Here is a 55,902-nt window from a genome sequence, read left to right as displayed (position 1 = left end):
TTGCAGCGATAGCAAAAGCGGATGCTTCCTATGAAGCCTATCGCCGAGCCTGGCTCGAAAGGGCCTTGGGACCACAGCATGGTCGTCAAACGGCCGAGGCGCTCATTGCAAGTAAATCCGCTAAGGAAATCGTCCGTCTCTCGGCGCGCAAGGCCGAGCTCGTCAATGAGCGCAATGCCATCTCGCATGTGTCGGCGAAACTTGAGTCGCGTTCACGCCTCAAGTCCAAGAAGGCACGGGACGACGCCGATGATGCCGCTATCGCCATCGCCGGCGAGATGAGGAAGACTGTCGAGGCTGTCGACAATCGCATCCGGCTTCTCCTCTCTGAAATTCAGAAGGCCGAGGGACTGGTCGTTAAGGCGAAGAAACTCGACGACGTCACAATTCGCGCGGAAAACTACGCGGCGTTGAACAAGGCGATGCGCGGGATGACCGAGCGTCTCATGGCAGAACCCGCCATCCTCGTTCCCGCGTTTAAGGCGAAGCAGGGGGCTGCGGTCGCCGGCGGCCAGTCGGCGTCGCAGGCCGGTCGAGCCGGCATGGGAAATCACTCCGTCGATCGTCTAAGCAGGGTCCGCAATACAGCGAAGGCACTCGCCGCCGAGCGTGCGGCAACCCAGCCCAATACTTCGCCAGATGCCATCAAGCCGCCTAAGCCTTTGGAAGCGCCAATGTCGGCCGCGATCGAACCGCGCCCGCTTGCAAAAGAGCCTCAGCCCGGAACGCCCGTGGCATCAAATCCGGCGAGGCCGAAGCCGCTCACCGATGATGAGCGGCGCAAGAAGGAGGCAGAGCGTATCGCGCAACTGCAGAAGAGACTGGCGATCGCCCGTCAACGCGGACGCGGAGGTCCGGAGCGCTAGCGATGACTACCTTAGCAGCGATCCAACATTTTCAGCATCTCTCATCGCCGGGCGATAGCCTGATGTTTTCGAGGCTGCCCGTCCCGATATCAGAGCCCGATCCCCTTCCCTATTCGGGGCTTTGAGCAGCCCAACGCGATCGACGCGGGTTCAAAGTTTCAGATCTCAGCGCGATCCTGCTCAGAAGTGTTTGGGAGTAAACAGTTTCTTCTATAATTTGAGAGCAGCCAGCAGCTACATGAGCTTTCTGCTGACATGTCCTTTGGTCGGCATGCCGTGTTGTCATTTTCCAGATTTTTGACGTGGCACATCACGAGCTTGGGTGAGCAGTTGCATCAATTCTGCGTTCTGCTTCCGAAGCAGTTCTAGCTCAGACTCTAGCTGACTTATCTTTGACTGGTCCGGCTGCCCTATCGGCAGATTTTCCAGTCCTATCCACCTCACCAAAAAGTCGACAATCGGATGATAGCCATGAAGCGTTACCTTCGCTTCGGTTCGATTAGTTCGGCTGTTGCCGCGCTTAAATTTTGGCGCGTGACCTTGTGCGGCGCACCAACCATCGAAAATCTCCTGCCAGTTATCGCGGTTTGTCAAACTTCCGAACACGTCCACCACCAGAAGATATTTGACGCGGTCGCTATCGATTAACACCCACTGAATTTCGAGCCTGAGTTTGGAAAAGCCGCGCGCTGGCGAAGGAAAGCGTTCCATCAGAACTCGCACCACCTAAGCGCTCATGAAAGTTCAACGGTCATAACCCCAATGTGCGTTATAGCGCAACGCGGCATACCGCGTCGCGCTAAACGGCTCTCCGCAGATAAATGCGGAAATGGATATTAGACAGGTGATCGCCGCGAATGCGCGAGCCGCTAGGCTGACCAAGGGGCTCACCCAAGCTCAAGTTGCGCAGCGTCTGGGCGTCGACAGGGCACATGTGAGCGCACTTGAAATGGGCCAGCGAAACCCGACTGCGACTAGCCTCTGGCAAATCTCTCAGGCGCTAGAAGTGGCGGTCCGCGACCTTGTTGATGACGGCCATCCATTCGGCAGTCCACGTACTGTGGACAAACGGTGACGGGCTATCGATGCCGCCAAAAATTGCAAAGCAGTTCCGCGACGCAGTCTTCTACGTCCTTTGGCGGACGGTCCAAAAAGATGACTCAATCGCCCTTCCCTCAGTTCCAGTGCTCGAGCCCAGCAAGATCTTCTGCCCAAAGAGGCTTCGCGCCAAATTTTGCTTGGTCCTGCGTGCAGGTTCCAAAATCATGGATCACGCGTAAGGGAGCTAGCTCAGAGATTACTCTGAGCTTCGGCGAAGCAAGCTCTCGGTCGAGGTTAACGGATAAAAAGGGGGCGAGGCGATGCGACCGACCGCCTGCACCAGTGCCGCCTCACCCTGACACTAAACACCACGCCACGCCTACGCTCATGGGCCGATGCTGATGGCGCTCCTGACCGTCAGTTGAATCCGGCCCGCGCGCCACTTGATCACGTCGATCGAGCCATGCCCCTTCTGGGACCAAGCCAGAGACGTAACCATCGGTGGTGTCTCGACTTGTAAGCCCCATGTGAGCGCGGGCCCTCTGCTCGCTACGTACGCGTCAGTGCCGACTTTTCTGGGGCGTCTCGTTTCGTCGGCAGCCAAAAGGGCTGGAGCCCTCAAATCGCGAACGATGTCCTCGAAGTTCCGTTGGAGGTTTTCGGCATCGACGTCCGCGGCAGGGTTACGGTCCAGAGCGGTAGCGTTCAACCTAGGTCGTAGGTTGACGAGGGACATAGCCCCGACCTCGCTTTCGTTCGAGCCAGCTATCCAGTGCTTCCCTGGCTGATGCGTGGTCGCAATGTAGATCGACGCGACTGCGCCCTCGCCTCCCAATCCTGCCCCACTGGCGAACGAGGCTCAGCTCGCCCCAGAGGGTCGGCTCTATTGAGAGCACATAGAACCGATGCATGTCCCGGGTTCGATCAATTCTATCTAAGACAATAAGGTTGAGCATGACCCGCGCCGCTGATTGACAGGCACCGTAGAATCGTCGGCTCTTCGGTTCACGGTCCAATGCATTTTAAGAATCGATCAACGGCAAACGATTCCTGATCGGAATGTGTGACAAATTGGGACCTCGAACCTTTTCAAAAATGCGTGGCTCTGAACCGATGCTGCGGTTCGATTGACAGCTGTACGGAACGTCAAATTCGTCCGCCTTATCAATATGTTCTGGCACGATAGTTCTAATGCTTTGACCGGGCCTCCTGGAAAATTTTGAGTTTACTTCTCGTTAACTCAAAATCGGTTGCCGCCTCGCGCGAATCGGGCATAATTCACGCTTGCAATTCCCGTTGCTCCGGAAAAGCGTCACTGCTCCGGAAAAGCGTTATTCCGATAGGCGGCCACTGGATGAACTTCGCGAACATCAGCGATGATACAGGCAAGCTTTTTCACGAGATCATTCTCCAGCAGGGAGAATTGATCTCGGAGAAGCTCAATCTGCTGCGTATCCAACATTACCCACCCAACGCGAAGAAGGGCTTGCGGTCGTTCACACTCAGTGAAGTCGCCTATTTCCTCGGAGTTACGCCGTCGAACGTCAAAAAGCTTCATCTGGAAGGCAAGGGGCCAACGCCTACCACGACTTCCTCGGGGCGACGCACCTACACGGCCGAGCAGATGCTTGAGCTTCGGCAGTATCTGGACCGTCACGGACGGTCGGGTGTGAAGAAGTATGTGCCGCACCGGCGGCCTGGCGAGCCACTTCAGGTGATCTCGGTCGTCAACTTCAAAGGTGGCAGCGGCAAGACGACAACGGCTGCACATCTCGCGCAGTACCTCGCCCTCACCGGCCATCGGGTTCTTGCAATCGATCTGGATCCGCAGGCATCCTTGTCGGCGCTCCATGGAATTCAGCCGGAGCTCGACAAGAATCCTTCGCTGTATGACTGTCTGAAATACACGGCCGATCGGGTGCCGATCACAGATGTCATCTGGCCCACCAATTTCCCTGGACTCGACATCGTGCCCGCGAACCTGGAACTCCAGGAGTACGAGTACGATACGCCGATGGCGGCGCAGCGCTCGATTGAGGGAAAGCAATTCTTCTTGCGGCTAAGCGCCGTGCTGAAGGATGTCGATGATCGATATGACGTTGTCGTTGTCGATTGCCCGCCCCAACTTGGCTACCTCACGCTCACGGCGCTCACCGCCTCGACCTCTGTCATCATCACGATCCACCCCCAGATGTTGGACGTGATGTCGATGAGCCAGTTCCTCTTGATGCTCGGTGGGATCCTTGGCTCCATCGTGGGGCATGGTGCCGACGTCAGGCTCAAATGGTTTCGCTATCTCGTGACCAGGTACGAGCCGACTGATGGGCCTCAGGCTCAGATGGTTGGGTTCATGCAGGCTATGTTCCCGAAGTTCATGCTGTCGAACCCAATGCTGAAGTCGACGGCCATCGCCGACGCCGGGATCACGAATCAGTCGCTGTATGAACTCGATCGGTCCCAGTTTACCCGTCAAACCTACGACCGTGCGATCGATTCGCTAAACGCCGTGAACGAGGAGATCCGTTCCCTGATGCATGACGCGTGGGGGCGGAAATGACTGCCGAATTGACAGCTGTACGGAAACCCAAATCGCTTCGGCAGTTCAACATGTTACGCGGAGCTACGGGCAAAAATGGCGCGTAAAGGTTTGCTAATGAGGGCGATTGAGGCACCGACCGAAGGCGTCGCAGCACCTCTGTCTCCAATCCAAGAAGCGCGGGCGCTATACGCGAACCGCGGGGCGTCTCGCGCCATGAAGCAGTCAATCGAGGAGATGGCGGATCAGGTGAAGCTCATCGCCGACGGAGAAGTCGTCGTTGAGCTGGACCCCGACCTCGTCGATAGCTCATTTGTCGCCGACCGCGTCGATGACGATGAGGAGGCGTTCGCGCTCCTAAAGGATGGAATTGCGAGGGAGGGGCAGTTACAGCCCATCCTCGTCCGACCGCACCCTGAGATTGCCGGCCGGCACATGATTGTTTTTGGCCACCGTCGCCACCGTGTCGCGCGGGAGCTAGGCAAGCGCGTCCGAGCTGTCATCCGTTCGTTGGACGATGCCGCGCACATCGTCGCTCAGGGCCAAGAGAACGCCCGGCGGGCCAACCTATCGTTCATCGAGAAGGCGCGGTTCGCGGACAGTCTGCGCAAGCTTGGGCAGGACCGGGCGATCATTATGGCTGCCGTCAGTGTCGACGACACGGTTGTTGCGAGGATGTTCACGCTCGTCGAGGTGATTCCGCAGGAAGTCCTTGAGGCGCTCGGCGCCGCCCGAGGGGTAGGTCGTCCGCGTTGGGAAGACTTAAAGCAGCTGATCGCTCACCCGGCGAAACGCGAAACCGCAATTGCAATCGTCCAGTCGGCAGACTTCGATCAGACGCCGGCTTCGGACCGGTTCAACTTCCTGGTGGACCGGCTCAAGAAGGCGCACAGGCGCCCACAGAAGGCGAGGGCGGCGGAAGGTCAATGGACACCCACTGACAATCGTGTCGCTGCGAACTTCAAGAACACGGGGCGGACATTCAGCCTCTCGCTCAAGTCCAAGGATGCAGGCGAGTTCGGCAATTTCATTTCGAGCAACCTGGAGAAGCTTTATCGCGACTTCAGGACGACGAAAGATCGTAACAACGGAGATTGACCGCAAAAGAAAACGCCCCCGAAACGGCTGTTCCGAGAGCGCTCTCTGTCTTAAGCAAACCGAGAATCGCACTTCCTCGAATCACCGTCAAGAGTCTCGAGAGAGATTTGCGCCATTCGGCGAGCGGATTTCTTTTGCCTGAATAGGGCAAAGGACATGGAACCACGACTCTCGACGACGCCCTTTGGGCGGCGACCGCTGACACTTGCCCTTGTGGCAAGCCAAGCGGGGGCAAAGACACGCCCGCCGGAAAAGGCGGTTCATAAATGGGAGACTTTTCGGGCTATCTGCACCGCAAAGGAGAAGCTCGGCATCTCGGAGCGCGCTTTGGCGGTTCTGGATGCTCTGCTAACTTTCCACCCGGAGACGGTCCTCACGGGGGAGGGGCTTATCGTGTTCCCGTCTAACCAGCAGCTCTGCCTTCGGGCTCACGGCATGGCGCCGGCGACGCTGCGACGGCATTTGGGCGCGCTCGTTGATGTCGGCTTTATCATCCGGCGCGACAGCCCGAATGGTAAGCGTTACGCGCGGAAGGACCGCGCCGGCGGCATCGAGCTCGCGTTTGGTTTTGATCTGGCGCCACTCGTCACCAGGGCCGAGGAATTTGAGCGACTGGCTGATGAAGTTCGCGCAGAAGAACGCGCTCTGAAGCTCGTTCGGGAGCGCGTCACTATTTGCCGGCGGGACATCTGCAAGATGATCGCGACCGGAATGGAGGAGGGCGTTTCGACCCGCCGCAACGGAGCCGGCCCGGCCGATTGGACGGAGCTTCACGAGCTCTACCGGGGCGTCGTGGGGCGGATTCCGCGCTCCGCCACCCGCGAGGTTCTTGAGCCGATTGCCACGGAGCTGAGCCTCTTGGCCGATGAGATCCTCAACTTGCTGGAAGATCACGTAAAATCACAAAAACTTAGCACCAATGAGTCTCAAACTGAGCGTCACATACAGAATTCAAATCCAGACTCCCTTATTGATCTTGAACCACGCTCTCCAGAGAGCTCGGGGGCGAGGACTGAGAGTTCTCCTGAACCGCTGCGGATGCCAGATCGGACGTTCCCGCTAGGAATGGTTCTCGACGCTTGCCCCGACATCATCGATTACAGTAAGGGCGGGGTGGCTAACTGGCGCGACTTTCAGGCGGCTGCCGCGCTCGTTAGGCCGATGCTCGGAATTAGCCCCAGTGCCTGGCTTCATGCTCAGAGCGTGATGGGCGAGCTCGACGCCGCAATCGTCATCGCTAGCATCCTGCAGAAGGGCGAAACCGTGTCCAGCGCGGGCGGCTATCTGCGAGCCCTCACACAGCGGGCCGAAAACGGCGAATTCTCGATCGGGCCGATGCTCATGGCGCTCATTGGCACCAGAAAGCGGGACAAGCAACGGGCATGACGACGTCGACACGGCGCCCGGGGGGCGATCTGGCTTACTCGTTCATGGACACGGCAAGCTGCTTGATGGTGCAGCCGTTCGCCCTTCGGGTTGATCGCCCGGATCGAAGACGGCCTGCCGTTTGGTTCGCTCGAGCGCGTGGCGCGACTGATCGCGCCCAGCGACGCCCAGTTCAAATACAGGCTCATCCCCAAGGCCCCCTACACCGCGGACCGCCTCTCGTCGGACGAGGGGGCACGGCTGGCGCGGGTTGCGCGCACCTGGAGCCTTGCACTCGACGTCTGGCAGGATGAAGACGAGGCGCGGGAGTTTCTCTTCAGGCCACATCCGATGTTGGAGGATCGACGCCCGATCGAGGTCGTTATTCATAGCGAGATAGGCTCTGAACATGCTCGACGTGCTCGGCATGCCTGAAATACGGCACGGCTGCGTGACTCCGCAGATTCTGGACCGTACCGTGCCGGGTTCTCAGATTGGAAATCCGACAGGAGCCTACCCGATTTTCGATGCGACTGGATCCACGATAGCGCCTAGGCGCTGGAATACGGCGGGCAGCCCGCTGATTTACCCCAGCGAGCATTTCTCGACGGCCCTCCTTGAGAAACTGGTGCACGGCAGTGGGCGCCTGCAGCCCAATCAGCACTTCATCCAGCTCACATTCCCGAAGGGGCTATCCTACGAGGTCTTCTCGCCGCCGGCGTTGCCTGGCTGGGATGAAATGCCCGCGACAGTGAGCAAGGCCTTTGGAGAGCGCTGGTACGGAGAGAGGCGCAGCGCCATTCTCATCGTTCCGATCGTCGTTGCCCGCCTACCGAAATATCCTCGTCAATCCGGCGCATCCTGACTCCCGAGCGATCGAAGCGAGTTTGCTTCAGCCCGTTTTCTGGGACCGCTGGTTGTTCGCCGCGTAAAGGCGGCGGCGCGAAAAAAAGATGCCCTCTCAAGAGGGGGCGTCAGTCACGTCCGAATACGACTTGCGCCGAGGATTCCTGGACAAACCATCGAGGCGCCGTGCATTGTGACGAGTGGATTCGGTTTGAGCCTGTCCGCTTGCGAGAGCCGCCATCGCTAGCTATATGACCACAGTAGTCATGGGAGCGGGGAATGAAAGAAATTCAGATTAAGGACGCTAAGGCCACGCTCTCGGCTGTCGTCGATCAAGCTGTCCGCGGCTACCCTGCGGTCATCACCCGACACGGCAGGAAGGAAGCGGTCGTGCTGTCGTTCGAGGAATATCAGAAGCTCGCGCAGATCCCGAGCTTCGGCCGGCTGCTCGCAGCGTTCCCAGGCGACGACGGCGATATTCCAGCGCGCAGCGGCAAGTTGAGCCGCTCCGTCGATATCTGATGTTTCTGGTCGATACGAACGTCATCTCAGCGTTGGCGCCATCGAAACGAGGGCGCGTCGGGGCGCTCATAGAATGGCTAGACGTGGCGAGCCCGCGGCTTTTTCTGTCGGTCATTTCGGCGGCTGAGGTGAAATCCGGGATCGCCAAGGCCGAACGGGAAGGCGCTACGAAGAAGGCGCGAGGGCTGACGCAATGGTGGGAGAGCATAGAGCATCTCTATGCGGAGAAGCTGCTGCCTTTCGATCTGCGGTGTGCCCATATTGCCGGGGAGATCCTTGATGCTTCGCGTGCCCATCAGCCGGGATTTGAGGATATCGCGATCGCCGCCACAGCCCGCCTTCATGAGCTGACCGTGCTAACCCGCAATCTCAGGCATTTTGAACCGCTCGGCGTGAGAGCGATCGACCCATTCGCTGCACTGCCGGAACTGTAGCGGGAGTAGGTCCACGCTACAATTCAGAGATTCGAGGGTGGAAGCAGTATGCGCCGCCGCCAGCCGGCGCGCCTCGGAGGAATGGGGCCACCCTAGGCAAGGCGAGTGCCTCGCCCTCCAACCGAAGGTGCTCAAATGTGGCTTATGCCGCTAAGCATCACGGAGACGATTAGAAAGACCCGGACAGGCTGGCCAGCCGCTGTCCGGGTCCAATTTCTAACCTAAGTCGCTAAAGGGCGGCGGGTGCGCCAACATCCGCCGTCCACTACGGCAAAATAGCGCTTCCCGGGACGATCTGCAAGGTTGCGCAACACCGGGCTTACTTCCGCGCGCGAGCCAGGAAAACCCGACCTCCTCAGAGGCTCGCCTATGGGCCTTCGGCGGGAATTCCAGGGCGATAGTCCCGCCGCAACTTGGTTACCTGACGATGAGCGCGCTGAACGCCGCTACGGCGATGCTCATAATTCTTTCTCATGACCACCGATTTCATGAAGGTGATCGAGGACGCCGGGGGAAAGATCGAGCTCGATTTTTTGCGATACGTGGTCACACGGCACGACCCCCATGACGTGCCTGAGGCGCAAATTGTTGCTTGGCTGAGATATCATTTTCGGCGAGCACGTTTTGCGTCCAATTGCGTGGAAATCGACTGCGATCGCTAATGCAGGCCTGACGAAGCAATCGCTACGAGATCGCGGCTCCGTGGGGAGAGCGGCGTATGATCGTGCCATTGATTCCGTCGATGGTGTGAACGACGAGATTGCTGAACTCAAGGGAGCCTGGGGCCGATGAGCAAGCGCTCTCAAGTCATCAGTTCGCTATTCATGGCGCCGCCAGCGTTGTCAGCTGACAACAAACCTACCGAAACGCCGCATCGGGTTTCCGCCGGTTCGGTGCGCTCATTGCAGAACACGTTCTCTGATGTCGAGAGAGAACGCCGAACTGCGTCAGCGTCTGGACGCTGGAGAAGTCATTGTGGATGTCGATCCAGCCGACATCACCCCGTCTGATATCGCCTCGGATGCAGAGTTGGTGTTGGACCGATCCGATCCAGCGCAGAATATGGCTCGGTTCTACGTGCTGGCGATTGAGCCAACGCTGTTTGGCGATGTCGCGCTCGTGCGCGAATGGGGGCGCCGGGGCTGTTCCGGTCGGCGGCGATTGGATCTCTACGGGGATCAAGAGACCGCAGCCGAGGCGCTGCAGGACTGACTCCTCAGGAAGACCCGACGTGGCTACGGCGTTGTAGCGGCTTCGGTGACGAATAAGAGCATAGCCGGAAGCCCCCCATTGCCGGGACAGCCAGCTTTTTAGAATGGCATGGTGGGCCGGGCCGGACTCGCAACGGAACCGGCGCTGTTATGAGCAGCGAGCTCTAACCATTGAGCTACCGGCCCGGGCGGCGTGTAGCATTCTGCGCGATCGGCAAACACGAATGGCTGGGCGTTCGCCTCACGAGTTRATCGTGCGGGGCGGGGAGGGGAAGGGACTGGCCGCGTGGCGCCCAGACCACAAGAGAGGAGAGTCTGCTGGCTAACGGACGATCGCGGTTGCACGAGGTCGGGATGAGACCGAAGCTGGGTGGAGAGGAGGAGAGGTTATGTATATGCCGGACAGCTCTGAAGCCTCTATGGCTCGGATCAATGGCATCCTCATTCGGAGTGCCATCGTCGTGGCGATTGCCGCGGTTATGGTGCTTCCGCTGTTCCGCTAGGTTTCGCAGGTTGTAAGCGCGCGAATTCGGCTGGAGGCGAAAAAATCGACCTCGTAGGAAGCCCGCTGAGTGCCCTTCACGTGTGGGTCGGCTAGGGTTATGAGGAAAAACGCTCAAAAGCTGCCAGCAGCCATTTATGGGGCTTATCGGCGTGCTTACTTACAGCAAGTGATCCCGAGGTCACCAAAGCAGACAGAGTGAGATATCAATATCGCTTCGTTTGAGGACACCGCTAGGGCAGCGGAGACAACGTGAAGCTCCCGTCTTTCCCAATTTCGAGAACGTGATTGATGATAACGTCCGACGGCTCGCCCTGCGATGCCAAGTGAGCAATCCCGTCAACCAACAGGCTGAACGACTGTTCGCGACTGACGCTTGGAAGGATGATCAGCCCAGGATGCAATTCCTGGCGCGCGACCAGCTTGCGGAAGTCGACAGCATTCTCGGTCACGATCGCTCGGTCTTCATCCAGGCATCGCGCCAGCACGACATGGTCCGGTTCGCCGAGCCGTCCCATGTCGCGCGGGTGGGTCGTATCGTGCTGTCCCTCCTCGTTGAGACGTCGAGCCAGCTGCGGTGACAAGCATTCATTGATGAACAGCTTCACGCGGCTTTCGCCCAAGGGCGGCCGCCAGGTCTTCCAATGATGGGGTGTGTCCGGGCATAGAGCACCGCAGTTTCAACCGCCTCTCGTGTTAGATGAGGGTTGTCCTCGAGGACATCGTCGACACTGTCGCCACCATCAATGCGCCCCAGCACGGAATACACCGTCATCCGAGTGCCTCGCAGCACCGGCGTGCCACCCATGATGTCGGGATCGACGTGAACGAAATCCTCCCGCGCTTTTCCATAGCGTTCAGCGCGCTCAGCGAGGTCAGATCCGACGAGTGCGGACACATCCACAGTGACTGCAGGTGCGATCTCCAACGGCTCGGCCGTCATGCGCGCAGTCGGACGCTTGCCGAGCGCCCGTGCCAGATCGCGCTTTGTTTCGAGCGAGAGCGTGACGGGCAATCGGGCGACAATGGCCGCATACGGTACAGCGTGAAGGGGCAGCATCCGACGTCGGCCAGGTGCCACCGCACGGATGCCCGCCAGCACCTTTTCCTCAATCGCCTTGTCCACGGCGCGAACCGGAACATTGGCTAACTCGGCCACTTCGAGGGCAGAAAACTCGTTGGGCATGATAATTACTCCCTTGCAGGGGAATATATATGCAGTTGGCCGCCCCAACAAGTTGGAACGCGCTTCGCCTGGGTGGCGGTTGAGGCACGTTGATGCCCGCTGCCGACCTATTCCGGACCTCGTCACAAACCCGCAGCCTTGGTGAGATTGACCCGGAAGCGATCGCGCCGTCGCTGATAGCGTCGGGTCATCTCGGCTGAGGCGTGACCGAGCTGCTTCTGGACATGGCGTTCGTCGACCTCGGCCGAGGAGGCGAGTCCGGCCCGCAATGAATGGCCTGCGAATTTCTGCTGCCGTTCTCCCTCGGGGAGATCGCCACGCACCCCGGCGGCGAGCGCGGTGCGCTTGACCAAGCGGGCGACCTCTCGATCGTTGAGGCGCTCGAGACCGACGGATTGGCCCTGGCCGGTCACGCGCCGAAATACGGGACCGTGGGCGATCCTGGCAAGCTTCAGCCAGGTCTGCAGCGCCACGATCGGGCAGGTGGCGTCGGCAGAGCCCCGGCCGATCTCGACCTCGCGCCAACCGGTCTTACCGCGCAAATTAACGATCATGCCCTTGTCGAGGATCTCGACCCAGCCGCGGCCGTCCTCTGTCTGGTCGCGACTGACATCCAATCCAACAATTTCGGAGCGTCGGAGACCGCCGGCGAAGCCGAGCAGGAGCATAGCCCGATCGCGCAGCCCTCGCAGCGAGCCACGATCGAGCGTTTCAAGCATGGCGATCAAATGCTCGGGCAGCACCGCCTCCTTCTGGCGAGGCGGGGCAGCGTGGGTGTTGCGGATGCCAGCGAGCACGGTCGCAATATGACGGTCCTTGCGATCGAGCGCTGTGCCGCGCTGCGCATAGGACCAGGTCAGGGCCGACAGCCGCCGCTCGATCGTCGTCACCGTATTCGGCTTGCGATTGGCCGTGGCCGCGCCCGAGGCGCAGGCCGTGATGTAGAGCCCGACGGTCTGCGGGTTTGGTGGTAGGGGCGCCAGGGCCTGGCGCCGGCACCAGCCGGTGAAATGCGTCCAGTCGGAGGAGTAGGCGCGTCGTGTGTTGTCCGAGCTCGCCGCCTTGACGTAGCCGCGGGCCCGTTCGGCCAGCTGCTCGAGATGCGCCGGTACGCCGGCGTCCGCGCCTGCGAGCGGGGAGGGGAGGGCGTCGCGCTCCTCGCCTGGCGTCCGCGGCGCGGAATGATCGACACCTGCTGACGGGTGCTCCGGTGGGGCGGAGTTGTGAGCTGACCGTTTTTCATGAGATCGGAGATCGTTTATTTTCAATAGGTTATCCGATTCAGAATTTGTGAGATCGAGTCGGATTTGCTGAGATTGAATCATCACGCGATTCAGATATGGTGAGACTAGATTGATTCACCATCCGCGTGAAGAGCATGGAACGCGACCAGCTCGACGAACAGGAATGGCAGAGCGCGCTTAGGCACGCGGATGTTCTACGGCGGTTGCCGCAGCGGCCCACTTCGGCTGATGTCGCCGACGCTATGGCTGAGCTGGCCGTCAGCCGAGCAACCTTATTTCGGTGGCTAAAGCGCTATAGGGCTGAAGAGCGCGTTACTGCGCTTGTTAGTCGAAAGCCCGGACGCCGGACTGGCATCGACGCTTTTGATCCCGCGCTGAAAGCGATTGTCGACGGCAACATCTCGACGTTCTACGCGACACCGGAGAGTCCGCCGATCACGCGTCTGTGGAAGCGGGTTTCGGCCGATTGCCGCGCGGTCGGCCTGGCGCCGCCCTCGATCAGGCGCTTGAAGAGCTACCTTGCGACGTTCGATCCGGAGGTCATGACTCGCCGTCGCGAGGGAAAAGCTCGGGCCGACGCCAAGTTCCTGGCTCTGCCCGGCGAGTTTTCAGCACAGTGTCCGCTGCAAATTGTCCAGATCGACCATACGAAGGTCGATGTGACCGTGGTCGATCCGATCGAACGAAAGCCGATTGGCCGACCTATCCTTACCGTCGCCATCGACGTTTGCACCCGTATGGTGCTGGGCTTTTATCTCTCGCTGGAGGCGCCATCGGTGACGTCGGTGGCGCTTTGTCTGACGCATGCAATCATCGACAAAACCCGCTGGCTGCAAAGCCGCGGGATCTGTTTGGATTGGCCGACAAATGGCCTCCCTAAATGCATTCACGTCGACAATGGCGCCGAATTTCACGCGCGCGCCTTCAGGCGGGGCTGCGACGATCACAACATAGCGGTCTCTTACCGCCCGCCGGGAACACCGCGTTTTGGCGGCCACGTGGAGCGGCTAATCGGGACGATGATGGGGGCGGTACATCTATTGCCCGGCACCCATTTTTCCAATGTCCTGGACAAGGGCGACTACGATCCCGAAGCGCGCGCCGTGATGACCATGCGCGATCTTGAAACCTGGCTGGCGCTGGAAATCATCGCCTACCATTCCGACCTGCACCGCGGTATCGGCAGGCCTCCCAGCGCGGCTTGGAACGAGGCCATATCTGGGCGCCCTCCGCTGCAGGTGCGAGACCCGCTCGCGTTTCTCATCGACTTCCTGCCCTTCGAGGCACGTGTGCTGCGGCGGACCGGCATCCATCTCCACAACATCTGCTATTGGTCGGACGGCTTTGCCCCTTGGATCGGCAGATGCAGCGAAAAGGTTCTCGTCAAGTTCGATCCGCGGGATTTGCATCGAGTCTTCGTTAAGCTGGGCGAGAATTACCTCGTAGCGCATACGCGCAACCCAGGGCGACCGGCGATCACGCTGTGGGAGCAGAAGGCGGCGCTACGCGTGCTACGGGCGCGCGGGCGCCAAGAGATCGACGAGGAGACGATCTTCCAAACGATTGCCGCGCAGCGCGCTCTGGTCGAGAAAGCAACCCAAGAGACCACGCAAATGCGCAGGCAGCGCGCGCGGCGAGCTCATTTGCAAGAGTTGCAAGCGCTCCCGGCGAGCGCACCGTCGGACGAACCGGTGATCACATTACCGCATTTTCCGGTGGAGGTATGGGAATGACAGCCGCCAACTCTGTCTATCAGCATCTCGATCCGTCCGTTCAGGCTTATGCCGATCTGCCCGATCGCGAGCGTATCGAGCACATTCGAGGGGATCGGTGGATTGACTATCCGCGTGCCCGTCAAGCGCTCAATAAGCTCGAAGAATTGCTACTGTTTCCCAAGCGAGCCCGCATGCCCAATCTGCTGATCTTCGGTGCCTCGGGTATGGGCAAGACGATGATCATAGAAAAGTTTGTACGTGCGAATCCGCCCAGTTTCGACGAGCGAAGCGGGATTGATCACCGGCCCGTCATCGTGGTGCAAATGGTCCCCTCCCCAGACGAGGGACGCTTCTATCATCGGCTACTGTCGGTGATCGGCGCACCGCCGCCGAGCCGCGCCACCCTCGGGCAACTCGAAACTCAGGCGCTGCGACTGCTTCGGGAAACCGCGCCCCGCATGCTGGTCATTGACGAGGTGCAAAACCTGATAGCGGGCACTTACCGGGAACAGCGAAGGATCCTTAATTTGCTGCGCTTCCTCGGCAACGAGCTGCGGATTCCGCTGATCTGCCTCGGCTCGCACGAGGCACGGGATGCGATCCGGGGCGATGCCCATCTAAATAGCCGCTTCGAGCCTTATGGTCTTTCGCCTTGGCGGCACGATGCCGACTTCCATGGTCTGATCGGCGGCCTTCTGTTTTCCTTGCCGTTGCGTCGGCCGTCCGAGTTGACGGATACCGCGCTTAAACGGCTCGTTGAGGCCAATGGCGGCATAACAGCGTCGGTCTTCAGGACGGTAATTGAGCTCGCAACCAGCGCAATCCTCAGCGGGGCAGAGCGGATCACAGCCGCGGCTATCCTCGATCATCGCGCGGCTGCGCCAACGGGCTTCTCGGCCTAACCCGTGATAGGGAAGGGGGCCGCGCCGCTGCCGATCGTGCCGCCGCCCTTTCGAGACGAGCGGTTAAGCTCATGGTTGGAGCGGGTCGCCGACGTCTATCGAGTGTCTCTAGATGAGCTACAAGCGCATGTTGGCTGGAGTCAGCCGGCACCGCAGCTCGAGCTTGAGCCGGCGCGGGCGGATATCGAGCGCATCGCAACCGCCACGCACTATTCGGTCGAACGCGTGCGCACCATGACCTTCCACGGCACACCGACGCGGTATCGTAGCCTCCTTCGACCGAGTTCCAGGGAGATTTGCCCGTCCTGCTCGCGCGGCCTGAAAAGACCGCAGCGGCTCAAAAGTTGGTCGTTTGCCTTCGCCTTCTTATGCGATCGACACCATGAGCTACTATTCGGTCCCGAAATGCATGGCGTCGGTTCTCTCGGCAATAAACCATCAGGTCGCCGGGGCGCAGAGATCTTGCTTCAATGGGCGATGGAAAGGGAGACCACTGCGGTTCCTGTCGGCTCAGTTTTGTCGCTGCTGCTATTACCATCTCGGAGAGCTTCGCCCCCGGCGCCGTGGGAACTGGCTAACCTGCCGCTCCCGCGTCAGCGCGATCCTTCCATTCTGTCGCGACCATGTCGGCGGCCGGTCCTGAGCGTCGTGGTGCCGGAATTTGCTACGGCGGTGCCGATTAGTGATCAGCACTTGCCTTCAACCATCACCGATTTGCCGAGTGCGTCATGGGCGGAACGATATGGTCTGGCCATAGGGGTGGCCACTGCTCTGAGGAATCCAGTCGACGCCGTCGTTCGCATCCTGAAGGCGTCTGACGACTTCGGTCGAGAGCAGGTGATGGCGGTGATTGCACAATGGCCATGGGCAATCCGCGACGCTGTCAATCGCTGGGCGGTCTGCCCCAATACCAAACCGAAAACAGTGCCGCGGAATCCCGCGCGATTGAACTCGACGCAGAGAATGAGCCGGACCGGTTGACGATCGCCGCGTGCGCACATCTCGGTTTGGTCAATGTCGGTCGTTTCCGGCCATCTGCCGGACTAGTACTATGCCGGTGAAAGCGTCGCCCGATTTTTCAGCGGGGGCTTCGATGCTACCTTCTCGCGCGAAAGGAGATGACATGTCCACGCTACCCGGTCACGTTTTCCGCTCCCAAGCCGCTGCCGTGATCACGAGGGCCACCGTCTTGGCCGCCGATCAGCTTGAGGTCTCGCCTCTGACTCTCGCTGCGATACTGGGCATAAGCGAGACCACTGTCTCGCGTATGAAGCGCGGGGCCTTCAGCCTTGAGCCCGGTTCCAAGCCATTCGAGCTCGCCATTCTCTTCGTTCGCCTATTCCGCAAGCTTGAAGCAAGCGTCGGAGGCGACTATCGGGTTGCTGCGCGCTGGCTTGCTAACCCGAATACCGCTCTCGATGCGCAGCCGCTCAAAAAGCTGCAAACCGTGAACGGAATCGTGGAGGTCATGGACTACCTGGACGCGCGGCGCGCTCTCGTCTGATCTTCACATAGTGCCTCGTTCCGTAGCTGAAACGAAGCGGGTCTACGCACCCCCGGAAAACGCCCATCTGATCCCAGCACCATAAGCCAATTTTAGTCCGGGTAAAAACTGCGGTCGGGTGCGTTTGGGATTTTCTCGAGCCTCTCAGGAGGTTGCCTGGTGCCCTTCGCCGCAGACTTCATGGCAAAGGTCACCGAAATCATAGCGGCCGCGTATGGGCTTCTATGTGGCTTTTCTGTCGAGTGAGGCGGTGCTCCGCGAGCCAGGAACATCCGGTCAGTCCCGCTCGCGGTCCTGTTCTGCGATGTTGCCGCGAACGTGCTCCCAAGCGGCGTCCAACGCGCGTACGCGAGACATCGACCAGATCGGTTAATGACGGAAACGGCATAGCTTCGTTGTGGAGTTGATATGGCGCAGCGCGCCCGTCAGGCGGGACTCGGTTGAGCCCATGGGTAACGTCAGTCATTGTCGAGGAGTAGCCAAGGCTCCTTACATCTCGCTCAGGCAAGGCGGCCGGGTCCGTCGACGTCAAAATCAATCTGCCGGCCTAGCCACAACCTGAACGGCAAACCATTTATTTCATTGAACGAAGTATCTATCAGCGATTGCGGGGTAATGGCATGCGCAATGAACGGTATATCGCCCGGTATTTTTGTAGTCTCGATAATCCCGATGCCACTCGGACATGGTTTGTCTTTGATCGTAAAGCCGGCGTCCCCTTGATCAATGAGGATGGTATTCGCATGTTTACAGGCAAAGAAACCCGCGACTTTCTGCGCGATTCTGCGGGCGCGCCTATCGTTAATGGAGATGTCGTGCCGGACGAGTTGTCCGATTGATTTCAATTGGCTCTGTAGCGCCGCTTCAGACGCTTGGTCGCCGAGCAACTGCAAACCGTGATTGGTTGCAATTAGACACTTATGATCCGTCGCACAGTAGACATTTAGCCTTAGCCCTTTGACACGGTTCAGCGGGAGACCCCGGCGGCAGTTTGCTCAAGAGCCGCCGGGCTTGATCGGACCGCCAACCGGCGCAAGTGGTCACGATCTCTTGTTGTAGCCGAAGACAAAAGCGGCGCTGCCGTTCATCGCGACCGAATCCGGCTGCATCTACCGAAGGGTTTGCTCCAACCTGGCGCGACACGGCTTGCCGCCGCGACGATCTGTTTTCCAGGCGGGCATTATCGACGCTATCGCCATGGGCCGATATGCGGCAAGTCCGGATGAGGGTCGGCCATCTGCTTGGATCGATCCGATGGTCTTGCTTTCGGCGGCGCCTTTGGTTGCCGCCCCAACTTAACCCTGTAGCAACTCGTGGACGCCGACGAAATCAGCTGCGTCCAATTACGGCGTGTCTGCATGTGCGGAGGCGGCGCGTCGCGATAGTGGCCAGCAGATAGATTCACAAGTCACTCCGTCTTGACAAAAAATTCGTATGGTGAAACGTTTCCAATCACCTTGGAAACGTTTCCATGGAGATCTCCATGAGTTTCAATTCTCGCGATCGTCGTGCTTTCCTCCAGGGCGGGGCAGCCGCCATCGGAGGGCTCGGTCTGCCGTTTCCCGTGTGGGCGGCCGACGAGCGTTCCCTGGTCGTCGCGATCCCGTCGAATCCCTCGACATTCGACCCGATCAACCAGGGCAATCACGATGCCATGGTGGTCAATCAGCTGATTTTCGAGAACCTCATCGAGATTGATGGCGAAGGTCGTCGGCGGCCCATGCTCGCCAAGGCGATGCCGACAATCTCCGCGGATCGAACCGAATATGACTTCGAGCTACGCGAAGACGTGACGTTCCAGAACGGCCAGCCGTTCACTGCGGAGGACGTGAAATACAGCTACGATTATATTCTCGATCCGGCCCACAAGGCGCTCCGCCGCTCGGTCTGGACCAATATCGAATCCGTCGATGTCCTGGATCGCTACAAGGTGCGCTTCAAGCTGAAGACGCCTTTCCGACCCTTCCTCGACTACATGACCAAATATATGGGGGTCTTTCCGGCGGGAAGCCGCGAGAAATACGGTAACGAGGTCTTCCAGCAGAAGCCCGAGGGGCTTGGAACGGGCCCCGGCATCTTCGTCTCGGCCCGCTCCAACGACGTCGTCGAATTCCGCCGCAACCCGAATTACTGGCGCAAGGACAATGTGGGCTGGGACCGGCTGCGCGTGCGGATCGTCTCCGAGGAGGCCGCGCGTATCGCTGCCTTGCTGTCGAAATCGGTGCACATCATCGGTGCGCCGCCAGTGCGCGATTATGTTCGCCTGAAGCAGGCCAAGGCGCAGGGTCTCGCCGGGGGCAGCCGCCCGGCCCTCGGCAGCATGATGCTGATGATCCACAACACCCGCAAACCGCCGTTCGACGACCCCAATTTTCGCAAGGCGGTGTCGCTGGCGACCGATCGCAAGACCATCGCCGAGAAGATCTTCAACGGCTTGGTCGAGCCCTCGGCGGTGCCGGCACCGGCCTCGGCCTGGTGGTACAACGCCAAGGCCGCTGAGGCGCTGGCTTTCAATCTCGACAAGGCGAAAGTCTATCTCGCCAAATCCCGCTATGCCTCCGGCGCCGAATTCGAGCTGCTCTATTCCTCGCAAGGCTACCTGCTGGATGTCGGCGACGCGGCCCTGTTCATCCAGGCCTCGCTGGCGCGGCTCGGGATCAAGGTGAAGCTCCAGCCGCTCGAGACCGGCCAGCTCATCGAGCAGGTCTTCGCCGGCAACCAGACCTCGGTGCTGATGGCGGTGATCGGGCCGTCCGATCCGACCTTCATCATCCAGGGCATCTATACGCCGAACCAGGTGATGACGCGCAGCTCCGGCTATAGCAGCGAGCGGCTCAACACCCTCCTGTCCGACAGCTTCCGCGTCGACGACGAGCCATCGCTCGGGCCGATCCTCGCCGAGATGCAGGCGATCCTGGCAGAGGACTCGCCCTCGACTTGGATCGGCGCGATCCACAGCTTCAACCTCTGGCGGACTAATGTGCAGGGATTCGAGCCCAATACGGGGATCACGCTCCGCCTGACCGACGTAGCCGTGACCGACCCCCGCTGAGGCGAGATCGATGTGGTTCGCAGGTCGAATAGCCAGCAGTCTTGTGGTGCTCGCCGTGGTCAGCGCTCTGCTGTTCGCGTTGACACGACTGACGCCATTGTCGCCGGCGCGGATCGTGCTCGGCGCCGATGCCACCACCGAGCAGATCCAGGCGTTCGAGCATGATCGCGGCCTCGATCGCAGCCTGCCCGCGCAATATGCGGCCTGGGTTGCACAGCTTCCCCGGTCAGGGTTCGGGACGTCCTACATCACCGGCCGCTCGATCGATCTGGAGCTGCTCGAGAGCTTGCCCGTGACGGTCGAGCTGGTGGTGATCACCTTTCTGCTGACTTTGGCCGGCGCGATCCCGCTCGGTCTCATCGCTGCTCTGACCGAAGATCGCTGGCCGGACCATCTGATCCGCATGCTGTCCCTGATGGCCGTGTCGGTTCCGGGCTTCTGGCTTGCCCTGATCCTGATCCGCGTCTTCGCGGTCAAGCTGGACTGGGTGCCGCCCATCGGGATCACGCCGCTCGCCGAAGGCTGGCACGCCCATCTCGCCTCCCTGGTGCTGCCGGCCCTATCGATCGCCCTCTACTATATCGGTGCGCTCAGCCGCCTGATGCGCGCCGCCGTCATCGAAGTCCTGGGACAGGACTATGTCCGCACCGCGCATTCGCTCGGCTTGAGCCGGGGGCTGGTGGCCCGCTACGTGGTCAAGAACGCGCTGCCGCCCTTCGTCAGCGTCGCCGGCATGTCGTTCGGCTACATGTTCGGCTGGGCGATCATCATCGAGCTGGTCTTCAACATACCCGGCCTGTCACGGGCGCTGCTGACCGCGATCACCCAGCGCGACTACCCGATGATCCAGGCCACCGTCCTGGTCGTCACGGCGATGTTCATCGTCTCGAACCTCGTGGCCGACCTCATCCAGAGGCTGATCAACCCGCGGCTGCGACATGCTTGACGTCATTCGCTCCCCGGACACTGCATCTGCGGCTGAGGCCGCCAGAGCACGGCGTCCGCATCCGCTTTCCGGGCTTGTCAGCCTCCTGGGTCGGCTTGCCGGGACCCCGATTGGCCTTGTCGGCCTGGTGATCGTCGGCTCGCTCAGCCTGGTCGCGCTCTTGGCGCCCTGGCTCCCGCTGCATGATCCGCTCGACCTGATGATGGAGCACCGGCTGGAGCCTCCGGGCGGATCGTTCCTCCTCGGCACGGACGAGATGGGGCGCGACATCCTCGCGCGCCTCGTCTGGGGCGCCCGGAGTTCCCTGATGATCGGCGTGCTGACCGTCGTGATCGGCCTCTCGGGCGGCCTCCTGATCGGGATCCTGTCCGGCTATTACAGCGGAACGCTGGTCGAGAGTGTCCTGCTGGGCCTGATGGACATTTTCGCTGCGATCCCGCTGCTCGTCTGGGCCATCGCTATCGTCGGCATCTTCGGCACCGGGCCGGTGCAGCTGGGACCACTGCTGCTTCCGAACGAAGCCAAGATCGTCCTGCTCGTCGGGCTGCTCTTCATTCCCGGGCTGGCGCGTGTCGCCCATGGCCTGGCCCTGGCCGAGGCCAAGGCGGACTATGTGGCAGCGCGGCGCCTGCAGGGCGCGCGGGCGTGGTCGATCATGACCAGCGACATCCTGCCCAACATCCTCTCGCCGATCTTCGTGCAGGCAAGCGTGCTGATCGGCATCGGCATCATCATCGAGGCGTCGCTGAGCTTCATCGGCCTCGGCGTGCAGCCGCCGACACCGAGCTGGGGCGGCATGCTGGCGGATGCGCGCTCGCTCGCCTTTTCGGACGAATGGTGGGTCGCGACCTGGCCGGGCGTGGCGATCTTCCTGGCCGTGATCGGCTTCAATCTGGTCGGCGATGCGCTCCGCACGGTGCTCGATCCCCGGCGGCGCGACGGAGGGCCGGCGCTATGACTGCTCCCGCACTGTCCCTCACCGATCTGTCGATCGCCTTCGGTCCCGAGATCGCGGCCCGCAAGGTCGTCCACGGCGTGACGCTTCAGGTCATGCCCGGCGAAAAGCTGGCGATCGTCGGCGAGTCCGGTTCGGGCAAGAGCGTCACGGCGCTTGCCGTCATGCACCAGCTCGGGCGCGCCGGGCGGATCGTCGGCGGCGCGATGCGCCTCGACGGCGAGGACATCACCAGCCTGCCGGAAAGCGCCTGCCGCGAGCTGCGCGGCCGCAAGGTGGCCATGATCTTCCAGGACCCGATGACCGCGCTCAATCCGGCCTTCACCGTCGGCCGGCAGCTCGTGGACACCATTCGCAGCCATGACGACCCTGGCCGCAAGGCGGCATGGTCGCAAGCCGAGCAGCTCCTCGCCAAGGTCGGTATCGATGATCCGCACCGCCGGTGCGGTCAATATCCCCACGAACTCAGCGGCGGCATGCGCCAGCGCGTCCTGATCGCGATGGCCATCGCCTGCCGGCCGCGCCTGCTGATCGCGGACGAGCCCACGACGGCGCTCGACGTCACCGTTCAGGCGCAGGTGGTCGCGCTGCTGCGGGACATCTGCGCCAGCTTCGGGATCGCGCTGCTGTTCATCTCGCACAATCTCGATCTCGTTGCCGAGTTCTGCGACCGGATCGCAGTGATGTATCGCGGCCGGATCGTGGAATCCGGCAGCGCGGAAGCGATCTTCAGCTCGCCCCAGCATCCCTATACGCGCCTCCTGCTCGACGCCGTCCCGCGACCCGGCCGCCCGCTGCGAGCAGCAGTGCTCGGCCGCTTGCAGGAAAGCCCTGGCGAAGGGGCTTGCGACTACTTTCCCCGCTGCTCCCTGGCGGATGTGGAGTGCGGCGTGCGGCCCGCGTTGCAGGGCAAAGGCTCGCATTTGTGCGCCTGCTGGCGGAGTGCCTGAGATGACGCGGGCAGAGAGCTTCCCATCGCCACTTCTTGCCGCCGCGGGCGTTGGTCGGCGTTACCCGGTCGCGCATTCGCCGCTGGCGCGCTTGTTCGACCGCCGCACGACGTCCGCCCTTCTCGGCGCGAGCCTGGAGGTGCGGGCCGGCGACGTCCTCGGCATCGTCGGCGAAAGCGGCAGCGGAAAGTCGACGCTCGCGCGGCTCCTCGTCGGCCTCGACCGTCCGAGCAGCGGCGGGGTTCTGTTCGAGGGGCGCGATCTGTCCTCATTTTCGGCAGCGGACTGGCAGCGTTTCCGAAACCGCGTCCAGTTCGTCTTTCAGGGCGCTCACACGGCGCTGAACCCGCGCAAGACCGTTGCGCGCAGCTTGAGAGAAGCCTTCCCGCAGCAGCCTGCGCCGGGCGCGCTCAATGCCCTGCTGGCGCAGGTCAGCCTCGGGCCGGAGCTGCTCGACCGGCTGCCGCATCAATTATCGGGCGGGCAGAAGCAGCGCATCGGCATCGCCCGGGCTCTTGCACGCCAGCCGGAGGTGCTGATCGCCGACGAGCCGACATCGGCGCTCGACGTTTCCGTCCAGAGCGAGATCGTCGCGCTGCTGCAGCAGCTGCATCGCGACCGGCAGCTGACATTGGTCATTATCAGCCACGATCTCGGGCTCGTCGGGGCGTTCTGCGACCGCGTGCTGGTCATGTACGCCGGACGTATCGTCGAGACAGGGCCTGCCGCGCAGATCCTGGCGGAACCGGCGCATCCCTATACGCAGCGCCTGGTCGCCGCCATCCCGCGCGGGCTCGCCGGGCGCGGTCGTCCGGCCGAACCGGCGCTCTCCGAGGCCGCCCGCCATGGCGGTTGCCCGTTCGAACCCCGTTGCAGCAACCGGCTTCCGATCTGCGCGCAAGCCGAACCGCCCGAGGTCGTCCTCGGCGATCAGCTCATCGCCTGCCATCGCGCGCCAGCTCGGCCCATCATCACGGAGACCAACCCATGACAACGCGCTCGTTTCGCGTGGGCGCCGACATCGGCGGCACCTTCACCGACATCACATTCCTCGAAAACGGGGAGACGGTTCATTCCTTCAAGCACCCGTCGACGCCGGACGACTACAGCCGCGGCATCGTCGACGGCATCCTGGCACTGCTCGAGCGCATCGGCGGCAAAGTTGGCGAGATCGAGGAGGTCGTGCACGCCACGACCGTGGCGACCAACGCCATACTGGAAGGCAAGGGCGCCACGACCGCGCTGCTGACGACGCGCGGCTTCCGGGACGTACTGGAGCTCGGCCGGCTGCGCATGCCCGAGCTCTACAACCTCAACTATGAGAAGCCGACGCCGCTCGTGCCGCGCCACAGGCGCTACGAGATTCCCGAGCGCATCGGGGCGCATGGCGAGGTCGTCCAGCCGCTCGACGAGAAAGCAGTGGCCGAGGTGGCACGCCGCATCGCGGCGGAGGGCACGCGCGCCGTCGCGGTGAGCTTCCTGCACGCCTATGCCAATCCGCAACACGAGCGGCTGACCTGCGAGATCCTGACCGAGATCCTCGGCACGGATGTCTTCGTCAGCTGTTCCAGCGATGTCCTGCCGGAGATCCGCGAATACGAGCGGACCAGCACGGTGGTGGTCAACGCCTATCTCGGGCCGGTCGTGCGCTCCTATCTGCGGGCGCTGACGACCAGGCTGAAGGAAGCCGGCATTCACGCCCCCCTGCAGGTGATGCAATCCAGTGGCGGTGTCATGAGCGCGCTAGCAGCGAGCGAGAAGCCGGCCTGCATCATCGAATCCGGCCCGGCTGCCGGGGTCATCGCGGCGGCTCGCATTGGCGCGGCCGGCAGCTCCCGCGACATCATTACCATCGACATGGGCGGCACCACGGCCAAAGCCGCCATCATCGAGCAGGGCCAGCCCGCGCGCACCACGGAATACGAGGTCGGAGCCGGGATCAACATCTCGAGCAAGCTGATCAAGGGCGGCGGACATGCGGTGAAGCTGCCGTTCATCGACGTCTCGGAGATCGGGGCCGGCGGCGGCAGCATCATCCGCGTCGATGCCGGCGGTCTGATCCAGGTCGGTCCCGACAGCGCCGGCGCCGTTCCAGGTCCGGCCTGCTACGGGACGGGTGGATCCCGGCCGACGCTGACCGATGCGCTCGTCATGCTCGGCTACATCAATCCGGAATATATCGCCGGCGGCGCCGTGCGCCTTGATGCTGAGCGCTCCCGGCAGGCACTCAGCGAGCAGGTCTGCGCACCGACGGGTCTCGACCTCCAGGCCGCGGCGCATGGCGTCTACGCCATCGCAGCATCGACGATGATGCGCGCCGTCAAGGCCGTCTCGACCTATCGCGGGCGCGATCCGCGCGACTTCACTCTGTTCGCATTCGGCGGCAACGGCCCGGCCGTGGCGGCGGAGATAGCCCGTCTCCTCGACATGAAGCGCGTGGTCGTCCCGTCCCATCCCGGCGTCTTCAGCGCGCTCGGGCTGCTCTATTCGAACACCGAGCACGACCTGATGCAGACCTATTTCTGCGCCCTGGACGGGGTCGATTCCGACGAGCTCGATCTGGCGTACCGCAAGCTCGAGACAAGCATGGTCTCCGGCCTGGAGGCGGACGGCTTCGCGAGGGACGACATCGAGATCGACCGGCTCGCCGACCTGCGTTACGCCGGGCAGGCCTATGAGCTGACAATCGCGGTCGCCCGCCATGCGGACGGGGCGATCGACATCGCGGCGACGAGCCAGGCCTTCCATCGCGAGCATGAGCTGACCTACGGCCACGCCTCGGCAAACGATCCGCTCGAAATCGTCAACATCCGCGTCACCGGTCGTCCTCAGGGCGAGAGCACAACGGCCTACCGGCCGTCGGCACCTCAGCCGCTTGCGGCATCGCCCAGTGCCCAGACAGCGCGGACCTGCTGGTTCGGCGCGGAATGGGGCCACCTGCCGACGCCGGTCATCACCCGCGGAGAACTCGCCGCCGGCGACCGCCTGAGCCCGCTGATCGTCGAGGAATACGACGCCACCTGCGTCGTGCCGCCCGGCTGGACCGCGGGTTTGGACGAACTGGGCAACCTCGTGCTCACAGCCTCCGAAAGGTAACGCCATGCTTGCCACGAATTCTGTTCCCGATCGGACGCGCTCCGATCCGGTGACGCTGGAAATCGTCAAGAACGCCCTTGCCTCGATCGCCGACGAGATGGCGCTGGTCATCCTGCGCAGCGCCTATTCGCCGATCGTCCGGGACTCGATGGATTATTCCACGGCGCTCTGCGACCGGGACGGGCTCATTATCGCGCAGGGCCTGACCAACCCCGTACATCTTGGCTCGTTCCCGAGCGTGATGGCGAACATTATCAAGCGCTTCGGGGGGACGATGCAGCCGGGCGACGGCTACATCACCAACGATCCCTATGGTGCCGGCGGCATGCACCTGCCGGATGTCTATCTGGTCAAGCCGGTCTTCCATAATGGCGAGGTCGAGGGCTTCGTCGCCAGCCTCGTCCACCATACCGACCTCGGCGGCATGGCGCCGGGCAGCATGGCGCTCCATGCGACAGAGATATACCAGGAGGGTCTCCGCATCCCGCTGATCAGGGCGATGCGCGAAGACCGGATGGACGAGAACCTTCTCGCCTTCCTGGAGGTGAACTCGCGCATTCCGGAGCAGGTCCTGGGCGATCTGCGGGCTCAGGTCGCCGCCTGCGCCGCGGCGGAACGGGGGTTCGGCAAGGTGCTTGCGAAATACGGCGTGCTGCCGATGCGCGGTATGCTGGCCGAGCTGCACGACTATGCCGAGCGGCTCGTCCGCGACGAAATCCGCGCCATGCCGGATGGCGTCTACGAGGCGGAGGATTTCATCGATGGCCTCGGCGAGGTGGGCGGGCCGATCCGGTTCAAGGTCGCGATCACGGTCGCCAGCGACGAGATCGAGATCGACTGGACCGGAACCAGCGGGGAGGTGCCGGGCGCCATCAATGGGCCGGTCGCGATCACCTATTCGGTCGCCTATGCTGCATTGCGCTGTGCCGTTCAGGCGGCGGTGCCGAACTGCGAGGGCTATGCCCGCCCGGTTCGGGTCGTGGCGCCGCTCGGCACCATCGTCAATCCGCGTCCGCCAGCCGCCTGCGCTGCGCGCGGCGTCATGGCCTATCGGATGCTCGACGTGCTGTTCAATGCCTTCGCCCAGATCGTGCCCGACCGGATGCCGGCCGCCGGCGAGGGCGGCCCTTCGGCGATCTCGCTGAGCGGCGTCCATGACGGCAAGGCCTGGCTGATCACGGACGGAATCCTCGGAAGCTGGGGCGGCCGTGCCACCAAGGATGGCGTCGATGGGATCGCCAACCCCGGCGCCAACCTGTCGAACATGCCCGTGGAGCTGATCGAGGCGCGCTATCCGCTGCGGATCGAGAGCTATGGCCTGGTTGCCAATTCGGGTGGTGCTGGGCGACGCCGCGGTGGCATGGCGATCACGCGGTCCTATCGCATCCTTGGGAAGACTGCGGCCCTCACTGTCCGCTCGGACCGCCGCGCGCATCTGCCACCGGGGCTGTTCGGCGGGTGCCCGGGATCGCCGTCCCTCAATGTTCTCGATCACGATGGCAAGGCCGATCTCCTGCCGGTGATGCCGATGCGGACGCTTGCGCTGCACGAGGGCGATCTCTTCACGCATGTCGCGCCCGGCGGCGGCGGCAATGGCGACCCGCTGGAGCGCGATCCGGCGCATGTGGCGGCCGATGTACGTGACGGGCGCTTCACCGAGGCATTTGCGCGCGATGTCTATGGCGTCGTGATCGGTGCGGATGGCCGCGTGGATCCCAGCGCGACTAAGGCCCGCCGCGATCGCCTGGCCGCCGATCCTTCCGGGCTGGCTGCCGCCCAACTTCGTCTGTTCATGGACCGCAATCGGAGCGTGGCCTCGAACACCGAACGAAAAGGAGAGGCGGCATGACCGTGCATGCAGCATTGGCGGGTTACGATCCCGCCCAGACGCGGACGGACTGCCTCCGGCACGATCGCGCTCGCTTGCTACGCCCGAGCTGGGCGGAGCTCGATTTTGGCGCGCTGAGCCGGAATGTAGCCGCGACGCGCAAACGGGTCGGCCCGGATGTCCGCATCTATTTCGTCTGCAAGGGCGACGGTTTCGGCTTCGGAGCCGCCGCGGTCGCGAAGGCTGGGGAACGGGCGGGTGTCGATGGCTTCTGCGCAGGCAGCCCGGATGAGGTCGTTTCGATCCGCAGCACCGGGACGACGCTCCCGGTCCTGCTGTTCGCCTCCACCATCCCGGCCGACCTGCCGGCCGCGGCGCGGCTCGGTGCCACGGTGACGGTGCAGAGCATCGCCGATGCGGAGGCGGTGATCGCCGCGGGCGAAGCGATCGAGGTCTTCGTCGAGGTCGATTGCGGTCTCGGCCGCTATGGTTTGCGCCGCGAGCAATGGCCGGGCGTGCTGCAGCGCCTTCGCGCAGCTGGTCATGTCGCGGTTCGGGGCCTGTACTCGCATTTGAGCGCGCCGGACGATCCCGCAACGAGCAGGGATCAAGCCGCACTCTTCCGGCAGGCGGCGGCCGATGCCGCCGCAGCCGGCCATGACGATCTCACCCTCATGCTCGCATCGAGCCGTGTGGTGCTGGCCTATCCCGACATGCTCTTCAATGCGGTCGATCCCGGGCGGCTGATCTATGGCGGAGGGCTCGACGAGAACTGGATGGAGATCGGCGCTCTCTCGCCTTTGCTCAAGGCCGTGAAATCCCGAATCATCCAGATCCAGGAGCACCCTCCCGGCACCGTGCTCGGCATAGGCTATGGCGCGCCGATCGCCATCGCGCACGGCATGCGCACCGCAGTCGCGCCCATCGGCTTCTGGGACGGGCTGAACCATATCCCGCCACTGGGCGAAGTTCTGATCCGCGGCCGGCGCTGTCCTGTGCTGGGCCGCCGGACCTTCCAGCATTCGGTCCTCGATGTGACTGCGCTCGGCGATGTCGCACTCGGTGACGAGGTTGTCGTCCTCGGCCGGCAGGGAACCGAGGAAATCTCGATGCACGATCTCGCCAGGGCAATCGGCATTCCCGTCATCGAACTGGTTCCCCGGCTCGCACGGTGCTTGCCACATGTGTATGTCGATGAGGCGCAGGAGAGGGGCGGTCCGGGTGAGTGAGGAAAGGGCGGGGCAAGCGACGAGCGAGCCCAGGACCGTCACGATCAAGGATGTCGCCAGCCGGGCCGGGGTCGGCCTCGGCACCGTCTCGCGCGTCCTCAACGGAAACGAGAATGTCGCGCCCCAGTTGCGCGACCAGGTCTTCCGGGCCGTTCAGGAGCTCGGCTATCGTCCCAACTCCGTGGCCCGCTCCATGCGGCTCGGCAAGAGCTACGCCGTGGGCTGCCTCGTCACGGATATCCGGCAGCCGATCGCGGCCGAAATGATCGCAGCGGCGGAGAGGACGCTCGGCCGGGCCGGCTACACGCTGATTGTCGCGAGCACCCATTTCGACAACGGGCGCGAGGCCGAGATTTTATCGTTGATGCAGAACCGCGTCGTCGACGGCATGCTTTTGACCGTCAATCGCGACAACGACCCGGATGTGGCGCAGCGGCTCGCCGCGATCCACATCCCGATGGTGCTGTGGGAACGCAGCCCGAGCGGCGGCTTCGATACCGTTCTGACCAAGCATCGGGACGGCGCCCGCAGCGCGACCGCTCATCTCCTCGAACTGGGACACCGCGAGATCGCGCTCGTCGCCGGTCATCTCGACACATGGGTCGGCCGGGAACAAAAGGCGGGCTTCGATGCCGCGTTCGCAGACCACGGGCTTGAGGCGGCGGCAGGTCTCGTCTTCGAGGTCGGTCTGTTCAAGATGCGCGAACTGGAGGCGTTATGCCGCCGGGAACGGCCGATCACGGCCATCATCGCCAATATCGACGAGATCCCCGGGATCCTGCGCTTCTGCGCGAGGCGCGGCCTGATGCTGCCGCGCGACCTGTCGATCGTCTCGATCGGTGACGCCAGCATCCTGGAAGTCATGACGCCCTCGATCACGGCGGTACGCGGCAATGGCACGAAAGTGGCGCAGCTCGCAGCCAATCTCCTGCTGAAGAAAATGTCCGACAAGCAGCCCGAGACCGTGCCGGAGCGTCTCACCGTCGGGATGCAGCTCAAGGTCCGGCGTTCCACCGCTCCTTTGGGCACGGGTGGCGAGAATGGCTCGGGCCGCCAGGGGCGCGTGTGAGCCCGATCGCTCATGATGGAGAAGACCGTGGTGCCCCTCCATGTCAGAACGCCTACCTGCTACTCACTGGCTCTCTCCCGCGCGAGCGGCCGCAAGGTCTGGCTGAAGCTTGAATCTCTCCAGCCCACGGGATCGTTCAAGCTCCGCGGCATCGGCCTTGCGTGTCAGCACCATGCACGGCACGCCAAACGCTTCGTCAGCTCCTCCGGGGGCAACGCCGGGATCGCCGCCGCCTATGCCGGGCGCGAGCTTGGCATCCCGGTCACGGTGGTCGTTCCCGAGACGACACCGGCAAGGGCGCGGCGCCTCATCTCCGACATGGATGCCGAAATCCTTGTGCATGGCGCCTCCTGGCAGGAGGCGAACGAGCACACGCTCGCGATGCTGGGAGACGGCGATGCGTTCATCCACCCTTTCGACGACCCGGTGGTCTGGTCAGGGCATTCGACGATCATCGACGAGGTGGTCGAGGATGGCGTGCGGCCTGACCTCGTCGTTCTCTCCGTCGGCGGCGGAGGATTGCTCAGCGGCGTCGTCAAAGGCCTGCAGCGCCACGAGCTGACGACCCCCGTTCTGGCCATGGGGACGACCGGTGCCTCGTGCCTTGCCCAATCGGTTGCCCGCAAGGAACGCATTGTCCTGCCGGCGATCGACAGCATCGCGACCTCGCTCGGCGCCCGCCAAGTCGCGGAGCATGCGTTCGCCCTGCTGTCGAAGCATCGCATCGGCTGCGCCGTGGTGTCGGATCTTCAGGCGGTGGATGCCTGCCTGCGTTTCCTCGACGATCATCGCATTCTCGTCGAGCCGGCCTGCGGGGCAAGCATCGCTGCGATCTACGAGCAGGTGGCCGAACTCGCCGATTTCCAGAACATCCTGGTCATCGTGTGTGGTGGGGCGCTCGCGAGCGTGGAGCAGTTGACGGCATGGCGTCGCAGCCTTCCTTCAACGAATGCGTCCTGAGGTCAGGTCAAGCTGCGCGTACGACGTGTGAGGCCTGGCTCAAATCTAGCGATGGATGATTGCGATGACGGTCGATTTCCAGGACAGCTTCCTCGAGAGGGCAGCCCTCGTCGTCATGCACTATCAGGTGGATGTGTTCGACATCCTGTTCGGCGAGCAGCCATCGCCCCTGCTGGATCGTTGCAACGCCTTGATCCGGCGCTGGCGCTCGACCGGCCGGCCTGTGTTCTTCCCGAATTTTTCCTTGGGCGCAGGCTATGAGCATGCACCGCCGGCGAGCAACCGCCAGATCACCCCTTATCTCCCGAGCGGGCGATTTCGGACCGGACTGCCTGTCGAAGGCCTGGCGGTGGAAAGTGGAGACATCTTCTATGCATGTCCGCGAGCCAGTGTGTTTTATGGCACGTCGCTGGACGCCGATCTGCGGACACGCGGTGTAAACACGCTCGTCATGGCCGGGATAAGCACAACGGGCGTTGTTCTTTCGAGCGTCGCTTGGGCCAGCGATGCAGATTACGATCTGCGGCTGGTCGAAGACTGCTGTTATGATCCTGATCAGGCCGCGCACGAGGCTCTGTTTCGTTCAGGATTCGGCGGGCGCGCGGAGGTGGTGCGCGAGACATAATATGGCTCTGCCAATCCCTTTCTCGGCTACCTATCCGCCAGCCGGTCTGAATTTGCCGTCGCCGACCACTACAGTCGCAAATACACAAGGTCGTGCGTGACATAGTCCGCGAACAGGAAGTCCCGGATCGCGGCAACCTTGCCGCGATCCCAGTCGATCAGGATGAAATAACGCGGCGCGCCATCGGGCTTGTCTGGACTCGTGACTAGAACAGCGGGGATGTCTTCCACGAGGCCGGCTGAAAAGTGCCAATGGGTCTCAGCGGCATAACGACCGAAATAATTGCCGACATGGTCTTTCCCCTCGGCCCGCAACCGGTTGACCAATTCAAGTTTGACGTCATCAGCTAGCAGGGCGCGTAAGCTGTCGAAATCGTGCGCGTTGAAAGCGGCGACGTAACTTCGTAGGCGGCTCACCTTGCCTGGATCGAGCGCCTGTTGCTGCGGGCCAGAATCGGTACGCGCGATGAGGCACCGCAATGTCTCTCGGCCGCGCTGCAAAGCGCCCTTGACCGAGATCTCGGAGGTTTCGAGGATCTGGCCAATCTCCTCGAGGCTTTGACCTAACACATCCTTGAGAACCACGGCGCTCCGCTGGGCTGGCGGCAATTCCATTATGGTCGCAAGGCTTGCTTGCGTCGCAATACGCGCTTCGATTTCCGAACTTTGGGCCGCGAGGGCGTCGATCTCGACCTCCACCTCGTGAGCGCGCAATCGCGCACGCCCACGAAGCAGGTCGATCGCGCAGTTGTGCGCGATTCGATATAGCCAAGGCTTGGTCTGGTCGGGCATCGCGCCGTTCCTAATAGCTATGTAGGCCTTGACTAGCGCTTCCTGCAGTACGTCCTCTCCATCGATCACTGACCCCACCATGCGGGCGCAGTACCGATGCAAGCTTGGCCGCAGGGCCGACGCCTCACGTTCGAAGGCGCGAAGCCCGCTGTCCATTTCATTGCCTTCGGCGGTCACGTCATATGCGTCCCGTGGCTAGTTCGGCTTAGTCTGGACATTCTCGCCGCTGGGCGCCAGCACCGCCATTCGCTCGCCTAAGATCGCCGGCGCTCGCAGACCAAACGGCTTCCGAACCGCCCAGCAAGCAGGTCAAGTCCACTGAAGCCCGGCCATCCGCACCGAGCGAATTTTTGATACTCGGTTGGATGCAGCCGTTGCCGCCATTCTGAACGGCGTGTCAGGCCTCCAATTTTGCCTGATGGACATAGGCGATGTGACCCATCAGGCTCTCGCCGGATCCGACCTCCAGCACAGCCTGCATGCAGTCGGCGAAACCCGGATCTTGGCGGAAAGCCGCGATGTCGTCTGCCGAGCGCCATTGCGAGATGTTCACGACCCGAGTGCCGTCGGTGGCGACGACGACCATCGATGAAAGAGAACCGGGCCGTTTGCTAAAAAAGCTTCGAGTGCTTTTCGCCAAGACCTCCGCGAGTTGGTTCTGTTTGCCCGGTTTAGCGGTGAAGACGTTGACCAATGTGACAGAGGTGACGTCGGCCGTTGACATGAGTTTACTCCGTTCTGAGGTTTGATTGGCGTGCGCTATTGGCGCCCTGCGCAGCCAAGACGAACTTGAATCGGCAAACGGAACGGCGCCGGAGAAATTTCTTTGGCATCGAAACGAGGCGGCCAAACACGGTCCCGAGGTCCGGGCGCTGCCCGTTTCGTGCGGCAAAGGAACCCATCTCGTCGGATCAGCTCAGCCGGTTTGCGCGTGCGGGCGTCATAACAGCGTTGCGAATCACATAAGTATCAGCTTATTTATTGGTATGATTGAGAACGAGATCTTTAAGGCTCTGGCCGACCCCACGCGCCGTGCGATTTTAGAAAAGCTGGGCAGCGGCAGCATGAACGCCACGCTCCTGCGCGATGGCATCGGTATCAGTCAGCCCGCGATGTCCCAGCACCTCTCCGTATTGCGCACGGCGCGGTTGGTCCGCGAGGAACGGGTGGGCCGCTTTGTGAACTACGAGGTCGATCCCGACGGTCTGGCACTCATAGCCAGATGGCTGACGAAGTATCGGGCCTACTGGCCAGAGCGGATCAACGCCTTGAGGGATTTGCTAAAGGACATGGATCAGTGACCGACACGAAAGCCGAAAGGCAAGAGCATGATCTGGCCTTGGAATATGAAATCGACGCGCCACCGGAAAAGGTTTGGCGGGCAATCAGTCTTCCCGCATTTCGAGAGAAATGGCTGCCAAACGAGAGCTTGGCTGAGACGGATTCAATCTTCGGGGCTAAAGCTGAGGCAATAAGCTACAGGATACGCGACGAGGAGCCTCCTTTCCTGGAGAGCATTGTGACGTTTCACATAGTGCCGGACCCGAGTGGCGGGACGATACTTAGAATTGTTCATGATCTGGCGGACGCGAGGCTGAAGTCGCAAATGCCCCCAGCTTCGAACAACAATTCGGCCCGGCTGATTTCCGCGGCCTGACCCTTCAGCCAAACCTCACAAATTGCAGCCGATGGAGTTCGCTCATGCGCGAAGCGATGCAACTCGTCCCTATGGTTATCGAGCAATCCGGCCGTGGCGAACGCTCTTTCGATATCTTTTCCCGCCTTCTTCGCGAGAGGATCATTTTCCTGAACGGCGAGGTCAACGACTCCGTTTCAGCGCTGGTGTGTGCTCAGTTGCTCTTTCTGGAAGCGGAGAATCCGCAGAGGCCAATTCAACTCTACATCAATTCTCCCGGTGGTGTCGTCACGAGCGGCCTCGCAATGTATGACACCATGCAGTACATTCGCTCGCCTGTTCATACGCTGTGCATGGGAACGGCGCGATCTATGGGATCGTTTCTGTTGATGGCGGGCGAGCCTGGTCAGCGCGCGGCTCTACCTAACGCCAGTATTCTAATCCACCAACCATCAGGCGGCTTCCAAGGACAGGCATCGGACATGCTAATCCATGCCGAGGAAATCCTGAAAACCAAACAACGTATGACGCGGCTCTACGCCCAACACTGCAAATATACCTATGAAGCTTTCGAGCAGGCGATGGATCGCGACCGCTTCATGACGGCAGAGGAAGCGTTGGAATGGGGCCTCATCGATCGGATCATGACAGACCGTGAGATCGGAGCGTCATTGGGTGCTGCGATATGAGGGCGCCTTCCGAGTGATCGCCGATTTACGGCTGCATTATAGGCGCGCGCCGAGATCGCACTCGAGATGGGCGTGAGGCGAGGTTGGCAGAGCGGCTGCCAGCGAGCCTGGACCAACTTCCATCCATTGACCGCCGGAAACTGGCTTCAACCGAACCGTAGCGAGTTGAACAGCCCCTAGATTCGTGAATGCCTTCTTCCCTGATTTTGAGGCAAGGGGGCCATGATGGGGCCCGGTCATTTCAGCGAAGTTTTCAAGCGTTGTGCGGTCGCGCAGATAGCCGAGAGAGGCTATCTCGTACGGAGGTTTCGAAGCGGCTCGGTGCCAGCCAGCATTCGATCTTTGTCTGGAAGTTGAAGTTCTCGAACCTGCCTCCGTCGGCTGGTGTTGATCGAGCGCGGAAATCACCCGACCAACCGCTTGCCGGCCAATCAGTATGAGCGCTGCTTGATGCCCCATCGACCATCATCGAAGGTGATGACCCACAGGTTGCTATGGCTACTCGCCACTGAGCCGTCGGTTCGGTTCCGAGTATAATCGACTACAAGGTGGACCTTGCGAGGGCTAACAAGCACAGCTTCCTTGCGCTGATATCGAGTTTCAGCCCAGCCAGTATCGCGTTGAAGATCGTCGAAGAACGTAGGATGGAGATTGCCTGGGTCGGTCCAGACTACAAGCTGCTCCCCGGACAGGATTACATGGGGAAAATGCAAATGAGCATCCATGCCCGCGAGGTCACGAGCATTGAAACAGCGTGTAAAGGCTTCAACGCACGGGATTGCCTCGTCCACCATTGTCGCATCGTTGCCGCGGTCCCACGTGGGTTGAAAGAGTGCATCGGAATTGCTCATTGAGAGAGACACTTTCAGTCGAACGGTCGGTCGCATCTATCTGACCGCTTGCGCGGCAAGAGCGGAACGAATGTAAACTAGAGAGCTGTCGAGGGAGAAGCGCCGCCGGTCGAAGTGGAATTCTTCGAAGAGGCAGCGCGCTTGGTTCCGGAGTTAGCTCTGCCCTCGACCAGGCACGCTAAACGCAGACCCAACCCGCCGGCGGCTCCTTGCCCGGATGCAGGGTTCCACAGTGGGGGCAGGTCCGAGCTGCTTCATTGTTGTAGAACGCACGGTAGAGCGGTGGCAGGTCGTCGACGATGCTGACGAGATCCACTTCCGCACGATGGACGAGATTTTGACAGTGGAAGCAGTACCACTCAAAGGCGTCTAGCCAGCCTTCGGGGCGCTTTGGCTCGATGACCAGACCAATCGACCCTTCTTGGGGTCGCTGGGGGGAGTGGCGCACATGCGGCGGCAGCAGGAAGATCTCGCCTTCGCGGATCGTCACGTCGTAATGCCTGCCCTCATCCACAAGCTTGAGAACCATGTCGCCTTTTAGCTGGTAGAAGAACTCCTCTACCGGATCGTCGTGATAGTCGGTACGCTGGTTGGGGCCGCCGACAACCGTGACAATCAGGTCCGCATCGGCCCAGATCTGCTGGTTTCCCACCGGTGGTTTGAGCAGGTGCTGATGCTCGGCGATCCATTCCTGCAGATTAAAGGCCTTCAGCCGTCCTTCGATTGCCATGGTTCTTTCTCCTCTTTGCGGTTCCGGATTGACACCACAGCCCTGAGCCAGGGCTCCTGAGCTCGACGCGAGGGTGAAGGATTCAGCCAGCAACGGTCGGGGCCGGCTGCCGTGTCGTCACGTTCACGTCGGCTGCTCGCAGGATGTCTTCGGCATGGTCGAGAGGCGGGTAGATGCGTTGCTGATTGGTCCGCCGCTTATGCGCTTTCGCGGCCTCGCCGGTCTTTTCGACGACTCTCTCCCAGCCCACGGTGAGCACCGCGCCTGCGCCGCCTAAGTCGAGGCAGGTGGCATAGGGCGAAGTTTTGAACGCCAAGCGCTCCAAACCAAGCAGGTCTGCCGCGACGTTGTGTCCGGCAAACTTGCCCATCGGAATGGCATGCTGGCAGCTAGGCAGCACGTAATGCCCGTCCTCGGCGTGAGCCGCCGCCGTATCTCCGGCGACGTAGATTGAAGAATTGGCTGGCACACGTAGGAACTCGTCGACGAAGACCCTGCCGATCTTGTCACGGTCGGTTGAAATGCTGGCTGTCAGAGGGCTTGCGAAGATACCCGCCGTCCAGACGACGGTCTGTGCCGGAAGGGTGGTCCCATCATCAAATTCGACCGTATCCGACGACATCGAGACGACCCGGGTGTTCGGCTTGAATTCAACGCCGAGCTGGTCGAGCGCTGCCTGGATTTCCGGTCGTGGCCCCGCACCCAATTCGGGCCCGACTACGGAAGCGATGTCGACCAGGATGATGCGGACTTCGGGGCGAGCCCCGAACTGCTGGGCGATCGCGCCGATGCGATCGACAAACTCTGTCGCGATCTCGATGCCGGTGAAGCCGGCTCCGACCACTACGGCGGTGAAACGACCTTCTCCCCGGGAGCGCTCGTGAAGGTGGCGATCGAGGGCAAGTGCGCCTTCCATCGTGTCGACATCATGAAGAAGCCCGGAGCCCGGGAAGATGGGGCGCCTGATCTGGCTTCCGGCCGCCACGACGAGCCGTCGATAGGCAATATGCGCTATACGGCCGCCGGCCTCCGAGAGTGTGACGGTCTGGTTCGCCTGATCGATTGAGGTGACATTGGCGTCGATCTTCTCCACGCCAATCGGGGTCAGGATTCGAGCAAGCGGGACGGCCAGAGTTGCGGGTTTAGCCTCGTAGAGGCGCGGTCGCATCACAAGCTCATCGCCTGGGCAAACGAGAGCGATAGAAAGCTGGCCGCCATTCTGCTGGTTAATGCGAGCCGCTGATGCCGCGGCCCAAACACCGGCGAACCCGCCGCCGACGATCAGAATATCCTGCATTTGAGCATCCTTCATTTTAAAGTCTGTAAGGAGACGGTGGCTGTCGCGCTCGGAGCGCGGGGCAGCGTTAGAAGTGCTGCCCGCCGTCGAGCTGCGGCGCAGAGGCAAACAGGGCGAGCGCGCTGACGCTGCTCACGACGCAGACGCCGGCCATGTAGATCGTCACCAGAAAGGTGGAGGGATCGACGGCGAGCAGAGACGTTGCGAACAGGGGCGACATTCCCCCGAGTATGGATGCGATACCTAACGTCCATCCCATGCCGGAATAGCGAACCGAGGCCGGGAAGAGATCGGCCAAGATGCTGCCCTGGAGCGCATGTGTGATCGGGAACACCGCGCCCATTGCGACCAGCGTCAAAAATACGACGAGTGGGTTACTGGCGTTAAGGAGCGGGAAGTAGGCCGCCGCGGCCAGCAGCAAGACAAGCGTTCCGATAATGAATACGGACCGGCGGCCATTGCGGTCGGCCCACCTGCCCCAAAACGGGATGGAAACGAGCCAGATAATGCTGCCGCAGGTCACTCCGAGCAGGAGCATCGAACGGTCGAGGCCAAGCACGTTCGTACCGTAGGACAGCGAAAACACGCTCCAGATGTAAGAGACCGTGGAAGCCGAGCAGATCGCCAGCGCTGTCAGCGCGATCCGGAACCAATTCTTCCTGACTGCCTCGAGGCCGGGTGCCGAGACAAGCTCCCGCTCTCTCTGCGCTCTCAGGAAATGCGGCGTCTCTGCGATCTTCAGGCGGATGACGAGGCCGAACAGGACGAGGATGAAGCTCAAAAGAAACGGCACACGCCAAGCCCAGTTCGTGAATGCCTCGGGTGACGCGATCGCGGTGGTGGCGAAGAAGACGAGATTGGCCAGAATCGTGCCGGCCGGCACGCCCATCTGCGGGAAACTGCCATAGAAATTCATCTCGCGGGCGGATGAATGCTCGACTGAGATCAGCACCGCGCCCCCCGTCTCACCACCCAGGGCGATCCCCTGCAGCAGACGCAGCAGTACGAGCAGGACGGGAGCTACAACTCCGATTGTCTCGTAGGTCGGCAAAAGACCTATGAAGGCCGTCGACCCGCCCATAATGAGCATCGAGACGATGAGGACCTCCTTGCGACCGAGTTTGTCGCCGAAATGCCCGAACAGCAGCCCGCCAAATGGTCGTGCCGCAAATCCGACCACATAGGCGGCAAACGCGGCAAGCGTGCCGGCAACTGGATCTAGATCCGGAAAGAACTGGCGGTTGAAGATCAGAGCCGCGGCCGTGCCGTAGAGGATGAAGTCGTACCACTCGATGGTTGCGCCAACGAGACTGGCGGCAGCGACGTTGCGCATGTTCTGGGCGGCTGGCTCCGCGACCCGCATGGGCGATGAGTTATCGATCGTGCGTGATTCTGACATGCTCCCAGGCCCTCCGCTGATGCCATATTCTAGTTATTATATGTCTAGAAAACTCTAGATATCTGGTATCTAGATTGCCATCGCGGATTTCGAGATATATTCATCGCCGCAGCTTATAGATCGGCCGGAGCTATRACGGCGCGGTGCGGAGCGGTGAAGGTGGTCGGATGAAGATGAGCGAAGGAGTCGAATGGGCAGCGCACTGTTGCCTGACGCTCGCCTGGCTCGAGGCCGAAACTGAAGCGGCCATTCCAACGGCAACCCTTGCGGCGGCCTTCGATCTCCCGCCCCACTATCTCAACAAGTTCCTGCAGACACTGTCGCGCGCCGGAGTGCTGACATCGACAGCCGGTCCTCGCGGCGGGTTCAGGCTGGCCCGACGTCCCGAGCAGATCACGCTGTTGGACGTGGTCGAGGCGATTCAGGGCAAGAGCGCAGCTTTCCGCTGCGCGAACATTCGCAGTCGCGGAGCCGGAGCGAGTGCCAAACCGAGCGAATTTGCTCGGCCGTGCGGGGTCGCAATCGCGATGGGTAAGGCGGATCAAGCCTGGCGTGCGAGCTTGGCCAGTCAGACCATCGCCGGACTCATGGGGCCCGGATCCGCAGCCGGTGCCGCGCGCATGCGTTGCTGGTACGCGCGGCGCCGCCGGTAAGCGGCCTGTGATAGGCGATCATGGGGGCTTTTGTGCCGGCGGCCCCTGCAAGGGGGAGTGAGCCAGGCGTCGGAGGCTCGTTCTTGTCATGGATTCGGAACGCAGTGCTATGCTGCCGCCATGAACCAGAATGAGATGTAGCGCCAATGCACTCGACACGTTGTATTCGATGCGGTTCACGGCCGAACCGAGACCCGGATTGTTCTGGCTGGAGGGAATCTCAGTTTGTTGGTCGGTATTCGATTGGCGCCAGGTCAATAGGGGAGGGGCCAACATCAGCCCCTCAGGCGCCCCAGCTCAGGGCCGCACGAACCTTGCTGCCCAGCCCTTTCAGTCGCGGAACGGGTTCATTCGCATAGACAAAGCGGATGTATTGCCCCCCATGCGTTTCGCCCCAACCGACCATTGGCGTGGCACAGACACCTTGCTCAAGTAATCGCTCCGACATGGCTCGCCCATCGAGACCGAAATCGGAAACCCGCAGTAACATCGACCACCCCCCTTTCGGCAGCCCGAAAGGGAGTCCAGCAAGCTCTTGCACGACAGTATCGCGTCGAGTCTGTAACTCCGTCAGATAGGGCGGCAGTGTGTCCTGCGATCTCTCGAGTGCGATCGCCGCGGCGTCCTGACCGATTCCCACAGGCACCACGACATTGGCAAGCGAGACGGCAACGAGATCAGGGATGTAGCTTTCGGGAGCTACGATCCAGCCAACGCGCCAGCCGATCATCCGGAGTTCCTTGGCCGAAGAGCCAATTGTAATCGTCCGTTCGGCCATGCCGGGCAAGTTCGCCGGATGCAAAACCTGGCATCCGTCGAAGACAAGGCGTTCCATGGCGGCATCGACGATCATAGTCAGATCGTGTCGGACACAGAGCTCTGCGGCGAGTTGCCAGTCGTCCGCGTCGAGCATGCCACCTGACGGCATCGATGGCGACATGAGCAGCATGGCCCGGGTTCGGGGCCCAACTGCACTGAAAAGCGCATCCTGATCCAACGTCCAGGCTGCGCCGGGGCAGAAGCGAAACGGAACGAAGCGTGGAACGCCTCCGGCTAGTCGGACGCGGTTGATCAACCCAGCATAGGTTGGATCGGTGACGATGACTTCGTCACCGACCTCTATCGTCGCGAGGAGGACGTTCAGGATGCCGGACAGCCCGCCAGCGGAAATAACGCAATGCCGCTCGCCGTCGTAGGCAACTCCGGACACCTGGCTCACATGCTGGGCTGCAATATTTCTTAGACGGGCCTGACCGACGAACGGCAAATAGGAGTTCGCCGCGTCTTCGACTGCCGCTTGGCGGGTCCGGTCAATCGCCTCCTGGTCGGGAAGGATGTCGGTGTCGAGGTTCTCAAGTCTCAGGAAGTCCTTAGCCGTATCGGCATCGGCAATCGAACCCATTCGGTCGACGCCGATTCCGGCAATATCAAACAATCTAGCGGGGCGGATTCTGACCATGACAATGCCTCGATTAGTTATTAGCTATTATCTATTATCTATTATCTATGAAATCAGATGGACGTGGAAGATGCAAGAGCCCATGTTGGTGACGGGAAGGAACGTTTCCCTCGTCGAACGGATCACGGAAGACTTGGCGAGTCGGATTGTCATGGGCCTTCTCCCTCCGGGAGCGCCACTGCGCCAAGATCATTTCGCAATCGAGTTCAAGGCGAGCCACGTCCCGGTCAGAGAGGCGTTTCGACGGCTGGAGGCGCGCGGTCTCGTGCGTAGCGAGCCGCGTCGGGGAGTTCGAGTCGCTCCACTCGACCCGAGGGCCATCTTTGAAGTTAGCGAGATGCGGGCGGCGCTAGAATCCTTGGCGCTGCGCCACGCGATACCACGGTTGGCATCGGAAGACGCCCTGGCAGCCGAGGCCGCGATTTCGGGCGGGGAACGCTCGGCCGATCTCAAAGTTTGGGATGCTGCTAACCGGCAATTCCATCGCAGTTTGGTAACACCATCTGCTATGCCGCATCTGATCTCGTCGATTGATGATCTGCATCAGGCTGCTGCACGGTTTCTATATGCGACGTGGCGGGCCTTCGAATGGCAGTCTGGCTCCGACGCTGCCGAACACCGAGGAATCCTTGCGGCGGCCGTTGCAGGAGATGTAGACCGCGCGTGCTCCCTGTTGCAGGCACATATAAGGGGCGCTGGGCTTATCCTTATGAGACGCGTTGCAGAAGGTTAAAAACCTTGATGCTCGGAGCGCTGGCCGGCGGCCAGCCAAGAGTGTTGAGGCAGTTGCTAGACCTTCGTATGCAACGTCGTGGGGACCGGCATCAGGCTTCTCACAGGATTCTCGGCTGGAGCAAGCAATTGGTCCCGGCGACGTCTCAGGCAACTCGTGTCGATGGGCCTGGCGACGGTGCGATGCCGACGCCGGCTACCGCCGCCTGCACCCCGAAGTCCTTCATGTTGGTGATCAGGGGGCCGTCGATGGCGACCTCGAACCACTTGCCGTTTTCCATGAACTCCCACTTGTACGGCGTCTTCTGCCCCGGCCAGCGCCAGCCGATGCAGCGATGGGAGAGAAGGTCGCGCGAATGGCCCGGCGTCCCGTTCCGAGCAAGGTAGTCGGGCGAGGCTACCGCGGTCTGGCGTAGCTCCGGGCCGAGTTTCACCGCAATGAGGTCCTTATCGATCACTTCGCCGAGGCGTATGGCGACGTCATAACCCTCGGCAACGATGTTAACCACGGCATCGTCGAGGGTGACGTCTAGTACGACCTGCGGATAGGCTTCACTGAAGGCGCGAAGGATCGGCGTCAGGTGGAGGTCCGCGGCCGCCCGGAAGCAGTGCACCCGCACCGTCCCGGCGGGATGGGTGCGGCGCTCTCGTGTCTCGCCCAGCGCCTCCGCCAACTCCCTAACGGCGGGCTGCACCCGTTCGAACAGCTTGACCCCTGCCTCGGTCAGCGAGACGCTACGTGTGGTGCGGTTGAACAGGCTGACGCCGACCCGCTCCTCGAGCATTCGGACCATCTGGCTCAGCGCCGAGGATGACACGCCGAGATTCTCGGCCGCCCGGCTGAAGTTTAGCGAATCGGCGACAGCCGCGAAGGCACGGAGCTGGTTGAAGTCTCCGGTCGACAGAAGAGAGGATTTCATATTCGCCTTTGATTGCTTAGCCCAGCTTACAAGGCTGATTAGCGCGCGCGGACTAAACGTTTCCGCCATCGTCTTTATACCCTGCTGGGCATTAGATCTGAAGGAAAACGCCATGACAGCGCAAGACACACTCTCGACCGGAAACATAGACGGATTAGTCGCCTTGGCGAAAACCTACTTCGATGCGGCCTACGCGATGGATGCCGATATGTTCGCGACCATCTTCGACCCCACCGCCTTGGTAACCCGGCGCGGCGATGGCGACAGCGTGGTGGTGAACCCTATCGCCGCCTGGCTCAATGCCGTCCGGGCCTGACCTCGCCACAGGATGCCGGCAGCGTGCGCGCCGACCAGATCCTCTCCATCGCCGTGATCCGCGACATGGCACTCCTCAAGCTCCGCTTGCGGATCCCAGCCCGCGAGGTGACGGACCTGCTGTCGTGCTTTTGCCTCAACGGGCGCTGGTAGATCGTTCAGAAGGTGTTCGCCGCCGAGCCCCTGGCTTGAAAGGCCCCGCCCTCAATGCCCGTCCCGCCAAGCCGGAAACGACTGCCGGCTCTGTCGCGCGGGTCGCGGCGACCTAGCGCGATGGATAGGACGGTCGGGTCACCTTGAGTTTCGGTCGCAGATCGGGTCTGAGGCCGGCGCGCAGATACAGCCCATCACCTACGGGCTTGTTGAGGTTGGCTACACGACTTATGGAGGCACGTCAGGTTCCGCCTGCGCTTTCGGCCATGCGCTCTCAGCCCTTTCGCACAACCAGCTATGTTGCCGCTCGCAAGCGGAATATTTGGCGGTCGCCAAGAACACTGGGTAGGTGGCCGGTACGCAGCAGCTACCTCACCTTGCAAAGAGCGCGTCCTATATGGTCCCTTGATAGCTATGGTTGATTCATGCCGGAAGATAGCGAGGGCTGAAGCAACTGATGGCGCTTGGGGCACGCAATCATGGCTGCGAAACGTTCGCGGAAGACCGTCGAAATTCCTGCCGCTTTGGTAGCTTCGATGCAGCAGCAGCGGGTGATTATGTTTTTGGGGGCTGGCGCGTCTATGGAGGCAGGTGCACCCTCCGGCGACGCTCTTCGGGCCTCTTTAGCAAAGCAGTTCTTCGGCACCGAGATGGACGGCTACGACCTGATGTCGGTTGCGGAAATGGCTTTGCAAGCACACGGGAACGGCGTCGTCTTCGAATATTTGCGCACCCTTTTGGCAAGTTATGAGCCATCCGACGCTCACAGGCTCCTGCCGACGTTTCGCTGGCGGACCATCGCCTCCACCAACTACGACCTGCTTGTCGAGCGGGCTTATGCGGCGACGCCCAATCGTGTGCAGAATCTCGTTACGTTCGTTCGGGATACCGAGCCGGTTGAGGAGCGGATGCAGGCAGCGACTCGTGGCGTCGAGTTCCTGAAGCTCCATGGATGCCTTGAGCAACTGCACGATCCGGCTCTGCCTCCGATTCTCTCCCACGAGCACTATGACCGCTACGCCAGCGGACGCACCCGTCTCTTCGGTCGTCTGGAGGATCGCGCTCGCGAGAGCCCAATTGTTTTCTGCGGTTACCGCATGGCGGACGGGCACATCCGCAAGCTTGTTCATCGCTTCGTTGGGCTGGGCAATCGTCCTCGATACTACCTCGTCGTTCCCAACCTTTCAGAGCCTGAGGTTGCCTACTGGTCGAGCATGAATGTCACCGTCATCGATGCTCGATTCGGTGAGTTCATGGAGGCGCTTGATAGAGCGGTTGACCCTCTGTTTCGTTCGCTTGCGGTGGCGGCCGACGTCAAGGAGCTGCCGATCCGCAAGCTCTATCGTGTCAACTCCTTCGAGACACCGCAGCTTAAGGCAACGCTGGAGCGGGATTTCACCTTTCTGCACCAGGATCTGCCGCACCCGCCTCAGGATGCCAGGAAGTTCTACGAGGGCTTCGATACCGGCTGGGGCGCGATAGTCCAGCGGCTCGATGTCGAGCGACGCCTGACTGGCGATCTCGTGCTTAAGGCCGTCACCGACGAAAAGCCCGATTCCGCGGACCTGCGCTTTTTTCTGCTACGCGGCCCGGGTGGAGCTGGAAAGACCATCGCTCTCAAGCGTGCAGCCTGGGATGCGGCCACCGTCTGTGGCGCGCTTGTGCTTTGGCTCGAGCCGGGTGGGGCGCTCATAGGTGAGCGCCTGGTCGAGCTGCATGAACTAACTGGACGCCGGATTTTCCTGTTCGTCGATCGCGTCGCCCTCCATGCCGACCGGGTGGCTGCCGTTCTGAGACTGGCGAAATCTCGCAAGATGCCGCTGACCGTGATCGCTGCGGAGCGGGATACCGACTGGAATGTCTATGCTGACGCGCTGAAGCCTTTCGCTCCGACAGAGCTGCGAGTTGCAAACCTGTCCACGGGAGAGATCGAGCGCCTCCTGGATCTTCTCACCCGTCATCAATCTCTCGGGCTTTTGGCCACGATGACGCGAGCTGAGCAAGTTCATGCCTTTCAACAGCGAGCAGAGCGCCAGTTGCTCGTGGCCCTGCACGAGGCGACGCAAGGCAAACGGTTCGAGGAGATCGTCTTCGAGGAATATCAGCGCATTGTCCCAGGGCAGGCGCAGCGTCTTTACCTAGACATCGCAACCATGAACCAATTCGCTGTGCCCGTGCGTGCTGGAACAATCTCGCGCATTTCCGGTATCCGCTTCGAGGACTATGAGCGTGACTTTTTTGATCCTCTGCAGAACGTCGTGATGACGCTGCGCGACCCTTACACTGGCGATTTCCAGTATCGCGCGCGCCACTCGCGCGTTGCGCAGTTCGTGTTCAGAGGGGCTTGCCCAACGGACGAGGAGAAGGTCGCCCAACTCACCCGCATCATCAACGGTCTTGATCCTGGTTATTCAACCGATAGCCAAGTGCTCCAAGACATCGTGCGTGGGCGCAAGCTGAGCGAGGACTTGTCGAGTGTCGAGGCCGGACGGGCGCTTTATCGGGCCGCAGTCGCCGCTGTCCCGGAGAATGCGCATATTCTCCAGCACTGGGCAATTTTCGAGATGCATCACAAGCATGGCTCGCTTGCCGAGGCGGAGGACCTCGCTCGCCGCGCCCGTGAACTGTCCCCGAAGTCAGGCTCCATCATCCATACGCAAGCTGAGGTCGCGCGCCACCGCGCCAACGCAGAGCGCTCGATCGCGCTCAAGGAGCAGTTTCGGCGGCAGGCGCGCGAGCGCCTCGATGAAATGAGCTCGTCGAAAGACCCGCTGACCGCAACCAGTCGCTGCAAGCTTATCATCGACGAAATCGAGACCTTAGGCGAAAGCCTTACCGAGGACAGCAAGGAGCACGATGTTGCCTATTTTGCCACCCAGGTGAAGTCTGCCGAGGATCAGCTCGCACGTGCTCGACAGATTGCTCCCGAAAGTCCAGATGTCGAGCAGGTTGAAGCGCGACTCCACGACGTACTTGAACGACCGGAGAAGGCTCTGCGGGCATTGGAACGCGCGTTTGCGCTCGGCGCCAAGGGCTCTGGTGTCGCGATCAGGCTTGCGAATGCCTATGTTGCACGAGGCAATACTGAGAAAGCGGAACGCGTCTACACGGCGGCCTTGGAGCGACTCCCTGACGATAAGCAGCTGCACTTGGAAATGTCCAAATTGCTCCTCGCCGTCGGTGGTGATCGCAATCTAATCGGAGGACACTTGGCTCGCAGCTACAGCAAGGGCGACCACAACTTCGAATCTCGGCACCTCCATGCGCAGTTTCTGTTCCTGATCGGATCGGCCGCTGAGGCTGCGGAAATCTTCTCCGATGTGGATAAGCGGACGCCAGCCGATTGGAGATCATCCATTCCTCGGCGGGATTCTCCAATTTCGGCGCTCCTCGGCCGATACAGCGGCACTGTGAGAAAGCAGGAATTGAACTATCTCTTCGTGAGGTCATCAGCCTACCCGAAGGACATCTATGGTCGGCAGGACCAGGCAACTCCCGACGATTGGTCCAATCTCACGGTCGGGTCTGAGATGAATTTCCTGATCCGGTTCACCAGATCGGGGCCTGTCGCCACCGACATGAAACCGGGCCGCGTTGCCATGAGTGCTGTGGCTTGAAAATTCTGGTCGGCTCCATTGCAGATTGCGGATGCCGGAAACTCAGACGTCTTCCCGCGGCTGCTGGACAACGAGACCAAGTTGCCGCGCCTGGTCGAGCAGCGATTTCACCGAGGAGGCAGCCCACTGCCGCCCGCCGCGGGGCGTCCGCTCCCGCATCCGCTCGAGCTGAGCGGCGATGTCGCGGAGGCTGAGATCCGGATCGGCGATGGCGATTCCGGCAGCCAGTGTCATCAGCCGGTCTTCGGGCGGGCGTCGAGGCGAGCGTTGGAGCAGTGCCGGCTCCGCCATCTTCTCGCGCACCAGCCGGTGCACAGCGCGCCGCAGCTTCTCGATCGTCCAGTTCTGACCACGCTGGTTCAGCACGCGCACGACATCGTCCCAATTGTGCTGTGGCCGCAGGCGCCGCACGATCGGCAGCCAGCTCGAGGCCGAGGCGATCAGGTCGCCGACATAGACGCGCTGGCGCGCGGCTGAGGCGGCGCGGATCGCCTCCGGACGGCGCTCGCGCAGGCCGGGGTTGCCGGCGAGCTTGCCGCGCGCTTTGGCGGCCCGCATGCCGGCTTTGGTGCGCTCGGCGATCAGGGCGCGCTCGAGCTGGGCGACGGCGCCGAGGACCTGCAGCGAGAACATGCCTTGCGGGGTCGAGGTGTCGATCGGGTCGCGCAGCGAGCGGAAATGCGCCTTGCGCTCCTCAAGATCCTCGATCACCGCGAGCAGGTGGCTGACGGAGCGAGCGAGGCGGTCGAGGCGCACGACCACGAGGACGTCGCCGGCGCCGAGCTCGCGCATCAGCTTGGCTAGGACCGGCCGGGCCCGCGAAGCGCCCGAGCCGTGCTCCTGATGGATGATCTGGCACCCGGCCGCGCGCAGCTCATCGACCTGGGCATCGGTTGCCTGCTCGTCGGTCGAGACCCGGGCGTAGCCAATCAGGCGCCGGATCGGCCGGAGGGGGGCGGGGTAGGGGCTGGCCATAGCGTTTCCGGGGTGATTCCGACCCCTTTGTACAATCACGACAGATTTGAGGAAACGGTCCTTTGCAGACGTGTTTTATCGACCGATTCAGAGAGTCATAGAGGCCGATCGAACTGATCCGATGGGTTGGGTCGCAAAAGCCGAGAAGGGGCCTCTACGGGCTTCTGGGGGGCTTTTGGCCGTTTCGGCGGCTTTTGATGCCGGAGAAAGCCGCAGCGCGCCCAATCCTGGACCTGGCGAGAACAGCGTGGCAAGTCCGCTGCGTCAGAGTCGGAAATTATGAGACTACGTAACTAATGGGGGATTTTCTCGCTTCGCCATCCTGGAGGCGAGCAAATCCAATCGGTTAGGTGGCGATTGCCGATCCGGCTGCTGATTTCGTCTCAGCAAAAGCGCTCTGAAAGTGCCTGAACGGCGGCCGAGTCTCACGAATTCCGGTCAGCTGACAGGAGTCGTTCGAAGCGTGATTTTCGGTGTTCCTGACGTCGTTTTCGGCCATTCCTTATATAAAGAGAAAAACGTCCGATAATGCAACCTTATCGGTCATTCTTTCGCGTCGACAGGACGTGCGGTTTTGTTTGAGAGGCATAGCCTAAAGCGCACATGCGTGACATGATCCTCGGACGATGGCCGCTCTCGATTCGACCGCCAGTGTCGCTTTCACGCCCCCGGTTGTCCCCGGCTGGGCCGTGCCGCGTGGGCTCGTGACAACCGACGCCGAAGCGGCGTTTCTGGCTGGCGCCGCGTTGAATTCGCTCAACAATCTGGTGCTTGCCGACCCGCCTTGGGTTGGAGCCTGGCGTCAGCGCCTTGCCCTGAAAAGCGCTGCCGTGGCCGTCGCGCTCGTCGGACGGACCGAGACCGAAGCGCAGTTGCGCGACGCCTGGCATCTTCGCCAACCGGGAGCCGAACTCGGACCCGCCGGCAACATCTTCGCGGCGTGGCGTTGGCTGGCTTCGCGTTCCCCCGCGCTCGATGAGACGATGTTGCGTTCGACGATCGAACTGCTCGGCTTGCGCTGGAGCAATGATCTCGGCCGGTTGCCGGAGGATCTCGATGAGGTGACGCGCTCCGGCCGACCTGCGCCATTGATCGCGGCCCAGATTTTGATCGAGGTTCAGTGCCTGCGTCCCGACGCTGGGCTGCTCGGCTGGTGGCTCGCCGATCTAGCCTTGGCCCAGAGAATGCGCTGGTCGATGGCCGTGCCTTTGCTGGTGATGCAAGCGGGCGGCGCCGCCTTTCGCAACCCGGGAGATCGCAGCCGGATTCGTCCGGGAGGGGAGGGGTTCGAGCGTGCGATCTGCGTGGCGCTCGCGCTGGCCGCGGCCGAGGCCTGCCGGATCGCTGGCGACATCGCACCGCAAGCCGCGCGTCTCACCGCCGTCACGCCGAAGCTGCGCGCTAAGGGGGCAGGGGAAGTGATCCGGCGCTTGCTCGACGAGGATGCCGTGTCCGGCACGCTGCAGACGAAAAATCTGACGCGCTGGGGCGCGCGCCGATTGTTCGAGCGGCTGATCGTCCTGCAGGCCGTGCGCGAGCTCAGCGGTCGCGCGAGTTTCCGGCTCTACGGGCTTTGACGCGATGGCCAGGCGCACCCAAGCGGAGGAACTGTTTGACACCGAGCTCACTGACCTGCCGCCGGACATGCGCTGGCGTGAGTGGATGGGACGGGTCGAGGCCGTGATTTTCGCCTCACCCAAGCCGGTCGATCGCGAAACCCTGGCGCGGGTCGTCGGTCGCGACTGCAGCCTCGATTTGTTGATCGCCGACATCCGCGACGAATTGCGTGGTCGTCCTTACGAGCTGGTTTCGGTCGCGGGCGGCTGGCAGCATCGCACGAAGAAGAGCTTCGCCGTCGCGATCCGCACCGCGACCGGGCTCGGCGGAACCGACAGCAAGGCCCTGTCCCAGTCCGAGAGCCTCGTGCTGCTCTGTATCGGCTATTTTCAGCCGATCACCCGCGCCGAGCTCGGCAAGGTCTTCGGCAAGGAGATCAGCCGCGATACCATCGGCCATCTCCGCAAGCTCGGCTTCATCGCAGCCGGCCCCCGCAGCCCGCAACCAGGCGCGCCTTATACCTATGTCACGACGCCTAAGTTTCTGTCGGTGTTTGGCCTCGCCAGTCTGCGCGATCTGCCCGACATCGAGAAGCTCGAGGACGCCGGCCTGCTGACTAAGGACAATCTCCTGGCCGTCGATGTTCCGATCGGAATCGACGACAACGAGGATGAAGAGGTTTCCCAGGATGTCGTCGACGAGCCGAATGTGTCGGACGGACTGGAGCCGTGAACGGCAAGCGCCGTTCCAAGGTTGCGCCCGGCGTTAACACCTCACTCGGCGCGCAAATTGTCCGCCGAGGTTTTACCAGACCGCTTGTCCTGCACAAGTTCGTAGGAAATCTTCTGACCTTCCCGAAGCTCGCGCAGACCGGCCCGCTCGACCGCGCTGATATGGACAAAGGCATCCTGGCCGCCGTCATCCGGCTGGATGAAACCAAAGCCCTTGGTCGCATTGAACCACTTCACCGTTCCTGTCGCCATGATCCACCTTTCGCTTATTGGGCGGGCGAACATGGCATGGCGAGTAAATTCGGCAAGCCCAAGATGCGGGTTCGATGTGCTTGCTGCACGCCCCGGCGCGGCGGCGCAGGCGGTAATTCCACCTCAGCCGACGTTTGACGAATTCGGCTCGTCCGGCGGCAAGCTGTCAGGACGTGGCGCCATGCCAGCGGCCGCCCGGAGTGCATTATTGATGAGGTCCTGCCAGCCTGGCCCGGCGTTTTGGAAGTGTTCGAGCACGTCGCGATCGATCCTTAGTGACACCAGTTCCTTGGCTCCGGGGATCGCCGGCCGCTTGTCGATCGGCGCTGCTGCCTTGGGAGCCGCGGGCTTGAACAACGCCTCGGCCTCGTCGCGGGCGCTGGTGGGTCTGCGGGTCCTGGCGCGGCTCATGATGCCTCTGCAAATGATCGCTGTGGCGGCCGATGACGAGCGCCACTTTTCGGTTAGGTTGTCGCCTTGGCCTTCGCGCGCTGCACCGGTTTTGCCGCAGCCAGCTCCGCCACCGCGGCCGTAGGTTTGCGGCCAAGCCCGAGTGCCTTCGCCATGGCCGAGCGCGCTTCGGCGTAATTTGGCGCTACCATCGGATAGTCGGCGGGCAGGCCCCACTTCGCCCGGTATTGCGCGGGCGTCATGTCGTACTTGTGCTCAGATGCCGCTTCATCGATTTGAACGCCCTGCCATCTTCAAGGCAGATGATCGCGTCGGGGGTCACGGACTTTCTGATCGGCACTGCCGGAACCCGCGGCTCGGCGGCCGGCGCAGGCGGTGCAATGCCCAAGCCTGCCAGCACGCCATGGGTGTTGGCGATGAGGTCGGCTAGGTCGGCCCGAGTGACGTTGTTATGGGCGATGTAGGCCGCAACGACCATCGCGGCCAGATCGACCAGCCGTGTGCTCTCGTTTGTCATTCGAATTCCAGATCCTCTGAGGTTCACGTCCGCCGGGGGCAAACGTCCCCAGTCACCCAAAAAGGGGCTGATGATTCTCGCTCGGGCGGCAACGTTGACAATGTAAGAGCGACACCTCGGAGCTTCGATATACCGCCGCAGGACCACGCTGCAAATCACCCTCAACTGCCGATGGCTATCAAAGCTGGCACACGCCGATATCTGGACATTGGCAGATACCCATCTGTGGCTCGGGGCTCGGTGACCGCCCCGCTCCATGAAGACTGGCCGTCCACCCAGAGGACGCGAAAGTGGCCCTTAGCCGCCGTTCGGAAAGTCCGCTTTCCGGCAATCCTGTCCTCGCGACGCCACTATGGGTGAAGCTGGCCCTCTCCCGACATACGGAAGGTCTGCTTCCCGGCAAGGCATCGAACGCGCATTCGTAGGCGGGTTCATCCGGGGATCTCCAGCGCAGGTGCTGGAGCTTCGCAGTCCCAGCAGTCCAGCGCCGCCCCCGGATGAACAACCTTCATAGCTTCGACAGCTAGCTACCGGAGCCCACGCAACTTGCGACATTCTGCGGCGTGCAGACGTCGAGGCCAGTATAGGTGGGATCCTTCGGCGCGGGCTTGCCGTCCTTCATGTCCTTGAGGAACAGCATGGTCCTGTAACCCATCTCGAATGGGCGCTGACCAACTTGCCCCTTGGACAGGCCGGCCTTCAGAAGATCCATCTGGACGGGCAGCGTATCGGCGACGACGAGTGCAAGAGAGCCGTCGTCGATGCGGGCCTTATACTTCTCTGCGACCTTGCGATACGCTTGCGGGATGAACTGCGGGAAGCCGCCGGTCGGCACGAAAGCATCGAGCTTTGGGTTCTTGCCGAGCGTATCTTCCATCTGCTGCACCGAGAGCGGAAAATCGTCATTGGTGTAGAGCGGGCAACCTGCGACCTCGGTCCAGCCATTCTGGCCCGAGAGCCTCGTGCCGGGAGCGGAACCAGATTTCGCACCTGACAGCGTATCGCGGATTCCTTGCATGCGCTCGTTATGGTTTGCAGCAGCCGCGCCACCGGACTGGATGCAGATCGTCCCGCCCTTCGGCTTGATCTGCTGGACGAGCTTCGCGAGGTTGACGCCGATGTCATAGTTATACGTGCCGACATAGGCGGTGCGCAGAGCCTTGTCCTTCGCGAGCAGGTCTGAATCCCAGGTCAGGACCGGAATTCCCGCTTTCTTTGCGCCCTCGAGCGCCTTGCCCATCGCGGCTGCATTCGACGGAGAGACGGCGATGCCATCGACCTTCTTGGTAATGAGATCGTTGACGACCTGGACCTGTTCATCGCCGCCGCCATGCTCGCCGGGGCCGATATAGAGACATTCGATCGCGCCATTGGATTCCTTCTCGGCCTTCTTGCAGCCGTCCCGGGCCTGGTCGAAGAAGGGGTTGTTCATGTTCTTGGGAACCAGAGCGAAGACGTATTTCCTGCCCTGAGCCTGAACTTCTCCTCCAACAGCGAGCAGTGCGAGCGCGGCGACACCTAAAGTCAGCGTTTTCATGAGGGTCTCCTCCTGGTGGTTATGGTTGTCCGGCATTCATCATGCCGAACGCCTGCCGCGGATCCGCTGCAGCAGAACCGCCAACACGATGAACAGGCCGACGAAGGCGCCTTGCCAGTTGGCGTCGACGCCGGCCATGAGAAGAGAATTGCGGATCACCTCGATGAGCGCGGCGCCGATCACAGCGCCGTAGGCCCCGCCTTGCCCGCCCATCAGGTCCGCGCCGCCGATCACGGTCGAAGCGATCACGCGCAATTCGTAACCCTGTCCGAGCGCATTGATGGCGGAGCCCTGCCAGCCGACGATGAGGACGGCGCTCAGCGCGGCTGTCAGGCCCGAGACGATATAGGCCTGCAGCTTGATCCGCCGGACCGGCACGCCCGTCAGGCGGGCTGCGTTCTCATTGCTGCCGATGGCGTAGAGATAATTGCCCCAGCTCGTGAAGTTGAGAATGATGCTGAAGGTGACGGCCAGCACGAGCAGCACCCAGACCGGGTTGGCAATGCTGAAGATGGAGCCGCCGCCGATCGCATTGAAAGCGTCTCCCGAGGGACCGAATTCGTAGATCATCTTGTTCTGAGACAGGACGATGGCGAGCGAGCGGGCTCCGGACAGCATCCCGAGCGTGACGACGAAGGCCGGGAGGCCGACATAGGAGATCAGGACGCCATTCACGACCCCGACGACCACTCCGGTGAGAAGACCGGCGAGGATTGCGAGCGCCCAATGCCCCTCGGCCTGGAGAACGAGGCCGCAGACGACGCCGGCGAGCCCCATGATCGACCCGACCGACAAATCGATGCCGCCCGTGAGGATGACGGCGGTCATGCCGATCGCCATGATGCCGATGAAGGCGAAATTTCGCGTGATGTTGAAGAAGTTGTCGGCCGAGGCAAACGCCTCCGGTTGATACCAGGTCATGGCTAGGGTCATGACGATGAGGGCGATCGTCACCCAGAAGGGCTGGCTGGAGAGCAGCCTCTGCCCAAAACTCCGCTCCCTGAGGCCAGTGACGTCCTCGATCGCGACACTGCCTTGAAGCGGGCGGGTAACGGCGCTCGACATGGGCGGCTCCTTGCGCAGCATCAGGCGGTCTGGATGGCCCCGGTGATCAATCCCGTGACCTCCTCAGGCGAACTCGACGCAATAGGCTTGTCGGCGACCTTGCGGCCTCGTCTCATGACGACCACCCGGTCGCAAACGGCGAACACGTCCGGCATGCGGTGACTGATGAGGACGACTGCGATTCCGCGATCCTTGAGCCGGTGGATCATATCCAGCACCTCGGCGACCTGACGAACGCTGATGGCCGCGGTTGGCTCGTCCATGAGCACCATCTTCGCGTTGGCAAGGCGTGTCCGTGCAATTGCCACAGCTTGGCGCTGGCCGCCGGACATCAGTCTCACGAGATCGCGGGGGCGGGTCTCAGACTTCAGCTCTTTGAACAGCTCGGCGGCGCGGGCGTACATCCCCTTGTAGTCGAGGACCGCAAGCGGACCGATGCGGCGTTTCAGTTCCCTTCCAAGGAATACGTTCGCGGCCGCGCTCAGGTTGTCGCACAGGGCGAGGTCCTGATAGACAACCTCAATCCCCTCAGTCCGGGCATCAACTGGCCTGCGAAAGTGCTTGACCATGCCATCGAGGCGAAGCTCTCCCTCGGACGGAAGATAATTACCGGCGACAACCTTCACTAACGTCGATTTTCCCGCACCATTATCACCCATGAGGCCGACAACTTCACCTGCGTCAATTGCTAGATCGACGGCCTTTAGTGCCTCGATCGCGCCGAAGTGCTTTGAAATTCCCCGAAGTTCCAGCAGAGGCATAGGTCTATTCCTTATGCTTCGGGCGATCTATATTTGTTTAAACCATAATTCAGATAATTTTTATAAGTCATATTCAATTATATTAGCTTATGTGATAAATGATTTAAACAATTATTCAAAATATCTGATGTTAATTTTTATAGCCGTGCATTTACATAACCGATCGCCAGCCGCCGCGTCGTCGAAATAGCTGAGCTATTCGCCACATCACATTTGCAGTCCATTCTCTTCAGACCGCGCCGAGCATTCGGAGYGCAGTCATCGGCGCGAACCTCGATGACTCCATAGCTAATGCCTAGAACGCGGGCGTCTGCTGTGCCTCAGGCTCTTTCGCAAATCGTCCTCGCAGAATGCTTCCAGCGAAATCCTACGCTCAACAGACGATTTCGTCATTCAGGTAAAGGCGTTCGTCTGCCTTCTCCCGCCCGTCTGGCGGGGCGGGACCGGCATTCAGAGAGCCTCCACCCTCCTTGCAGCCGGCATGACGTGGCCAGCCGCTTTCCCAATTGTCGGGCACGCGCGACCTCTGCGCATCCTCGTCCTGTTGTTCGTCGCTGGCAGTTTTGACGGGGATCACCGAGATCTGTTGATCGTCGCGGTCCCCCGGCTACCTGCGCTGCCATTCAGCCCGGAGTCGCACAGGCAATGGCTCAACGTCCGGTCATGGCGCTCTGTGTCTTGTCGCTTTCGGCAATGCTACTGCTGTGGAAGTCCCGCCTTGTGGCTAGTCAGGCAGCGGGCGTTAGCGGCTGCGTGTTCGGCTGCGCAACGCCAGACATGCGGCGTCACGAAGTTCAGAACCGCTGACGCCTCCTCGCGCCGCCACCTTGAGACCCGAGCGCAGCATCAGCAACATCCTGCCGGCGGCGTCGGCGTCGAGCCTCTCGTCGAGTTCGCCGTCTTCCATACCAGCGCGAACGCGAGCCGCGAATGCCTTGACCAAGGTCATGCTGGCAGCTTCGTTGAGAGCATTGATTTCAGGGTCTGCGCGGCTGAACTCGACGATCGACCCAACGCCCAAGCAGCCGCTTTCGACGTCATCGCTGGAACCCAGTCCGACGAGAAAGGCGGTTTCGATACCTTTGGCCGGCGACCCTTTCGCCAGGGCCTCGTGCATCTGCGCTGCTTCATCGCCGAGAAGGTTCTGGAGAACCGGGAGGGCGGCTCGACGC

At 61.7% G+C, this 55,902-nt stretch carries 53 protein-coding genes, 1 tRNA gene and 5 pseudogenes (1 of these 59 only partly in view); 36 read left to right on the top strand and 23 right to left on the bottom strand.

Translation table 11 applies throughout. From position 1 onward, the window contains the following. Positions 1-866, top strand: partial view of a MobA/MobL family protein gene (locus tag AC1DE3_RS26395; RefSeq protein WP_476852932.1) — the end only. Its footprint begins 1,480 nt before the window's first position; the window shows 866 of its 2,346 coding nt (coding positions 1,481-2,346); its start codon lies off the left edge, out of view; it ends in the stop codon at positions 864-866. A gap of 282 nt (positions 867-1,148) precedes the next feature. Here AC1DE3_RS26395 and AC1DE3_RS26390 read toward each other — a convergent pair whose 3' ends face one another. Beyond that, positions 1,149-1,577: a hypothetical protein gene (locus AC1DE3_RS26390; protein ID WP_476797886.1), complete on the bottom strand. Its 429-nt coding sequence runs from the start codon at positions 1,575-1,577 to the stop codon at positions 1,149-1,151. A 118-nt stretch (positions 1,578-1,695) separates the two neighbouring features. On the opposite strand from AC1DE3_RS26390, the gene AC1DE3_RS26385 reads away from it, so the two are divergent. Continuing rightward, positions 1,696-1,941, top strand: a complete 246-nt coding sequence (locus tag AC1DE3_RS26385; protein WP_441514440.1) for a helix-turn-helix domain-containing protein — start codon at positions 1,696-1,698, stop codon at positions 1,939-1,941. Between the two features lie 676 nt (positions 1,942-2,617). Here the strand turns inward: AC1DE3_RS26385 and AC1DE3_RS26380 are convergent. Beyond that, entirely contained in the window at positions 2,618-2,863 is a 246-nt protein-coding gene (locus AC1DE3_RS26380) for a WGR domain-containing protein (RefSeq protein ID WP_441514439.1), read from the bottom strand. Positions 2,864-3,261: 398 nt separating this feature from the next. Between AC1DE3_RS26380 and repA the strand changes: the two genes are divergently transcribed. From repA to AC1DE3_RS26335, 9 genes and pseudogenes are all read left to right on the top strand, one after another. After that, the gene (repA, locus tag AC1DE3_RS26375; RefSeq protein WP_441514438.1) at positions 3,262-4,464 is read left to right on the top strand and encodes a plasmid partitioning protein RepA; all 1,203 of its coding nucleotides are present in this window, start codon (positions 3,262-3,264) and stop codon (positions 4,462-4,464) included. Between the two features lie 75 nt (positions 4,465-4,539). Then, positions 4,540-5,541: a plasmid partitioning protein RepB gene (gene repB / locus AC1DE3_RS26370; RefSeq protein ID WP_441514437.1), complete on the top strand. Its 1,002-nt coding sequence runs from the start codon at positions 4,540-4,542 to the stop codon at positions 5,539-5,541. Between the two features lie 156 nt (positions 5,542-5,697). Next, positions 5,698-6,927, top strand: a complete 1,230-nt coding sequence (gene repC / locus AC1DE3_RS26365) for a plasmid replication protein RepC (protein ID WP_476797885.1) — start codon at positions 5,698-5,700, stop codon at positions 6,925-6,927. Positions 6,928-6,999: 72 nt separating this feature from the next. Further along, positions 7,000-7,361: pseudogene (locus tag AC1DE3_RS26360) on the top strand (antitoxin Xre/MbcA/ParS toxin-binding domain-containing protein); the annotation flags it as partial. After that, positions 7,358-7,838, top strand: a pseudogene (locus tag AC1DE3_RS26355) (RES family NAD+ phosphorylase). The pseudogenes AC1DE3_RS26360 and AC1DE3_RS26355, both read left to right, overlap by 4 nt. A 193-nt stretch (positions 7,839-8,031) precedes the next feature. Continuing rightward, complete coding sequence (locus AC1DE3_RS26350) at positions 8,032-8,274, top strand: type II toxin-antitoxin system Phd/YefM family antitoxin (protein WP_441514434.1); 243 nt, start codon at positions 8,032-8,034, stop codon at positions 8,272-8,274. Beyond that, on the top strand, positions 8,274-8,708 hold the full coding sequence (locus tag AC1DE3_RS26345; RefSeq protein ID WP_476797884.1) for a PIN domain-containing protein: 435 nt from the start codon (positions 8,274-8,276) through the stop codon (positions 8,706-8,708). The genes AC1DE3_RS26350 and AC1DE3_RS26345 overlap by 1 nt, the downstream gene beginning before the upstream one ends. A 403-nt stretch (positions 8,709-9,111) precedes the next feature. Further along, positions 9,112-9,500: pseudogene (locus AC1DE3_RS26340) on the top strand (plasmid partitioning protein RepA); the annotation flags it as partial. Between the two features lie 129 nt (positions 9,501-9,629). After that, on the top strand, positions 9,630-9,920 hold the full coding sequence (locus AC1DE3_RS26335) for a WGR domain-containing protein (protein ID WP_476797883.1): 291 nt from the start codon (positions 9,630-9,632) through the stop codon (positions 9,918-9,920). 109 nt (positions 9,921-10,029) lie between these two features. Here the strand turns inward: AC1DE3_RS26335 and AC1DE3_RS26330 are convergent. The 4 genes from AC1DE3_RS26330 to AC1DE3_RS26315 all read right to left on the bottom strand — a co-directional run bounded on the left by AC1DE3_RS26330 (position 10,030) and on the right by AC1DE3_RS26315 (position 12,875). Next, positions 10,030-10,105: transfer RNA gene (locus AC1DE3_RS26330), tRNA-Ile, on the bottom strand. 549 nt (positions 10,106-10,654) lie between these two features. Then, positions 10,655-11,029 (bottom strand): DUF5615 family PIN-like protein, encoded by a 375-nt coding sequence (locus AC1DE3_RS26325; RefSeq protein WP_476797882.1) that lies wholly within the window; start codon positions 11,027-11,029, stop codon positions 10,655-10,657. After that, positions 11,026-11,607, bottom strand: coding sequence for a DUF433 domain-containing protein (locus tag AC1DE3_RS26320; RefSeq protein WP_476797881.1), 582 nt, complete (start codon positions 11,605-11,607; stop codon positions 11,026-11,028). Before AC1DE3_RS26320 ends, AC1DE3_RS26325 begins: the two co-directional genes overlap by 4 nt. 122 nt (positions 11,608-11,729) lie before the next feature. Further along, entirely contained in the window at positions 11,730-12,875 is a 1,146-nt protein-coding gene (locus AC1DE3_RS26315) for a site-specific integrase (RefSeq protein WP_476852931.1), read from the bottom strand. A gap of 110 nt (positions 12,876-12,985) precedes the next feature. Here AC1DE3_RS26315 and AC1DE3_RS26310 point away from each other — a divergent pair, with 110 nt between their 5' ends. The 4 genes from AC1DE3_RS26310 (at position 12,986) to AC1DE3_RS26295 (ending at position 16,972) form a co-directional block, all read left to right on the top strand. Beyond that, the gene (locus AC1DE3_RS26310; protein ID WP_476852930.1) at positions 12,986-14,584 is read left to right on the top strand and encodes a Mu transposase C-terminal domain-containing protein; all 1,599 of its coding nucleotides are present in this window, start codon (positions 12,986-12,988) and stop codon (positions 14,582-14,584) included. Further along, on the top strand, positions 14,581-15,468 hold the full coding sequence (locus AC1DE3_RS26305) for a TniB family NTP-binding protein (protein ID WP_476852929.1): 888 nt from the start codon (positions 14,581-14,583) through the stop codon (positions 15,466-15,468). Before AC1DE3_RS26310 ends, AC1DE3_RS26305 begins: the two co-directional genes overlap by 4 nt. 3 nt (positions 15,469-15,471) lie before the next feature. Further along, positions 15,472-16,449 (top strand): TniQ family protein, encoded by a 978-nt coding sequence (locus AC1DE3_RS26300; RefSeq protein ID WP_476852928.1) that lies wholly within the window; start codon positions 15,472-15,474, stop codon positions 16,447-16,449. A gap of 142 nt (positions 16,450-16,591) precedes the next feature. After that, on the top strand, positions 16,592-16,972 hold the full coding sequence (locus AC1DE3_RS26295; protein WP_476852927.1) for an antitoxin Xre/MbcA/ParS toxin-binding domain-containing protein: 381 nt from the start codon (positions 16,592-16,594) through the stop codon (positions 16,970-16,972). A 500-nt stretch (positions 16,973-17,472) separates the two neighbouring features. On the opposite strand, the gene AC1DE3_RS26290 is transcribed toward AC1DE3_RS26295, so the two are convergent. After that, positions 17,473-17,859, bottom strand: a complete 387-nt coding sequence (locus tag AC1DE3_RS26290; protein WP_476852926.1) for a hypothetical protein — start codon at positions 17,857-17,859, stop codon at positions 17,473-17,475. Between the two features lie 596 nt (positions 17,860-18,455). Between AC1DE3_RS26290 and AC1DE3_RS26285 the strand changes: the two genes are divergently transcribed. The 11 genes from AC1DE3_RS26285 to AC1DE3_RS26235 all read left to right on the top strand — a co-directional run bounded on the left by AC1DE3_RS26285 (position 18,456) and on the right by AC1DE3_RS26235 (position 31,682). Continuing rightward, positions 18,456-20,024, top strand: coding sequence for an ABC transporter substrate-binding protein (locus AC1DE3_RS26285; protein WP_476852925.1), 1,569 nt, complete (start codon positions 18,456-18,458; stop codon positions 20,022-20,024). Positions 20,025-20,034: 10 nt separating this feature from the next. Beyond that, positions 20,035-20,970: an ABC transporter permease gene (locus AC1DE3_RS26280; protein ID WP_476852924.1), complete on the top strand. Its 936-nt coding sequence runs from the start codon at positions 20,035-20,037 to the stop codon at positions 20,968-20,970. Next, positions 20,963-21,928, top strand: a complete 966-nt coding sequence (locus AC1DE3_RS26275; protein ID WP_476852923.1) for an ABC transporter permease — start codon at positions 20,963-20,965, stop codon at positions 21,926-21,928. The genes AC1DE3_RS26280 and AC1DE3_RS26275 overlap by 8 nt, the downstream gene beginning before the upstream one ends. Further along, positions 21,925-22,875, top strand: a complete 951-nt coding sequence (locus AC1DE3_RS26270; protein WP_476852922.1) for an ABC transporter ATP-binding protein — start codon at positions 21,925-21,927, stop codon at positions 22,873-22,875. The genes AC1DE3_RS26275 and AC1DE3_RS26270 overlap by 4 nt, the downstream gene beginning before the upstream one ends. 1 nt (position 22,876) lies before the next feature. After that, positions 22,877-23,866 (top strand): ABC transporter ATP-binding protein, encoded by a 990-nt coding sequence (locus AC1DE3_RS26265; RefSeq protein ID WP_476852921.1) that lies wholly within the window; start codon positions 22,877-22,879, stop codon positions 23,864-23,866. Beyond that, complete coding sequence (locus AC1DE3_RS26260; protein ID WP_476852920.1) at positions 23,863-25,971, top strand: hydantoinase/oxoprolinase family protein; 2,109 nt, start codon at positions 23,863-23,865, stop codon at positions 25,969-25,971. Before AC1DE3_RS26265 ends, AC1DE3_RS26260 begins: the two co-directional genes overlap by 4 nt. A gap of 4 nt (positions 25,972-25,975) precedes the next feature. Beyond that, positions 25,976-27,820, top strand: coding sequence for a hydantoinase B/oxoprolinase family protein (locus AC1DE3_RS26255; RefSeq protein ID WP_476852919.1), 1,845 nt, complete (start codon positions 25,976-25,978; stop codon positions 27,818-27,820). After that, a complete protein-coding gene (gene alr, locus AC1DE3_RS26250) occupies positions 27,817-29,028 on the top strand; it encodes an alanine racemase (RefSeq protein ID WP_476852918.1) in 1,212 nt (403 codons plus the stop codon). The genes AC1DE3_RS26255 and alr overlap by 4 nt, the downstream gene beginning before the upstream one ends. Continuing rightward, a complete protein-coding gene (locus tag AC1DE3_RS26245) occupies positions 29,021-30,097 on the top strand; it encodes a LacI family DNA-binding transcriptional regulator (protein ID WP_476852917.1) in 1,077 nt (358 codons plus the stop codon). Before alr ends, AC1DE3_RS26245 begins: the two co-directional genes overlap by 8 nt. 12 nt (positions 30,098-30,109) lie before the next feature. After that, a complete protein-coding gene (locus tag AC1DE3_RS26240; RefSeq protein ID WP_476852916.1) occupies positions 30,110-31,057 on the top strand; it encodes a pyridoxal-phosphate dependent enzyme in 948 nt (315 codons plus the stop codon). 64 nt (positions 31,058-31,121) lie between these two features. After that, positions 31,122-31,682 (top strand): cysteine hydrolase family protein, encoded by a 561-nt coding sequence (locus tag AC1DE3_RS26235; protein WP_476852915.1) that lies wholly within the window; start codon positions 31,122-31,124, stop codon positions 31,680-31,682. Positions 31,683-31,750: 68 nt separating this feature from the next. On the opposite strand, the gene AC1DE3_RS26230 is transcribed toward AC1DE3_RS26235, so the two are convergent. Then, positions 31,751-32,650: a sigma-70 family RNA polymerase sigma factor gene (locus AC1DE3_RS26230; protein ID WP_476852914.1), complete on the bottom strand. Its 900-nt coding sequence runs from the start codon at positions 32,648-32,650 to the stop codon at positions 31,751-31,753. Positions 32,651-32,870: 220 nt separating this feature from the next. Next, a complete protein-coding gene (locus AC1DE3_RS26225) occupies positions 32,871-33,197 on the bottom strand; it encodes a putative quinol monooxygenase (RefSeq protein WP_476852913.1) in 327 nt (108 codons plus the stop codon). 262 nt (positions 33,198-33,459) lie between these two features. On the opposite strand from AC1DE3_RS26225, the gene AC1DE3_RS26220 reads away from it, so the two are divergent. Genes AC1DE3_RS26220 through AC1DE3_RS26210 form a run of 3 tightly spaced genes read left to right on the top strand, consistent with a single transcriptional unit; the run spans position 33,460 to position 34,798 of the window. Further along, on the top strand, positions 33,460-33,774 hold the full coding sequence (locus AC1DE3_RS26220; RefSeq protein WP_476852934.1) for an ArsR/SmtB family transcription factor: 315 nt from the start codon (positions 33,460-33,462) through the stop codon (positions 33,772-33,774). After that, on the top strand, positions 33,771-34,130 hold the full coding sequence (locus AC1DE3_RS26215) for an SRPBCC family protein (RefSeq protein WP_476852912.1): 360 nt from the start codon (positions 33,771-33,773) through the stop codon (positions 34,128-34,130). The genes AC1DE3_RS26220 and AC1DE3_RS26215 overlap by 4 nt, the downstream gene beginning before the upstream one ends. Positions 34,131-34,174: 44 nt before the next feature. Beyond that, entirely contained in the window at positions 34,175-34,798 is a 624-nt protein-coding gene (locus AC1DE3_RS26210) for an ATP-dependent Clp protease proteolytic subunit (protein WP_476852911.1), read from the top strand. Positions 34,799-35,229: 431 nt separating this feature from the next. Here AC1DE3_RS26210 and AC1DE3_RS26205 read toward each other — a convergent pair whose 3' ends face one another. From AC1DE3_RS26205 to AC1DE3_RS26190, 4 genes are all read right to left on the bottom strand, one after another. Next, entirely contained in the window at positions 35,230-35,649 is a 420-nt protein-coding gene (locus AC1DE3_RS26205) for a hypothetical protein (RefSeq protein WP_476852910.1), read from the bottom strand. Positions 35,650-35,827: 178 nt separating this feature from the next. Then, on the bottom strand, positions 35,828-36,379 hold the full coding sequence (locus tag AC1DE3_RS26200) for a 3-hydroxyanthranilate 3,4-dioxygenase (RefSeq protein ID WP_476852909.1): 552 nt from the start codon (positions 36,377-36,379) through the stop codon (positions 35,828-35,830). A gap of 82 nt (positions 36,380-36,461) precedes the next feature. Beyond that, positions 36,462-37,676 (bottom strand): NAD(P)/FAD-dependent oxidoreductase, encoded by a 1,215-nt coding sequence (locus AC1DE3_RS26195; protein WP_476852908.1) that lies wholly within the window; start codon positions 37,674-37,676, stop codon positions 36,462-36,464. A gap of 67 nt (positions 37,677-37,743) precedes the next feature. Continuing rightward, entirely contained in the window at positions 37,744-39,075 is a 1,332-nt protein-coding gene (locus tag AC1DE3_RS26190; protein ID WP_476852907.1) for an MFS transporter, read from the bottom strand. A gap of 167 nt (positions 39,076-39,242) precedes the next feature. Between AC1DE3_RS26190 and AC1DE3_RS26185 the strand changes: the two genes are divergently transcribed. Further along, positions 39,243-39,728, top strand: coding sequence for an RrF2 family transcriptional regulator (locus AC1DE3_RS26185; protein WP_476852906.1), 486 nt, complete (start codon positions 39,243-39,245; stop codon positions 39,726-39,728). Between the two features lie 283 nt (positions 39,729-40,011). On the opposite strand, the gene AC1DE3_RS26180 is transcribed toward AC1DE3_RS26185, so the two are convergent. Beyond that, positions 40,012-41,187: a pyridoxal phosphate-dependent aminotransferase gene (locus tag AC1DE3_RS26180; protein WP_476852905.1), complete on the bottom strand. Its 1,176-nt coding sequence runs from the start codon at positions 41,185-41,187 to the stop codon at positions 40,012-40,014. A 70-nt stretch (positions 41,188-41,257) separates the two neighbouring features. Between AC1DE3_RS26180 and AC1DE3_RS26175 the strand changes: the two genes are divergently transcribed. Then, positions 41,258-41,920 (top strand): GntR family transcriptional regulator, encoded by a 663-nt coding sequence (locus AC1DE3_RS26175; RefSeq protein WP_476852933.1) that lies wholly within the window; start codon positions 41,258-41,260, stop codon positions 41,918-41,920. Positions 41,921-42,065: 145 nt separating this feature from the next. Here AC1DE3_RS26175 and AC1DE3_RS26170 read toward each other — a convergent pair whose 3' ends face one another. Next, positions 42,066-42,839, bottom strand: a complete 774-nt coding sequence (locus tag AC1DE3_RS26170) for a LysR family transcriptional regulator (RefSeq protein WP_476852904.1) — start codon at positions 42,837-42,839, stop codon at positions 42,066-42,068. A 112-nt stretch (positions 42,840-42,951) separates the two neighbouring features. Here AC1DE3_RS26170 and AC1DE3_RS26165 point away from each other — a divergent pair, with 112 nt between their 5' ends. The 3 genes from AC1DE3_RS26165 to AC1DE3_RS26155 all read left to right on the top strand — a co-directional run bounded on the left by AC1DE3_RS26165 (position 42,952) and on the right by AC1DE3_RS26155 (position 46,924). After that, entirely contained in the window at positions 42,952-43,155 is a 204-nt protein-coding gene (locus AC1DE3_RS26165) for a hypothetical protein (protein ID WP_476852903.1), read from the top strand. 23 nt (positions 43,156-43,178) lie between these two features. Next, positions 43,179-43,307: a nuclear transport factor 2 family protein gene (locus AC1DE3_RS26160; protein ID WP_476852902.1), complete on the top strand. Its 129-nt coding sequence runs from the start codon at positions 43,179-43,181 to the stop codon at positions 43,305-43,307. 479 nt (positions 43,308-43,786) lie between these two features. Then, positions 43,787-46,924 (top strand): P-loop NTPase, encoded by a 3,138-nt coding sequence (locus AC1DE3_RS26155; protein ID WP_476852901.1) that lies wholly within the window; start codon positions 43,787-43,789, stop codon positions 46,922-46,924. Positions 46,925-46,966: 42 nt separating this feature from the next. Here AC1DE3_RS26155 and AC1DE3_RS26150 read toward each other — a convergent pair whose 3' ends face one another. After that, complete coding sequence (locus tag AC1DE3_RS26150; RefSeq protein ID WP_476852900.1) at positions 46,967-47,899, bottom strand: recombinase family protein; 933 nt, start codon at positions 47,897-47,899, stop codon at positions 46,967-46,969. A 689-nt stretch (positions 47,900-48,588) separates the two neighbouring features. On the opposite strand from AC1DE3_RS26150, the gene AC1DE3_RS26145 reads away from it, so the two are divergent. Beyond that, positions 48,589-49,476: a DUF1403 family protein gene (locus AC1DE3_RS26145; RefSeq protein WP_476797908.1), complete on the top strand. Its 888-nt coding sequence runs from the start codon at positions 48,589-48,591 to the stop codon at positions 49,474-49,476. Positions 49,477-49,480: 4 nt separating this feature from the next. Beyond that, on the top strand, positions 49,481-50,188 hold the full coding sequence (scpB, locus tag AC1DE3_RS26140) for an SMC-Scp complex subunit ScpB (protein ID WP_441514427.1): 708 nt from the start codon (positions 49,481-49,483) through the stop codon (positions 50,186-50,188). Positions 50,189-50,229: 41 nt separating this feature from the next. On the opposite strand, the gene AC1DE3_RS26135 is transcribed toward scpB, so the two are convergent. From AC1DE3_RS26135 to AC1DE3_RS26105, 7 genes and pseudogenes are all read right to left on the bottom strand, one after another. Beyond that, a complete protein-coding gene (locus AC1DE3_RS26135; protein ID WP_441514426.1) occupies positions 50,230-50,439 on the bottom strand; it encodes a cold-shock protein in 210 nt (69 codons plus the stop codon). Between the two features lie 123 nt (positions 50,440-50,562). After that, complete coding sequence (locus AC1DE3_RS26130; protein WP_441514425.1) at positions 50,563-50,850, bottom strand: BrnA antitoxin family protein; 288 nt, start codon at positions 50,848-50,850, stop codon at positions 50,563-50,565. Positions 50,851-50,903: 53 nt separating this feature from the next. Continuing rightward, a pseudogene (locus AC1DE3_RS26125) lies at positions 50,904-51,367 on the bottom strand (Ros/MucR family transcriptional regulator). Positions 51,368-51,890: 523 nt separating this feature from the next. Then, positions 51,891-52,904, bottom strand: coding sequence for a sugar-binding protein (locus AC1DE3_RS26120; RefSeq protein WP_441514423.1), 1,014 nt, complete (start codon positions 52,902-52,904; stop codon positions 51,891-51,893). Between the two features lie 39 nt (positions 52,905-52,943). Next, positions 52,944-53,969 (bottom strand): ABC transporter permease, encoded by a 1,026-nt coding sequence (locus tag AC1DE3_RS26115; RefSeq protein ID WP_441514422.1) that lies wholly within the window; start codon positions 53,967-53,969, stop codon positions 52,944-52,946. Positions 53,970-53,989: 20 nt separating this feature from the next. After that, positions 53,990-54,730 (bottom strand): ATP-binding cassette domain-containing protein, encoded by a 741-nt coding sequence (locus AC1DE3_RS26110; protein ID WP_441514421.1) that lies wholly within the window; start codon positions 54,728-54,730, stop codon positions 53,990-53,992. 742 nt (positions 54,731-55,472) lie between these two features. Then, positions 55,473-55,902, bottom strand: a pseudogene (locus AC1DE3_RS26105) (hypothetical protein); the annotation flags it as partial.

The sequence above is a fragment of the Allobosea sp. 10L417 genome (genome assembly GCF_056395485.1).
Note: the sequence above shows the minus strand (reverse complement) of the source record. Positions and strands in the feature narration are given on the sequence as shown.

Excerpts from the sequence above, each read along its gene's own strand:
- AC1DE3_RS26390 (WP_476797886.1), bottom strand. The coding sequence starts at position 1,577 with ATGGAACGCTTTCCTTCGCCAGCGCGCGGCTTTTCCAAACTCAGGCTC.
- AC1DE3_RS26385 (WP_441514440.1), top strand. The coding sequence starts at position 1,696 with ATGGATATTAGACAGGTGATCGCCGCGAATGCGCGAGCCGCTAGGCTG.
- AC1DE3_RS26380 (WP_441514439.1), bottom strand. The coding sequence starts at position 2,863 with ATGCTCAACCTTATTGTCTTAGATAGAATTGATCGAACCCGGGACATG.
- repA (WP_441514438.1), top strand. The coding sequence starts at position 3,262 with ATGAACTTCGCGAACATCAGCGATGATACAGGCAAGCTTTTTCACGAG.
- repB (WP_441514437.1), top strand. The coding sequence starts at position 4,540 with ATGGCGCGTAAAGGTTTGCTAATGAGGGCGATTGAGGCACCGACCGAA.
- repC (WP_476797885.1), top strand. The coding sequence starts at position 5,698 with ATGGAACCACGACTCTCGACGACGCCCTTTGGGCGGCGACCGCTGACA.
- AC1DE3_RS26350 (WP_441514434.1), top strand. The coding sequence starts at position 8,032 with ATGAAAGAAATTCAGATTAAGGACGCTAAGGCCACGCTCTCGGCTGTC.
- AC1DE3_RS26345 (WP_476797884.1), top strand. The coding sequence starts at position 8,274 with ATGTTTCTGGTCGATACGAACGTCATCTCAGCGTTGGCGCCATCGAAA.
- AC1DE3_RS26335 (WP_476797883.1), top strand. The coding sequence starts at position 9,630 with ATGTCGAGAGAGAACGCCGAACTGCGTCAGCGTCTGGACGCTGGAGAA.
- AC1DE3_RS26320 (WP_476797881.1), bottom strand. The coding sequence starts at position 11,607 with ATGCCCAACGAGTTTTCTGCCCTCGAAGTGGCCGAGTTAGCCAATGTT.
- AC1DE3_RS26310 (WP_476852930.1), top strand. The coding sequence starts at position 12,986 with ATGGAACGCGACCAGCTCGACGAACAGGAATGGCAGAGCGCGCTTAGG.
- AC1DE3_RS26305 (WP_476852929.1), top strand. The coding sequence starts at position 14,581 with ATGACAGCCGCCAACTCTGTCTATCAGCATCTCGATCCGTCCGTTCAG.
- AC1DE3_RS26295 (WP_476852927.1), top strand. The coding sequence starts at position 16,592 with ATGTCCACGCTACCCGGTCACGTTTTCCGCTCCCAAGCCGCTGCCGTG.
- AC1DE3_RS26285 (WP_476852925.1), top strand. The coding sequence starts at position 18,456 with ATGAGTTTCAATTCTCGCGATCGTCGTGCTTTCCTCCAGGGCGGGGCA.
- AC1DE3_RS26280 (WP_476852924.1), top strand. The coding sequence starts at position 20,035 with ATGTGGTTCGCAGGTCGAATAGCCAGCAGTCTTGTGGTGCTCGCCGTG.
- AC1DE3_RS26275 (WP_476852923.1), top strand. The coding sequence starts at position 20,963 with ATGCTTGACGTCATTCGCTCCCCGGACACTGCATCTGCGGCTGAGGCC.
- AC1DE3_RS26270 (WP_476852922.1), top strand. The coding sequence starts at position 21,925 with ATGACTGCTCCCGCACTGTCCCTCACCGATCTGTCGATCGCCTTCGGT.
- AC1DE3_RS26265 (WP_476852921.1), top strand. The coding sequence starts at position 22,877 with ATGACGCGGGCAGAGAGCTTCCCATCGCCACTTCTTGCCGCCGCGGGC.
- AC1DE3_RS26260 (WP_476852920.1), top strand. The coding sequence starts at position 23,863 with ATGACAACGCGCTCGTTTCGCGTGGGCGCCGACATCGGCGGCACCTTC.
- AC1DE3_RS26255 (WP_476852919.1), top strand. The coding sequence starts at position 25,976 with ATGCTTGCCACGAATTCTGTTCCCGATCGGACGCGCTCCGATCCGGTG.
- alr (WP_476852918.1), top strand. The coding sequence starts at position 27,817 with ATGACCGTGCATGCAGCATTGGCGGGTTACGATCCCGCCCAGACGCGG.
- AC1DE3_RS26240 (WP_476852916.1), top strand. The coding sequence starts at position 30,110 with ATGATGGAGAAGACCGTGGTGCCCCTCCATGTCAGAACGCCTACCTGC.
- AC1DE3_RS26235 (WP_476852915.1), top strand. The coding sequence starts at position 31,122 with ATGACGGTCGATTTCCAGGACAGCTTCCTCGAGAGGGCAGCCCTCGTC.
- AC1DE3_RS26225 (WP_476852913.1), bottom strand. The coding sequence starts at position 33,197 with ATGTCAACGGCCGACGTCACCTCTGTCACATTGGTCAACGTCTTCACC.
- AC1DE3_RS26220 (WP_476852934.1), top strand. The coding sequence starts at position 33,460 with ATGATTGAGAACGAGATCTTTAAGGCTCTGGCCGACCCCACGCGCCGT.
- AC1DE3_RS26210 (WP_476852911.1), top strand. The coding sequence starts at position 34,175 with ATGCGCGAAGCGATGCAACTCGTCCCTATGGTTATCGAGCAATCCGGC.
- AC1DE3_RS26205 (WP_476852910.1), bottom strand. The coding sequence starts at position 35,649 with ATGAGCAATTCCGATGCACTCTTTCAACCCACGTGGGACCGCGGCAAC.
- AC1DE3_RS26200 (WP_476852909.1), bottom strand. The coding sequence starts at position 36,379 with ATGGCAATCGAAGGACGGCTGAAGGCCTTTAATCTGCAGGAATGGATC.
- AC1DE3_RS26195 (WP_476852908.1), bottom strand. The coding sequence starts at position 37,676 with ATGCAGGATATTCTGATCGTCGGCGGCGGGTTCGCCGGTGTTTGGGCC.
- AC1DE3_RS26190 (WP_476852907.1), bottom strand. The coding sequence starts at position 39,075 with ATGTCAGAATCACGCACGATCGATAACTCATCGCCCATGCGGGTCGCG.
- AC1DE3_RS26185 (WP_476852906.1), top strand. The coding sequence starts at position 39,243 with ATGAAGATGAGCGAAGGAGTCGAATGGGCAGCGCACTGTTGCCTGACG.
- AC1DE3_RS26180 (WP_476852905.1), bottom strand. The coding sequence starts at position 41,187 with ATGGTCAGAATCCGCCCCGCTAGATTGTTTGATATTGCCGGAATCGGC.
- AC1DE3_RS26175 (WP_476852933.1), top strand. The coding sequence starts at position 41,258 with ATGCAAGAGCCCATGTTGGTGACGGGAAGGAACGTTTCCCTCGTCGAA.
- AC1DE3_RS26170 (WP_476852904.1), bottom strand. The coding sequence starts at position 42,839 with ATGAAATCCTCTCTTCTGTCGACCGGAGACTTCAACCAGCTCCGTGCC.
- AC1DE3_RS26165 (WP_476852903.1), top strand. The coding sequence starts at position 42,952 with ATGACAGCGCAAGACACACTCTCGACCGGAAACATAGACGGATTAGTC.
- AC1DE3_RS26155 (WP_476852901.1), top strand. The coding sequence starts at position 43,787 with ATGGCTGCGAAACGTTCGCGGAAGACCGTCGAAATTCCTGCCGCTTTG.
- AC1DE3_RS26150 (WP_476852900.1), bottom strand. The coding sequence starts at position 47,899 with ATGGCCAGCCCCTACCCCGCCCCCCTCCGGCCGATCCGGCGCCTGATT.
- scpB (WP_441514427.1), top strand. The coding sequence starts at position 49,481 with ATGGCCAGGCGCACCCAAGCGGAGGAACTGTTTGACACCGAGCTCACT.
- AC1DE3_RS26135 (WP_441514426.1), bottom strand. The coding sequence starts at position 50,439 with ATGGCGACAGGAACGGTGAAGTGGTTCAATGCGACCAAGGGCTTTGGT.
- AC1DE3_RS26130 (WP_441514425.1), bottom strand. The coding sequence starts at position 50,850 with ATGAGCCGCGCCAGGACCCGCAGACCCACCAGCGCCCGCGACGAGGCC.
- AC1DE3_RS26120 (WP_441514423.1), bottom strand. The coding sequence starts at position 52,904 with ATGAAAACGCTGACTTTAGGTGTCGCCGCGCTCGCACTGCTCGCTGTT.
- AC1DE3_RS26115 (WP_441514422.1), bottom strand. The coding sequence starts at position 53,969 with ATGTCGAGCGCCGTTACCCGCCCGCTTCAAGGCAGTGTCGCGATCGAG.
- AC1DE3_RS26110 (WP_441514421.1), bottom strand. The coding sequence starts at position 54,730 with ATGCCTCTGCTGGAACTTCGGGGAATTTCAAAGCACTTCGGCGCGATC.